The 57,671-nt window shown below is 51.9% G+C and carries 37 protein-coding genes (1 of these 37 running past the window's edge); 24 read left to right on the top strand and 13 right to left on the bottom strand.

Annotation, left to right across the window (positions count from 1 at the left end; all coding sequences use genetic code 11):
- From Q0Y46_RS03790 to Q0Y46_RS03765, 6 genes are all read left to right on the top strand, one after another.
- Positions 1 to 971, top strand: partial view of a DUF748 domain-containing protein gene (locus tag Q0Y46_RS03790; RefSeq protein WP_297945083.1) — the 3' end only. 1,297 nt of this gene lie to the left of the window's left edge; the window shows 971 of its 2,268 coding nt (coding positions 1,298-2,268); the start codon falls outside the window, past its left edge; its stop codon occupies positions 969 to 971.
- 273 nt (positions 972 to 1,244) lie between these two features.
- Positions 1,245 to 2,084 carry a NifU family protein gene (locus tag Q0Y46_RS03785; RefSeq protein ID WP_297945080.1) on the top strand — a complete coding sequence of 280 codons (840 nt, stop codon included), beginning with the start codon at positions 1,245 to 1,247 and terminating at the stop codon, positions 2,082 to 2,084.
- Positions 2,085 to 2,243: 159 nt separating this feature from the next.
- Positions 2,244 to 3,296 (top strand): IMP cyclohydrolase, encoded by a 1,053-nt coding sequence (locus Q0Y46_RS03780; RefSeq protein WP_295684220.1) that lies wholly within the window; start codon positions 2,244 to 2,246, stop codon positions 3,294 to 3,296.
- Positions 3,297 to 3,311: 15 nt separating this feature from the next.
- Positions 3,312 to 3,767, top strand: coding sequence for a hypothetical protein (locus Q0Y46_RS03775; protein WP_297945077.1), 456 nt, complete (start codon positions 3,312 to 3,314; stop codon positions 3,765 to 3,767).
- Positions 3,768 to 3,778: 11 nt separating this feature from the next.
- Entirely contained in the window at positions 3,779 to 5,155 is a 1,377-nt protein-coding gene (gene trmFO / locus Q0Y46_RS03770) for a methylenetetrahydrofolate--tRNA-(uracil(54)-C(5))-methyltransferase (FADH(2)-oxidizing) TrmFO (protein ID WP_297945074.1), read from the top strand.
- A gap of 110 nt (positions 5,156 to 5,265) precedes the next feature.
- The gene (locus Q0Y46_RS03765; protein WP_295684213.1) at positions 5,266 to 6,630 is read left to right on the top strand and encodes a hypothetical protein; all 1,365 of its coding nucleotides are present in this window, start codon (positions 5,266 to 5,268) and stop codon (positions 6,628 to 6,630) included.
- A 78-nt stretch (positions 6,631 to 6,708) separates the two neighbouring features.
- Here Q0Y46_RS03765 and Q0Y46_RS03760 read toward each other — a convergent pair whose 3' ends face one another.
- Together Q0Y46_RS03760 and Q0Y46_RS03755 are read right to left on the bottom strand one after the other, a co-directional pair.
- Complete coding sequence (locus tag Q0Y46_RS03760) at positions 6,709 to 7,116, bottom strand: type I restriction enzyme HsdR N-terminal domain-containing protein (RefSeq protein WP_295684211.1); 408 nt, start codon at positions 7,114 to 7,116, stop codon at positions 6,709 to 6,711.
- Positions 7,117 to 7,181: 65 nt separating this feature from the next.
- The gene (locus tag Q0Y46_RS03755; RefSeq protein ID WP_297945070.1) at positions 7,182 to 13,307 is read right to left on the bottom strand and encodes an InlB B-repeat-containing protein; all 6,126 of its coding nucleotides are present in this window, start codon (positions 13,305 to 13,307) and stop codon (positions 7,182 to 7,184) included.
- Positions 13,308 to 13,729: 422 nt separating this feature from the next.
- On the opposite strand from Q0Y46_RS03755, the gene Q0Y46_RS03750 reads away from it, so the two are divergent.
- From Q0Y46_RS03750 to ruvB, 9 genes are all read left to right on the top strand, one after another.
- A complete protein-coding gene (locus tag Q0Y46_RS03750) occupies positions 13,730 to 15,031 on the top strand; it encodes a pyridoxal phosphate-dependent aminotransferase (protein ID WP_297945067.1) in 1,302 nt (433 codons plus the stop codon).
- 182 nt (positions 15,032 to 15,213) lie between these two features.
- Positions 15,214 to 16,782, top strand: coding sequence for a DUF3943 domain-containing protein (locus Q0Y46_RS03745; protein ID WP_297945064.1), 1,569 nt, complete (start codon positions 15,214 to 15,216; stop codon positions 16,780 to 16,782).
- A 213-nt stretch (positions 16,783 to 16,995) separates the two neighbouring features.
- The gene (locus Q0Y46_RS03740) at positions 16,996 to 18,318 is read left to right on the top strand and encodes a polysaccharide deacetylase family protein (RefSeq protein WP_297945061.1); all 1,323 of its coding nucleotides are present in this window, start codon (positions 16,996 to 16,998) and stop codon (positions 18,316 to 18,318) included.
- 166 nt (positions 18,319 to 18,484) lie between these two features.
- Positions 18,485 to 20,008 carry a hypothetical protein gene (locus Q0Y46_RS03735; protein WP_297945058.1) on the top strand — a complete coding sequence of 508 codons (1,524 nt, stop codon included), beginning with the start codon at positions 18,485 to 18,487 and terminating at the stop codon, positions 20,006 to 20,008.
- A 32-nt stretch (positions 20,009 to 20,040) separates the two neighbouring features.
- A complete protein-coding gene (locus Q0Y46_RS03730) occupies positions 20,041 to 21,129 on the top strand; it encodes a hypothetical protein (RefSeq protein WP_297945055.1) in 1,089 nt (362 codons plus the stop codon).
- 139 nt (positions 21,130 to 21,268) lie between these two features.
- Positions 21,269 to 21,463 (top strand): hypothetical protein, encoded by a 195-nt coding sequence (locus Q0Y46_RS03725; RefSeq protein WP_290927298.1) that lies wholly within the window; start codon positions 21,269 to 21,271, stop codon positions 21,461 to 21,463.
- Positions 21,438 to 22,037 carry an N-acetyltransferase gene (locus Q0Y46_RS03720; protein ID WP_290927296.1) on the top strand — a complete coding sequence of 200 codons (600 nt, stop codon included), beginning with the start codon at positions 21,438 to 21,440 and terminating at the stop codon, positions 22,035 to 22,037. The genes Q0Y46_RS03725 and Q0Y46_RS03720 overlap by 26 nt, the downstream gene beginning before the upstream one ends.
- Positions 22,038 to 22,218: 181 nt before the next feature.
- Positions 22,219 to 22,827 carry a Holliday junction branch migration protein RuvA gene (ruvA, locus tag Q0Y46_RS03715; RefSeq protein WP_297945051.1) on the top strand — a complete coding sequence of 203 codons (609 nt, stop codon included), beginning with the start codon at positions 22,219 to 22,221 and terminating at the stop codon, positions 22,825 to 22,827.
- A gap of 12 nt (positions 22,828 to 22,839) precedes the next feature.
- Complete coding sequence (gene ruvB, locus Q0Y46_RS03710; RefSeq protein WP_297945049.1) at positions 22,840 to 23,889, top strand: Holliday junction branch migration DNA helicase RuvB; 1,050 nt, start codon at positions 22,840 to 22,842, stop codon at positions 23,887 to 23,889.
- Positions 23,890 to 23,978: 89 nt separating this feature from the next.
- Here the strand turns inward: ruvB and Q0Y46_RS03705 are convergent, their stop codons facing one another.
- The 5 genes from Q0Y46_RS03705 to Q0Y46_RS03685 form a co-directional block, all read right to left on the bottom strand.
- Positions 23,979 to 24,995 carry an ABC transporter permease subunit gene (locus Q0Y46_RS03705; protein ID WP_295859418.1) on the bottom strand — a complete coding sequence of 339 codons (1,017 nt, stop codon included), beginning with the start codon at positions 24,993 to 24,995 and terminating at the stop codon, positions 23,979 to 23,981.
- Between the two features lie 87 nt (positions 24,996 to 25,082).
- Entirely contained in the window at positions 25,083 to 25,913 is an 831-nt protein-coding gene (gene dapB / locus Q0Y46_RS03700; RefSeq protein WP_297945045.1) for a dihydrodipicolinate reductase, read from the bottom strand.
- Between the two features lie 248 nt (positions 25,914 to 26,161).
- Complete coding sequence (locus tag Q0Y46_RS03695) at positions 26,162 to 28,183, bottom strand: transglutaminase-like domain-containing protein (protein ID WP_297945042.1); 2,022 nt, start codon at positions 28,181 to 28,183, stop codon at positions 26,162 to 26,164.
- Positions 28,180 to 29,385 (bottom strand): DUF58 domain-containing protein, encoded by a 1,206-nt coding sequence (locus Q0Y46_RS03690; RefSeq protein WP_297945039.1) that lies wholly within the window; start codon positions 29,383 to 29,385, stop codon positions 28,180 to 28,182. Before Q0Y46_RS03690 ends, Q0Y46_RS03695 begins: the two co-directional genes overlap by 4 nt.
- 256 nt (positions 29,386 to 29,641) lie before the next feature.
- Positions 29,642 to 30,553, bottom strand: coding sequence for a MoxR family ATPase (locus Q0Y46_RS03685; RefSeq protein WP_297945036.1), 912 nt, complete (start codon positions 30,551 to 30,553; stop codon positions 29,642 to 29,644).
- A gap of 191 nt (positions 30,554 to 30,744) precedes the next feature.
- On the opposite strand from Q0Y46_RS03685, the gene Q0Y46_RS03680 reads away from it, so the two are divergent.
- Positions 30,745 to 32,091: an AAA family ATPase gene (locus Q0Y46_RS03680; protein ID WP_297945033.1), complete on the top strand. Its 1,347-nt coding sequence runs from the start codon at positions 30,745 to 30,747 to the stop codon at positions 32,089 to 32,091.
- On the opposite strand, the gene ruvX is transcribed toward Q0Y46_RS03680, so the two are convergent.
- From ruvX to Q0Y46_RS03660, 4 genes are all read right to left on the bottom strand, one after another.
- A complete protein-coding gene (ruvX, locus tag Q0Y46_RS03675) occupies positions 32,088 to 32,498 on the bottom strand; it encodes a Holliday junction resolvase RuvX (RefSeq protein ID WP_297945030.1) in 411 nt (136 codons plus the stop codon). The two genes, Q0Y46_RS03680 and ruvX, sit on opposite strands and share 4 nt — an antisense overlap.
- A gap of 258 nt (positions 32,499 to 32,756) precedes the next feature.
- Positions 32,757 to 34,295 (bottom strand): fibrobacter succinogenes major paralogous domain-containing protein, encoded by a 1,539-nt coding sequence (locus Q0Y46_RS03670; RefSeq protein WP_297945026.1) that lies wholly within the window; start codon positions 34,293 to 34,295, stop codon positions 32,757 to 32,759.
- Between the two features lie 55 nt (positions 34,296 to 34,350).
- Positions 34,351 to 35,889 (bottom strand): fibrobacter succinogenes major paralogous domain-containing protein, encoded by a 1,539-nt coding sequence (locus Q0Y46_RS03665; protein WP_297945020.1) that lies wholly within the window; start codon positions 35,887 to 35,889, stop codon positions 34,351 to 34,353.
- 27 nt (positions 35,890 to 35,916) lie between these two features.
- Entirely contained in the window at positions 35,917 to 36,078 is a 162-nt protein-coding gene (locus Q0Y46_RS03660) for a hypothetical protein (protein WP_297945017.1), read from the bottom strand.
- Between the two features lie 297 nt (positions 36,079 to 36,375).
- Here Q0Y46_RS03660 and Q0Y46_RS03655 point away from each other — a divergent pair, with 297 nt between their 5' ends.
- The 4 genes from Q0Y46_RS03655 (at position 36,376) to Q0Y46_RS03640 (ending at position 44,880) form a co-directional block, all read left to right on the top strand.
- Positions 36,376 to 37,230: a mechanosensitive ion channel family protein gene (locus Q0Y46_RS03655; RefSeq protein WP_297945015.1), complete on the top strand. Its 855-nt coding sequence runs from the start codon at positions 36,376 to 36,378 to the stop codon at positions 37,228 to 37,230.
- 433 nt (positions 37,231 to 37,663) lie between these two features.
- A complete protein-coding gene (locus Q0Y46_RS03650) occupies positions 37,664 to 38,599 on the top strand; it encodes an FISUMP domain-containing protein (RefSeq protein ID WP_297945012.1) in 936 nt (311 codons plus the stop codon).
- A gap of 123 nt (positions 38,600 to 38,722) precedes the next feature.
- Positions 38,723 to 43,159, top strand: coding sequence for an acyl-CoA dehydratase activase (locus tag Q0Y46_RS03645; RefSeq protein WP_297945009.1), 4,437 nt, complete (start codon positions 38,723 to 38,725; stop codon positions 43,157 to 43,159).
- Positions 43,160 to 43,287: 128 nt separating this feature from the next.
- The gene (locus Q0Y46_RS03640) at positions 43,288 to 44,880 is read left to right on the top strand and encodes an ATP-binding cassette domain-containing protein (RefSeq protein WP_297945006.1); all 1,593 of its coding nucleotides are present in this window, start codon (positions 43,288 to 43,290) and stop codon (positions 44,878 to 44,880) included.
- A gap of 147 nt (positions 44,881 to 45,027) precedes the next feature.
- Here Q0Y46_RS03640 and Q0Y46_RS03635 read toward each other — a convergent pair whose 3' ends face one another.
- Positions 45,028 to 52,368, bottom strand: a complete 7,341-nt coding sequence (locus Q0Y46_RS03635; protein ID WP_297945003.1) for a tandem-95 repeat protein — start codon at positions 52,366 to 52,368, stop codon at positions 45,028 to 45,030.
- 465 nt (positions 52,369 to 52,833) lie between these two features.
- On the opposite strand from Q0Y46_RS03635, the gene Q0Y46_RS03630 reads away from it, so the two are divergent.
- The 3 genes from Q0Y46_RS03630 (at position 52,834) to Q0Y46_RS03620 (ending at position 55,407) form a co-directional block, all read left to right on the top strand.
- Complete coding sequence (locus Q0Y46_RS03630) at positions 52,834 to 53,244, top strand: hypothetical protein (protein WP_290927265.1); 411 nt, start codon at positions 52,834 to 52,836, stop codon at positions 53,242 to 53,244.
- A 3-nt stretch (positions 53,245 to 53,247) separates the two neighbouring features.
- Positions 53,248 to 54,765: a M23 family metallopeptidase gene (locus Q0Y46_RS03625; RefSeq protein ID WP_297945000.1), complete on the top strand. Its 1,518-nt coding sequence runs from the start codon at positions 53,248 to 53,250 to the stop codon at positions 54,763 to 54,765.
- A gap of 192 nt (positions 54,766 to 54,957) precedes the next feature.
- On the top strand, positions 54,958 to 55,407 hold the full coding sequence (locus Q0Y46_RS03620; protein ID WP_295860129.1) for a hypothetical protein: 450 nt from the start codon (positions 54,958 to 54,960) through the stop codon (positions 55,405 to 55,407).
- A 77-nt stretch (positions 55,408 to 55,484) separates the two neighbouring features.
- Here the strand turns inward: Q0Y46_RS03620 and Q0Y46_RS03615 are convergent, their stop codons facing one another.
- Complete coding sequence (locus tag Q0Y46_RS03615; protein ID WP_297944997.1) at positions 55,485 to 57,164, bottom strand: FISUMP domain-containing protein; 1,680 nt, start codon at positions 57,162 to 57,164, stop codon at positions 55,485 to 55,487.
- A gap of 260 nt (positions 57,165 to 57,424) precedes the next feature.
- On the opposite strand from Q0Y46_RS03615, the gene Q0Y46_RS03610 reads away from it, so the two are divergent.
- Positions 57,425 to 57,671, top strand: a 247-nt coding sequence (locus Q0Y46_RS03610; protein WP_297944994.1) for an aconitase family protein, incomplete at its 3' end; no start/stop codon positions are given.

Genomic DNA, 57,671 nt, shown 5'->3' with positions numbered 1-57,671 from the left:
CCGAAGGTGGCAGCGTCTCGGTCAAGTACAAAGGTGCTTTGAGCGACATCGGCACAATGGACGCCTACATCAGCGTGAAGAACCTCGCCCTGAAGCACTTCAGCAACTACAGCCTCCACTACACTGGCTACCCCATCAGCGCTGGCACGATGGCCTTCGCGAGCGAGAACAAGATTCAGGACTTCAACCTGGAAAGCAAGAACACCATCGACATCTACAATATTGACGTCGGTGACAAAGACAATTCTGTCAATCCGGAATTCACAGTCCCGATGAAGGTCGGCCTTTACATCCTTAAAGACAAGAACGACAAGATCCAGTTCGATATCCCGGTCAAGGGCAACATGAAGGACCCGGAGTTCTCTGTGCTGAAGATTATCTGGAAGACCGTGATGAACCTGATTATCAAGGTCGCGGTATCCCCGCTGAAGGTTGTGGGCAATGTCGCCACGACAGGTGCCGGCATGGTCGGTCTTGACCTCGGCAATAACGACGAAATTCTCATCGATGTCAAGAGTGCGACCTTCACGAGCGAGCAATACGCCAAGGCTTCCAAGATGACCGAGGTCCTGGCCAACGACCCGAAGCTCAAGCTCATCTTTACGCAGTACTACAACCCGAACAGGGCTGCAAAGAGGAACAAGCAGCACATGCTCAAGACAGAGTTCTACAAGCAGTCGCAGGGCAAGCAGACGCTGAACGAACTTGACGAACGTGCTATCCTCGAAATCAAGGACAGCGACGAAGCCTTCAAGGCCTACGCCAATGAACATGCCGCAGATATTGATGAGAAAAAACTGAAAACCGAACTGGCCACACTCGCAAGCAAGCGCGACGAAGACTTGCTCAAAGTGCTGATGCAGCAAAACGGCGTCACCAAGAAGAACATCAAGGTCCTTACCGCTCCGGCAGGCGAACTCTCCGGGTATAAAGGCAAGGCGATGTATAAGGTGACCGTGGATGTGCAGTAGGTAGACTGTAGGAAGTAGACAGTAGACAGTAGGAAGTAGGACAAATGCGTAAGGCGAGCGCCGCGGTCAAGCTTGCTTGAACATGGCCGAGCCGAGCATTTGGTACTTGAGCGTAGCGAGAGTACTAGTAGACAGTAGGAAGTGATGAATTCTGGATTTATCCTTTAACTGCTTACTAATCATCAAAAAACTCACTGCTCATGGCTCACCGCTCTCTTCCCGAGCCTCGTGCCTCGCGCCTCGCGCCTAAAAAATTCTACATTTGGCCGCATCATGAGCGAAGAATTGTGTGCAAACCTCTCCCAGAAGGTGCAGGAGACCGCCAAGGCCCCCAAGTACCGTGGAGCCATTTTCCAAATTGAAGCTGACGAAAAGGGTCTCGCCCTCGTCGATGTGAAAGAATCAAGCCTCAAGGTCTACTTGATGATAGACCCGGACTGCGACAAGATTCTCGAGACGCGGTTCTTCACCTATGGTGGCCCGATATTCACCGCCCTCGCCGACTCGTTCTGCAAGAAGATCCAGATGGTGACGGTGGACGAGGCTTGCGCTATTACGGCCGAGAGCCTGGAACTTGAACTCCGCGATACTCCGGACGTGCGCGCCATCCCCGAAAACGCTCCCGAAATCAAGCAGATGAATACGCTCATCAAGCGCATCCTCGAGACTTACCCCGAAAAGAAGGGCACGGCCATCCTCGTGCGCGAAAAGATGGAACGCATCAAGTACCGCACGCAGACCGCAGAAGGTCGTGCCGAGGCGGACGCCGAGTGGAACGCCCTTGCGAAACACGAAAAAATCGAGAAAATTGAGGCCTGGCTGCACCAGTCCGTCCGTGGAATGCTTCAGGGCGACGGCGGCGATGTGGAAATCCTCGACCTTACGGAAGACAACCGGCTCAAGATCCGTTACCAGGGCGCATGTGCCGGTTGCGGTTCTGCCATGGGCGGCACGCTCTTCTACATCGAGGACGAACTCAAGAACAACGTGTACTACAACCTGATTGTGGAACCCGAAGACCCGCTCGACAACCTCCCGCCGAACCAAATGTCCGATGCCGACCGCAATCTGGCCGGGCTAGACGACAACAATCCGCCACCAAGTTTGTTCTAGGATCTAGAGGCTAGGATCTAGAGGCTAGAGAGAAATATCACGGCTTCGCCGTCTGTTATTAACGCACGAAGTGCGTGATTCTTATTCACTAGTCTCTAAGTCTCTATTCTCTAGCCTCTATTTTCTATATTGCATCCTGTAATTATCAAAGGAAACTTTATGTCCGAAGAACTCGTTTTGAAATTTGTCGATCCCGTGCCGATGCGCTACGGTGAAAACTCCCACCAGTCCGCTGTGTTCTACCGCGACCCGACCTGCACCGAAGCAAGCCTCGCCACCGCAAAGCAGCTCTGGGGCAAGGAACTTTCCTACAACAACATCGTCGACGCTGACGCTGCCCTCGAAATGGCCCGCGAATTCAGCGACGGCAACGCAGTCGTCATCGTGAAGCACATGAACCCCTGCGGACTCGCCACCGGCGAAACGCTCCGCGAAGCCATGGAAGCCGCCTGGGCAGGTGACCCGGTGTCGGCGTTCGGTTCCGTGATTGCCGTGACCCGCAAGGTCGACCTCCAGACGGCCGAGTTCCTCAAGGGCAAGTTCGTGGAAATTCTCCTCGCTCCGGCATTCGACGACGACGCTCTCGAATTCCTCAAGAACAAGTCCAAGGATATCCGCCTCCTCGAAGTCGGCGAAATCAAGAAGGCAACCCACTGCAAGGTGTACAAGCACGTCATCGGCGGCATGCTGGTGCAGGACCGCGACGTGGACACCTACGAAAAGTTTGAATGCGTAACGAAGGCCCAGTTCCCGAAGAACAAGGAAGACCTCGCCCGCTTTACTTGGCTCGTGACTAAGCACACCAAGTCTAACGCTATCGTGATGGGCTACGAATACAAGCCCGGTTACTTCCAGGTGATGGGCCTCGGCCCCGGCCAGCCCAACCGCATCGACTCGAACCTCCGCCTTTGCCAGCCGCGTGTCCGCGACAACGTCGCCCGTTTGGAAGAAGCCAAGCCGTTCTTCGACGAATCTGGCAAGCTCATTGACGAGGCCGGACTCAAGGCGCTGGAACGCAAGGTTTTCGGCGAAGTCGTGATGGGTTCCGACGCCTTCTTCCCGTTCCCGGACAACGTAGAAGCCGCCCACGACGCCGGTGTGCGCTACATTGTGCAGCCGGGTGGTTCCAAGAAGGACGACCTCTCTATCGAGAAGTGCGACGAATTCGGCATCGCGATGGTGTTCACCGGAATGAGGCACTTTAGGCACTAAGCGTTTTAGGTTGTCATGACTCAGGCATCAACAAAAGAAACTGTCCAAAAAGAAAAGAACTTGTACTACACCGTTCTTTCCTTTTTGAAGGGTGTCCGGAAAAAAGGACGTACAACGCAGAAGGAATGGGGCGATTATCGCGCTCTCCTGAAAAAGTTGTCGCTTTCTCCGGAAATGTACAAGGCTGCGGACATGTGGGCCATGGACAACCTGGACCAGTTCCATCCCGAAACGGCGCAGTTGCCCCCACTGAACGACATGGAAGCCATCGCCAAAGTTTCGAAGGAATTTCTTTCGCAACTGATGGAAGCCCTGTACTACGGCATGCTCAACCAGACTCAGGCCAACCTGATTTCCGACGAGATCCAAGATGCCGACCCCGAATGTGTCAGTACTGCCTCGCTTGAGGATTTGCTTGTCAAACTCTGGATAGGCAACGCCAAAAGCTATCGCAAGATGGTGACAAACTAGGTGTGAGGTAAATGAGCGACCTCATTACTCAAAGGGGCGAAGCCCTGACCTCAAAGCCACAACGTGTTCGTGTTATCGGTGGTGGTCTTGCTGGCTGCGAAGCAGCGCTGCAGTTGGCAAGCCGTGGTTTCAAGGTCGACCTGTACGAGATGCGCCCGGTCAAGCAGACTCCTGCCCACCGGGACGGCCATCTGGCCCAGCTCGTCTGTTCCAACAGTTTCAAGGCTTTGGGAATCACAAGTGCGCATGGGCTCCTGAAACAGGAACTCACGATGCTCGGCAGTTTCCTGCTGGATTCCGCACGCGAAGCGGCGGTACCCGCAGGCGATTCGCTCACAGTCAACCGCGATATCTTCAGCGAATCGGTCGAAAAGAAGATCGCGGAATGCCCCAACATCACCCTCCGCCGCGAAGAAGTCACAAGCCTCGAAGGCGACTGCCCTACCCTCGTGGCCGCAGGCCCTTTGGCCAGCGACGCCCTCGCCGACGACATCTTTAAACGCCTTGGCGGGAACCGCCTGCACTTTTTCGACGCCATCGCACCCGTTGTCGAAGCCGACAGCATCGACTTTGACCATGCGTTCTACATGAACCGCTGGGAGAAGGGCGAAACGGCCGACTTTATCAACTGCCCGCTTGACAAGGAAACCTACACGGAATTCGTCCGCAAACTCTGCGAAGCCGAAGCCGTGGAACCACGCCCCTTCGAAAAGAACGAACTGTTCGAAGGTTGCCTCCCTGTCGAGGAAATGGCACGCCGCGGTTACGAGACGCTCCGTCACGGCCCCATGCGCCCCATCGGACTCGGTTTAGGCAACAACGGGCACCTGTGGTATGCCGTCATCCAGCTCCGTGCCGAGAACAAGCAAAAGACCCTTTTCAACATGGTCGGTTTCCAGACGCGCCTGAAATGGGGCACGCAGAAAGAAATTTTCACGATGGTACCGGCCTTGCGCAATGCGAAATTCGCACGCCTCGGCTGCATGCACCGCAATACTTTCATCGAGTCGCCCAAGTTCCTGGACGCAACACTTCGCCTGCGCCCAGACCTCCCCTGTTCCCAAGGAATTCCCCCGACCTGGTTCGCTGGTCAGATTACCGGTTCCGAAGGTTATACCGAGGCCGTGGCGACCGGATGGTATGCCGCCTGGAACATGGCCCAGACGTTGCGTCACGGGGTGGCCGACCCGCTCCCCGAAGAAAGCTGCATCGCCTCTTTGATGAACCGTCTTGTCGAAGAAAACGAGAATTTCCAGCCAATGAACTTCAATTTCGGGCTTCTTCCCCATAAAATTGAGATGAAAAAGAAAAACAAGAAGGAAATCCTTGCAGAAGAGGCAAAAAAGGCCGTTTTGGCCTGGATTGACAAGCGAAAAAGTCAGTTTTAACAATAATCCATATAATTTAGGGGTAAAAAAGAGTCTTTTTTTACCTTTTTTTGTTATTTAACTTTTTTTTAACTATCTTCTTTTTAGTTTAATCAACAAAGGAGATTTAGATGAATCTTAAACTCTTGACTCTTGGAACCGCTGTTGCCATCTCTGCAGCAATGGCTCAGAATGCAACACCGGCTACTGCCCCCGCAGCACAGCCCGCCGAACAGCCTGTTGCAGAACAGGCTGCTCCGGTTGAACAAACCGCTCCGGCAGAACAATACGCCGAACAGCCGGCCGAACAACCAGCCGAAGAAACTGTCGTTGCCGAACCGGCCCCGGCACCCGCTCCGGCCCCGGCACCTGCTCCGGCTCCAGAACCTGTTGCTGAACCGGCTCCGGAAGCTACAGCAGAAGCAGCCCCCGCAGACCGTTTCAATGTTCTCCATGGCAATTCCTACAACGCCGTCGGCAACGAAGCTGCCGCCGCTACCGTTGGTGGCAACATGGGCATTCCGGTAGACATGTTCGGCTCCAAGCTGTTCTATGTTGAACCGACTCTCCAGACCGGCGTTGTCGCCTTCGGCGAATCTACGACCTATTTCCTCGGCTTCGACAACTCTAACGAACTCGGTCTCCTTACTGCCGGTCTTGCAACGCAGTCCTTCGGCATTAGCGTTAACGCATCGCTCGGCAATACGTTACAAACCATCAAAGAAGACAATGAAACCGATTCCCTCAAGACCGAACCCGGTGACGATATCGGCGTCAAGGCCGGTTTCATCCTGGGCGGCTACAAGCTGGGTGCCAGCGTCGATTGGATTACCACTCGAGAAGAAAACGATTACGAGGTAAAAAATCTCGGCGAATATGACGAAGACTTCTTCGACATCAAGGCCAACGTGAGCTTCTCCAATGCCCCGTCCGGAAAGGACGTGTTCTGGACTGTAGGCTTGGAATTCGTCCGTCATAACCTCACGACGACCACGAAGCCTGATATTGGCAAGGAAGTCACGGAAACGGACCCGGAATCTCATCTGAAGTTCAACCCGTATTTCAATATCGGTGGAACAGTCCTCAGTGCTGAAAACGCCCGAATCCTCATTGGCTTGAACACGGAAGTCCCCGTCTTCATCTATGACGATATCGAGAACGAACGTGAAAGCGCTATGGAATTCGGCATCAACACGACTCCGAACATCCTCGGCGAACTCGCTCTCACCAAATGCTGGATCATCCATGCTGGCGTAGCCCACACTTGGACTCCGATCAACTACGCATCGACAACTGCTATCGAAGGCAAGAACAAGACGGATTACTCCAAGATCACGTTCCACACCGACAGAACGACGGTTGACACGGGAGTCCGCTTCCAGTACAACAACTACGCCCTCGAAGCGAACGTCGCCAAGAACTTCTACAACGATCCTCTTGGCGGATTCAACGGCGATCCTATGATTGCCTCGCTGGGCGGCTTCATCTTCTTCTAATCGAAGTCAAGCATGAATCTTGTGAATCCCGCAGTCTTGCGGGATTCTTTTTTTTATGAAAAAATATCCGATGATGCCCTAATATAATGGAAGGGCTTCTATTTTGGAAAACTTTTTGCCGTCAAGTTTGAAATAGCGGACGGTATCCCCCAGCGCGAGCATCACATACTTGGGCGTAAGAATCCTCAGGTACTTGTTGAGCTGGACTTGTAGGGCTTCCCATGTGTATTCGCCGGGAGCCTTGCATTCCACCAGCAGCCACGGCTTGTCGAGCGGGGCCCCCTCGCGGAAGTTGTGGACCATTATATCCACGCGGTCGTCCGTCTTGGGCTCTATTGTCGAAAGCGCAAACTCCACCGCAATCAAGTGCGCAGGTACCTTGACCTCGTTCAGCAAGAACTGGATAGTCGCCTGGCGCACTTGTTCTTCGGGTGTGGCGGGTACATCCTTCTTGCGGATGGGGTCGAATAAGGTTTCGTGGGGCATGGCCTGAATATAGAAAATCCCGCTCCAGACGGAACGGGATTTTGAGCTAACCTTTGCGAGTGCAATTACCGCACTACAATACGTACCGACTTATGCACGGACCTGCTAGACACCCGCACGACGTAATTCCCTTGCGTCAACCTTCCAAAGTCAAATACGTGAGAACCCGAGACATACTCGTCCATTTTCTCAATGAGCTGGCCGGTCATATCGAATACCTGGACCCTGACCATCGAGGGGCTCGCCAGCGCAACGGTCAGAACATTGTCCGTGAATCCGATTCTGAGACTGCTAGGCACGCCAGACACAGCGATTATAGCATTCTTTCCGCTAGACGAAGTCTTCGGAGAAGACGAACTCGAGCGAGACTTCGCAGAGCTGCTGCTTGCTTTCACGCTGGAACTCGAGCGAGACTTCGTAGAACTGCTGCTCGGTTTCACGCTGGAACTCGAGCGAGACTTCGCAGAGCTGCTGCTCGGTTTCACGCTGGAACTCGAGCGAGACTTCGTAGAACTGCTGCTCGGCTTCACGCTGGAACTCGAGCTGGGCTTCACAGAACTGCTGCTCGGGACTACGCTGGAGCTGGATGGCGGCACAACGGAACTGCTGCTCGGGACTACGCTGGAACTGGACGGCGGCACCACGGAACTGCTGCTCACGACTACGCTGGAACTGCTTTCCGGTTCGCCGCATTGCAACTCGTAGACTGTTCTATATTCAACATTCTTTTTCACTTCGGAGAGTTCCGGCTCCCAGCCTACGAAATGATGGTTACATCCATCCACTTCCATGTCGGCAATACCAGGAACCTGTATATCGTCCACCGGCGTACCATAATCGTAATAAGCGAAACCAAGCCACCTGTCCCTGAGCGAATCATAGAATTCCACTTCATACTTACGAACGTTGCATTCAGAAGAATAAACGGCCGTGAATTCCATATCGCCTTTAACGATATTTGCCGGAGTAGATTCTGTTTCCCAATGGTCAAATCCATAGATACAGCCGTCCGTATACTTGTCGGGGCCGTAAGACACGTCTAGTTCGGAATCATAGAAGGCATCCCATTCTTGCCAGACACGTCCATTCCCTTCCTTGAACGTTATTGTATAAGTGCGTCTCTTATTAGCAAACAACGCCCTATAAGTCGCATCACCTGTAACATTCGTAATCGACGGCGTCCACCCGACAAACGTATAGAGATAGAATTCGGTAGACGCTTTTTCAGGAGCATCCGGAACTACGATACTGGCAGCAGGAGTACCATACACGTAATCCTGCTGATCAAGCACATTTCCATTACCATCCACGAACGTGACGAGATAATGACGCGTCTGTTCTGTGTATGTCGCTGTAAACTCAACATCCGCAGGGAAATCGACTACACTGGACGTCCAGCCGTTGAACACATACTCAATTTCTGCCGTGGGAGCCTTGGAGGGGGTTCCATCCGGATATTCGGGCGGCACATTTCCCGTATAAACCTGCTGGTCAAGCAATGTACCATCATCATCACGCCACGTCACCACGAACTCGTTCGCATTGACATACCTCGCACGATAAGCCGCATCACCCGTAACATTCGAGATTTCAGGCTCCCAGCCCACGAAGCGGAAACCGTTCTTTTCGGGTGTCGGGACTTCAATAGCCGAAGCGGGCGTCCCGTAAACATAGTCTCTAGATTGAATTATCGTAAATCCATCTTGATCTACAAACGATACCGTATAGGGCCTGGGTGAAGACGTATACGTGGCAACATATACCGTATCGCCCGTTACATCCGCCAAATTCCAACCATTGAACGAGTAAACCTGTGTAACGGTCGGATTTTTCATCGGATATGTTTCAGGAGTTTCAATGGCCGACGCCTCGGTACCATAGTCATAAGCAACAGCCGCCTTGAGAACAATACCATTCTCATCGACAAACGAGACATTGTACTTGCGCAGTGTCACGTCGAATACAGGTCTGTAATCGACAGGCCCCGTAACATAACTATCGAAAGACGGGCTCCATTCACCATTCCATGTGAATATGTTCGCAACGGTCATCTCCTTGACTGGCGTATAACAATCATAATAATGATCATCACAATAGGCAACCGTTTCGCCATAACGATACCAATCGTCATCATAAGGATTCACATCAATCAAATTATCATCGGCATCATAGAATCTAACCTTGTACTCCATATCTGCATAACATTCCATATCTTCAGATACAAAATCAAGATTACATTCATCCCACCACACATTGCGCCATCCGTTAAATCGATATTCTCCCGTCCTTCCACCAAGAATTTGAGCTTCTGTCGGGACGTCGGTCACTGCAGATCCATAATCGTAGAATTTACGTAACAGTTCCGTGCCATCGTCACCCACAAAGACGACTTCATACTTTGCGAGCGTCGGCGTAAACTTTGCAGTATAAATAACAGGGCCATTTACAGCGACAAGAGGTTTATCCCATCCGTCATTACGATTCCAGGTGTAATTGTACTGATCATCACTGTCCTTGAACGGTTCAATCCACCCTGTATATTCCGGGACCACGCCTTCGGCGACTTCCTTCTGTTCGAGAATTTCCGAACCATTCTTGAAGACAACCATGTGCGTCCTCAAACTAGACGTGTACGTCGCCACGAATGTCATCGGCTCCGTCAGTGTTGCACTGGAATCCAATGCCGGTAGCCATCCGACAAACGTATATTCATATTCTGTTCCGAGACTGTCATACCCCGGTGAACGAATCCAATTTTTCATATTTGGAGTTGCAATTTCGCTTAAGGGAGTCCCTTCCGGGTAAAGGATTTCCTGGTACATATCATTTACATAAAAGCCGCTCCCATCGTAATCTACAAAACGCACCGCAAAACGCTTGCTGTACTGCGCTGTAAATGTCACAGGGCCTGTTACACTGTTCCCCGAGCTATTCGAATCAGGCAACCAGCCAGTAAACGTGTATTCTACACCCACACTATACATTGAAGGATCCCAGATTTGATCAAAAATATCCGCGTACAATGTTCCATAAGGATAGTCGCGTTGATCAAGAATTTCTCCGTCCGGATTCACGAATTTGACGGTATAATCCCGAACGGAACAATCAAATTCTGCGACATACGTCGCATTTCCAATTACATGATATTCCAAATACGAATCCCACCCTTCAAATCTGCATTCGTATTCCGCCGTTGATTCTTTTATGGGGTCATCAACGACTTCGAGTTCATCCCAATACTGGTATTCCTTCGACGAAATGACATTGCCTTCGTCGTCCTTGAACGTTACCGTGTACACTACGGGATCTTCACAGGTAAACAAGGGATAGTACGTCACGCTCTTCGTTACAGGCTGCAAACCATAAACCGATTCTTCATCGGGATCCAGAGTCCACTTGTCAAAAACGTAACCATTACAAGTGTAATCGGATTCTCTCGTCGGTTCGGGGCCGTCATAAACAGGAGTTGAGCCGTACGGAACATCCTGATAATGCATGGACCAATAATCCCACGACTGCCAGTACGAATCTTCTTGGTGCGTATAGAAAGAAATAGTGTAAGTTTTCAAGGATGTATCGAATACCGCATGGTAATTCGTCTCGGCCATGATAGGCGCATATTCCAAATCCCAACCTACAAAATTGTATACGTACTGATTATTGGACATATCCCTTGCCAGTTCATACAAATCGACATCGCCGCGATACCACGTTTCGTCACCCTCGACAACAGTCTCGCTATAGAGCAGTTCTTCACCGTTATAGAATTTTACGGCATAGGTCGGCAAGTTCAGGCACCTGATATTGTCCACTTCCAGAGAATCTTCGTCATCATAATCGAAATCATCCCATATAAACTGTGTGGCACGAGTAATCGAGAGCGATGGTTCAACCGACCCTCCGTAGAAACCTTTGATATAATGCGTAGCAGTAGTCCATTCCCTCGAGGTTCTAGCATAGGATTTGATTCGATAATCGTAATCTTCATCGAACGCACTTCCGATTTCAAATGTATGATGTCCACCCTTGTAATCGTACCGGATGGCATTGCACTGCGACAAGTCAACCGGATGTCCATCGGCAGATAAATCGATACCCAATCCGGCCCACCGGTCAACGGTGTACTTGACTTTCATCGCATTGCCATCATCCTTGGCAACAATCTCCTTCGATATTTCAGACAATCCATAAGCATCTTTATCATCGAAAACGAACCAGCCCGTCCCTAGTTTCGAGGTTTCGTTTCCATCGTCAAAGTCATCGACAAGCCAGGATTCCCCTGACGCAATCTCGATCGAGGCAGCCGGCGGTACAGGCGTCGCTATAAACAGGGCCGTATAGGTCGTCGGCCCAGTCACTGCCGTAAATTCCTTATCCCACCCAGCAAATTCATATGTGAACTCCGCTGTAGACGATTTTTGTGGTGTGCAATATGAATCGGGAATTTCGCCGGCAGCATAATAATTCGCCCAGCAGACTTCGTTTCCCTCGTCGTCGACATAGCGAACACGGTAATTGTAGACAACCTGATATTCGGCATCTCCTGTAACTCGCTCAAATTCGGGTTCCCACCTTGCGACCTGATAATCATCCGATGTATCCGCCTTTGTCGTAACCTCATCGGTAGAGACATTCTGACTATAATAATGGTCCACGGTAGCCATCACCGAACCATCATCGTCGTGGAAAACGATATTATAGTGTCTCACATATTCATAGAAATCCGCCATATAAACCGTATTTTCATAAATTTCGTCAATACCATAACCATTCTGGTCTCGCCAATCGTTGAATGTCCATATGTTGGTAACAGTCGGTTCCCTGGCGGGTGTTTCTCCCGTATATACAGGCGTTTCGCCAGCATCGACTTCAATTATCTGCAGGACTTCGGAACCGTCCAGGAATGTGACAGTGTATTTGTCATTCCCTTCGGACGAATAAGAAGCAACATACGCGGTATTTCCTGTAACCCAGGATATTTCGGGAATCCAGCCTTCAAATGTATGCCCAGACCATTCAGGATTTGCCGGCAGGACAATGTCTTCGGCCTCCGTTCCGTAGTAGTATTTCTGGGAACTTATCGTACGGCCATCGTGGTCCACGAACTTGACCGTATATTCAATGCGAGCAGAATCAAAGACCGGATAATAATAGACATCGCTTGTTACAGGAGGCAAGGTCGGCAAATATTCAATCGTGCATTTTTTTCCACATATCTCTACGCCCCATCCCTTGAACGTGTACGTGTATTCTTCTGATGGAAACTTGAAGGGCTCCAAACCCATATATTGCGGTGTCGCACCATACGGCAAAGTTGTACTGTAGAGACGATTGTCATATTCGTCGTTGAACGAAACCTCAAAATGGCGGACAGAGCTGTCTGCCACGGCTACGTAAGAAGCATTCGCCGAGACGGGCACAATATTGGGCTTCCATCCTTCAATATAAAGCTCATACCCTTCCGTCTGGATCCAAGTGTCTCCATCATAAAACGGCATTTCACCCTCAACGAAATCCTTAGTCTGGAGCAGGCTATCTTCGAGGTAGAAGCTCACCTCGTATGTCGGCTTATGGGCGCAACGAATGTTGGTGATTTCAAGTGTCCCTACAGTCCCGTCACTTTCCTCGACCTGCCATGAAAAGGCAAGAAGCGTCAGCTTCACATCACTGATACTAGCCTTCAATCCCCAATAATCAATTTCATACTGGATTAAATCATCCCAATGAACGTGGGCCGTCACCCATTTTCCGCTCGACGGGAATTTTTTTCGATGATAATTGTTTTGAACGTCGATGCTGCTCATTACCTTGAAAAAGTGGTCCTCGGTTCCACGATACTCATAGGTAATTTCGTTGCAGCTGGACATGTCCATGGATTCTTCCCTGTCGACCATATAGACCTTTGCTTCGACGAAGGGGTCATATCCCAAGATACTGTAACCATCCAGGGAGAAGTCCATCTTGAAGGCTTTCGATGTTCCGTTCACACCGGCGTTCGACGAAAAAGTCTGGTTCAATGTCGTCAAGCCACCGGCATCCGCATATGATTCCCATGGTCCAAGTGCCGAATTCAGGTCCTCATCCGCGAAATTGTCGATGAGCAGCGATTCGTTGAGCGGAAGGTTCAACGGAGCTGCGGCCCAGGCAGTCAAGCCAAGAGCCAAGATGGAACCAACTATCTTGGAATTCATAAAAGCCTCCGGGGGATTTTATTTAAATCTAACCTATTTTGTAATATTTCTGAAACATTATTGCAAGCTTCTTTTATTCCAACATGGAATAGTGCTCCCCTAACCACTTGAAAACCTTATTGTCTCAAACTATATTTGGGCTCATGAATAAAATCTTTGGACAAACTCTCGCAGCGAAAGCAATCGCAGCAAGCCCGGCAGCAGCCCGAGCTATTGTGGGGCTGTCCAAAGAAACAGGCGTCTGGAACGCATAAAGCGAAAAGCCAGAACAAAAGTTTCAAGGGCAGCCCCGCAAACGGCTGCCCTAATTATTTACCCAAAACTTAACCTAAAACCACAAATCGAACGGAAATTCACAAAATTATTATTCTATAATTACACGGTAAAAAAGTGAATTTTCGATACCTATACAGGAGCATAAAATGCGCAGAAGACTATTGAGCGAAGGTGCCAAGGAACTCTCTTACGAAATCCGCGAGATCGTGAAGAAGGCAAACCAGCTCAAGGCACTCGGCCTCCCCATCCACTGGGAAAACATCGGCGACCCGATCGAAAAGAAGTGCCAGATTCCCGACTGGATCAAGGATATCGTCGTGGACCTCGCCAAGACGAACCGCAGCTACGGTTACTGCCCCTCCAAGGGCATGCTCGAGACCCGCGAATTTCTGGTGAAAGAGAACAACAAGCTCGGCGGCGCCCAGATTAACGTCGACGACATCCTGTTCTTCAACGGCCTCGGTGACGCCATCGCCACCATCTACGGCCTCTTGTCGATGAACACCCGCATTATCGGACCGGCCCCGGCCTACTCCACCCACAGCTCCGCCGAAGCGGCCCACGCCCACACGGCCCCCATCACCTACCGCTTGCAGCCGGAAAACCACTGGTACCCGGACCTCGAAGAACTCGAGAACAAGGTGAAGTACAACCCGAGCATCGCCGGTATCCTCGTCTTGAACCCGGACAACCCGACCGGCATGGTCTACCCGCTCGACATCCTCAAGAAGATTGTGGACATCGCCAAGCGCTACAACCTGTTCATCATCTGCGACGAAATCTACAACAAGATTACTTACAATGGCGCCCACGCCTACGCCCTCGCCGAATATATCGGTGACGTCCCGGGCATCGCGCTCAAGGGCATTTCCAAGGAATACCCGTGGCCGGGTGCTCGCTGCGGCTGGGCCGAATACTACAACCGCGACAAGGACGAACAGTTCGACGCCTTCTGCCGCGCTCTCGACAACGCGAAGATGGTGGAAGTCTGCTCGACCACGCTCCCGCAGATGACGATTCCGCGCGTGCTGGGCGACAAGCGCTTTGCCGAGCACCGCACCGCGCTGAACGAGAAGATTGGCCGCCGTAGCGCCATCATCAACGAAATCCTTTCCGACATTCCGGAACTGTACTTCAACCCGACCTATGGTGCGTTCTACAACACCATCATCTTCCGCGAAGGCACGCTCAACAACCACCAGAGCTTAAAGATTGACAACCCGATCATCAAGAAGAAGGTCGAGGAATGGTGCAGCAAGACGACGAACCTCGACTACCGCTTCGTGTACTACCTGCTGGGCGCGAAGGGCATCTGCGTAGTTCCGAGTACCAGCTTCTGCACGGACTTGAAGGGCTTCCGCGTGACGCTTTTGGAAGAAGACGAAGATGAACTGCGCAGCGTGTTCACCACGATCCACGATGCGATTGTGGAATACCTGCACAGCTAGTCATTCTAGTTAACGTAAAATCCGGTTAAGTTATTAAAAACGGGACAATTCACCCCGACAGGGTGTAATTTCCCGTTTTCTTATATAGGCGATTCTTGCATTTAAAAATGAGAAAAATGCACTTTGTCAGAAATTTGCCATTTTTTGCTTGAAAAAGCCCCCATCTTTATTAAATATTGGCAATGTTCTTTAGAAAAATCGTCGCGATTACGGGGATATTTTTGTGCTTATGCGCTTTTTCGCACGCACAACAAATAGATTCAAACGTAATTGCCTCGATTCCGGACTCCATTCGCCAGAAGTTACAGGACGAACATGCGGTTCTGAGTATTGAAGAAGCCCAGTTGTTGCGAGCTGCCCTGCGGGGCGACTCTACAATACTGGATTCTCCCGATACCCTTATCATGCCCAAAGACAGTCTCTATGACACCCATGTGAACCCGCTGATTGTGTCGACAGAGGTCCTCGGGCTCAATGGAATTGTGTGGGCGTGGGATTACTACGTACTTGACAAGGATTATGCCCATACGGGGCCCAGCTATTGGAAAAGGAACTTTCGCGAAGGCTGGGAATGGGACCACAACCACTGGGCCATCAACTTTTACGGCCACCCCTATCAAGGTTCCATGTACTACGCCACGGCACGCGGTGGCGGCTACGGATTCTATACTAGCATGCTCTATGCTGCGCTCGGCAGTTCCACTTGGGAAATGTTCTGCGAGTCGGAATACCCTGCCCCGAACGATTTAATTTCGACGACTATCGCCGGCTCTGTGTTCGGCGAAGTCCTCTATAGACTTTCGCGGGCTGCATACAATAAGCCAGGAGCGCCTTGGTACAGGCAACTGACTGCATTTGCTCTTGAACCTGCCGGTTATTTGCAACGCAAAGCATTTGGAAACAGGGATTTTTACACGGGTTGGGTCCCCATTGAACTTGCCGTGGCCGCTGGTCTGGGTTCAAGATTCGGTTCTGATTACCGATTTGGCGGCAAAAGCGCCGACGAACTGGATGACGAATGGAACGATCATCATGGAATTATTGCCCTATCACTAGAATACGGGAGGCCCTACGACAAGGTGAAAAGGCCTTTTGACTACTTCCAGGTGGAATTCATGAGCGAAGAAGGCCTCGAAGGGGCCGTGCTGCAGTTGGATGTCATGGGCAAACTCCTGAACAGGGGCATACATGGACGCGGGCACTGGCTTGATTTTTCCATTGATTTGGATTACGACACGTTTTACGGGGACCTTGCCACGGTCAGCACGCTTTCGCTGGGCGGAGCCGTGGATTTGGCTCTCTGGCTGACGTCTAATTTGCGTTTCAGGGTGATGAATCAGCTTTACTGGATAATGCTCGGTTCTGCGGATATGGGTTACGATGACATCATTCAGGAATTCCACCCCGAATACCACCCGGACAAGGACAGTTACCAGTACAATTCCGGCGTAAAATACAGTTTGCTGCTCGAAATTCTCTACAAAAAACGCTGGCGCTTTTTCAGCAAGACCATCCTAGACGCCATGAAGACGATTGAAGGCACCATTCCGGATTACGGCGTGACTGGCTGGGATTTCCTGTTACTCAACAAGACGGCGCTGGAATATAGGCTGCTGCGCTGGATGGATGTCGGATATCGGCTTGATTCCTATATAAAAATGGCGGCCTATTCATCTGAAATTGCCGAACCCATGTCCCGGCGCATCCATACATATACGTTATACTTGAATTTCCATTTGTTGGGTGAATAAAGTTTTTTTACTAACCCTTCAAAAATTGACATGTACCGGAATCAAAATCAACAAAAGAGAAAAGCTCACCTACTTCGGCGACGCCAAACTTTCCATTTTTTAGCCAAATTCGCCACATTTGTTGTCATTTGCTACAACAGAAAAGGCATTGGGCTCAGAAGGGAAAATATGCTTTGAATTTAAATTATGGTTGATTCGATTTTGGAGGGTAAAATGAAAATCGGTTTAAAATCTGTAGGAGTTATGTCTTTGATGGGAGTGGCGGCCTATGCCGGTCCCATCACCACGGTTCCTTGGGACGGCCATCCCGGTGCAGTATCCTTCACCTTTGATGACTGCGAAATTTCTCAGCTGAACAATCTCGGGGAATATTTCGACAAAAACGACGATATCAAGGTGACGTTCTTCTTGACAGGCGGCATGAATGCCGGAAACCAGCCGAAGTACTTCCCGATGGTCGCAAAGGGCCACGAAATTGGCAACCATTCCAAGACGCACAGCGACTTGACCGCCGCCGGAGCCAACCTCAAGAGCGAAATTACCGATTATAAGCATACCCTGGAAGCCAATGGCGACTTTGACGTCGTCGCGTTCGCGACGCCTTATTGCTATTACAACGACGCCGTGGAAGCCGAAATCGCGAAAGAACACATCGTCAACCGCAATTGCCAGGGCGCTACCAAGTACAAGTGGGACGAAGAACCCATTTGGGAACGCATCAGTTCGGACTGCTATCAGGGCAATACCCAGCAATCCAAGGGCAACATGAGCGAAGCCAAACAGAAGAACGCCTGGACGGTGCAGCTGAACCACGGCGTGGATGGTGCCGGCTTTGGCTATGGCATTCAACCCTCGGACATGATTTCTATTATGGACGAAGCCAAGGCGCAGGGTCTGTGGCGCGCCCCGATGGGCCGCGTGGCTGCCTACTACCGCGCACACTTCGTGATTGACAAGGCGACTTCGACAGAAATTGATGGCGGTTTCAAGGTCACTTGGACCTCCCCCCACCCCGCCATGCCCAGGAGCGTGCCTCTCCGCGTGAAGATCGAAGGTGCCGAAGGCAAGACCGTGAAGCAGAAGGGCAAAGAAGTCAAGGCTGAATCCGATGGTTCTTTTGTCATCGAATTCATGGATTTGGAATTGGAAGTTGTAGGTGCCGCAGCCGCCCCGGAATCCAGCAGTGCCGATGCTCCGGCCTCCAGCAGCGATACCCCAACGTCTAGCAGCGCAGTGGCATCCAGTGACGGCAAGGCTCCGGCATCCAGCTCCGAAAAAGCCCCAACATCTAGTGCCGAAGTCACATCTAGCGCAGACGCCCCGGCAAGTTCTGCCGATGCCATTGCCCAGAATATCCATTGGGCAAGCCAGACGCCGACAACCTTTACCGTGTTCTCTGCTACGGGCGTGTTGGTGAAGACTTTCGTGGCCATCCCGCAGTCTGCCGAAGATTCCTTCAAGGCCCTGCAAATCCCGCATGGAACTTACTACATCAAGGACCTGAAGTCCAACTACATCAAGAAAGTAGTGAAGTAAATTTAATCGACTCAATAAACTAATCTTGTAACACAAAGTCGTCCACTGAGTGGGCGGCTTTTGTGCATAAAAGGGTTGACAAAGTAATCAAATACCTGGCATCCCTTGACTCGCTCCCCCTGTTAAATTAATTTTATGAGGAACTGTTTTCTAGGATGGTAGCAACATGAAAAAAATTGCTCTTTTGGCTGGGGCTTGCACCCTGTTCTATCTCGTTGCCTGCGGCGACGATTCCTCCACAAGCGCGGCGAAAAACGACTCGTCCAACACCGCCGAAGTTACCCCCCAAGAACAAAAAGACCAAAGCGATTCTGGTTGTACCGTAAAAGAATCCACAGAAGGCTTCGACATTATTTGCAACGGGGATTCCGTTGACACCATCCACGACGAGGAGACCGAGCAGGGAACCTGCCACGTGAAAGATACGGTCAACACCTCTGGGAACGCCGGAGTGAGAATCACTTGCGGAGATTCCACCCGAGTTGTATGGACTGCGACGAACGACAATGACAAACAAGCCTCTAGCGGCAAAGAAAAAAGCTCCTCGTCCAAGAAAAAGGAATCCACAGAAAAAAGTTCTTCTTCCGTAAAATCGGAGAAATCCTCTTCTTCTGTTAAATCAGAAAATTCTTCATCTTCTTCGGCAAAAACAACGAGTTCCTCCTCCGTAAAATCGAATAGTTCCTCTTCTTCTGTAAAGACAGCAAGTTCTTCCTCCGAAAAGTCAAATGAAACGAATTCTTCCGATAAGGCAGAAGATTCGTCATCTTCATCTAGTTCCGAAGGAAAGCCCGTGCCCCCGGTACAGAAGGCTCCTGTCATAAACTGCAATTCCCAAAAAATCGCCACCGACACAGCCTTCTGCTTCAGAAGCCGATTGACCGGAGACTACGCCATCTACAAACTCTGTGGCGAATCCAAATACGACCCCGAAGTCGCGACCTGTGACGGAGGCGCAATCAAGGTGGAATGCGGCGGGACCGCCTACGACACCCTACAAAAAGTTTGCCTGAACAATGCCCTCTACCCACTGACCGCCACCGAAAAAGGAATCGAGGGTGTCTATGTTGGGGCGAACGATACCACCTATGACAGCGATAGGAACATAATCAGTGTAAAACCAATCTACTTTGCCAAGGCCAACCTGCTTTTGGTCAAGAAGGGCGAAGGCAACTACGAGGGCATAATCCCTGAGTCCCCCGGAATCATTTCGAAGGGAGCACGCGTCAAGTACCACAACGAGCTGTACTATGATATTGAAGCCGACACTTTGGACCTGTTCGTCTATGGGGACACGAGCGGCTACTTCTACTTGATGGAGATAATCGGTAGCAGTGATATAGCTGGCAACGATGCCTACGACATTGCCCGGGCCAAGCTAGGCGGGAAATGGAGACTGCCGAGATATAGCGAAATCTGGCGCTTATACCTCTACCGATACTATGGAGGAGCCATTACGGAAACTATTATCGATCACCACACCGTTTGCTACAACCAAATCGATCCTATCCACAAGACCGAAGTCGCTTTCCCTAAAGCAGGCTTCTATAACGAAACGAGCTTTGTCAACAATTCTAATCCCTATAGGCTCGATAGAGCCGGTTATAGTTTTTTAGCATTAGACTTTGATATAGATGGCGCGGCGATTAGATACGGTCTTCCTGTCCGCCCGGTATTTACCGGCGATTAGTCTGACGAATGGTAAATCTCCGCCATAGTTTTATGAAAAGATTTTGGCCTGTTCTAATTGTCTTTTTCCTTGTTGCTTGCGGAGATGATTCTGTATCAACTATTGCCGATAATTATTCCTCGGCAGAAACAAGTTCGGATTCCATTACTTTGAGCTCGTCGAGTAAGCATAGCTCTAGTTCTGCAAAAACGAGTTCCAGTTCCGTGAAGGCAAGTTCTTCAAGTAAGAAAAGCTCTAGCTCTGCGACAGCAAGTTCTTCTAGTGAAATTAGCTCTAGTTCTGTTGCCGTGAGTTCTTCAAGCAAGCCTGTTTCTAGTTCTGTAGAATCCAGTTCTTCGGTATCAAGTTCTTCGAGTGAGATTCTTTCGTCAAGCGAAACATCCTCCAGTTCAGAAAGTTCAAGTTCCGCCGCTGTATCGTCGAGTAGCTATTACTTTACTATTCCCGAAGGTCCTGCTAAAAACGTCTTTACGATAAGCCTGGACGAAATCAAGCAAAATGTTGACAAGGCTATGTCGAACGACTTATTTGCGACAGACACTTTTGAAATCAGTTACTCCGTGAAAGGCGTAGCGGCTGGCATGCGTTATTCCGCAACATACTACTTTGTATCGAAGGGCAAAGATCGATGCTATTACGAACAGTCTATGGATCCGGATTACTTGAAAAAGACACGTACTGTTATCAATGGCGACCGCCGGAAGGTAATCTTTTTTGACGGAACGGCAGCAAGGATTCTGGATACAGAACAATCCTATACCGACTCTATAAGGAACACCCTAGGAAAACAATTTAAGAACCCATTTGATTCCATGGAATGGGAAGAGCCAGTCCAAGTAGACGACAGTATTTTCCGTGTCGTTCGACATGATGGCGCAGAACTCTATTACAATACCAATAAGAAAAGTTGGGAGCTTTTTAAGGAACAAACCACAACTGAAGATGGCGATATTATTGATGCGGAATACCGCCCGGAATATGAAAACGGTCTTGTAAACAAGCAGTACTATGTCGCCATTATTCATTCGCAAGAGCTTGGTAGAGATGTCACAAGCACAATTACATTAACAGCATCCTACCGGAGCGCAGATAAATTTCCGGATAAATTGTTTGAATTTTAGAAAAGCATCGAAATAAGACCTATAAATCCGTCCGCAAACCGATTTTTGTGTACGATTTGACTTGACTAAAGCCCGTAGCCTTCAAAGAAATCGTCAGAAGTTGACTAGAAAGGCAAAAAAAACTAGATTGGGGGAAATTATGGCTCTTGAAATAAGAAACATCCCGGTTCTTACTGGCTCTACGGCAGAGTCGTTTATTCGTGCTGCCGAAGAACGCGAAAAGAATCCACGCCATCTCTCTCTCAAGGTTTCCTTTGCCCAGATTGACGAAATGGCCGCCCGCGCGCGTTCTTATAAAGAGGCCCATAATGGAAAGAATCCGTTTAGCATCTGATTGCACAATCTACCCCATCGACAAAAACACCGACATGTCTTCGTTTTGTTGCGGAGACGATGATCTGGACGATTTTTTCAGGAACGATGCGTACCTATATTCCGCGCAACTCTTGGGAAAAAGTTACATCGCCGTGACAAACTCGGAATCGCCACAAATTGCGTGTGCGTTCACGCTTGCCAACGACAGCATCAAATCCACGATGATTCCAAAGTCCTCAAGAAATCGCCTAGAACGAAAAGTTCCCAACGCAAAGCATACACGCACGTATCCTGCACTGCTGATAGGGCGTTTAGGTGTCAACGGACAATTCCAGCGAAGTGGATTGCATCTAGGGAGCCAGGTTATAGACTACCTAATTTCTTGGTTTATCCATCCTGACAACAAGACCGGCTGCCGTTTTATGGTTGTCGACGCATACAATAGGCCCGAGACCACAGAATTTTACCAAAAGAACGGTTTCCGGTTTCTGTATTCGGACGAAAAATTCGAAAAAGAGGCTTTTCACATTAATGTCAATCAAACACTAAATACGCGGATGATGTATCTAGATTTGATTGATTTTGTTTCGTAGAAAGAACCGCCGAAATAGCCTAAATTCTGCAATTTTGTAGTGAATAAACAGCTTCGGAGTAGCTTACGAAACCGATTTTTTTTGCTATGACGACGGAACCGTATAAAATGTCTTGACAGAGCCTTCAAATTAGTATATATTTGTGCAGTAAACATTCGTACACATCGTTTAGAGGCTCTGGATGATTGAACGTATTCGCGGAATTCTTGTCGAAAAGTCGCCCACTTTCGTGGTGGTGGACGTGAACGGCGTCGGCTATGGCGTGAATATTTCCGCCTATACGGCGGGCAAGCTGCCCGAGGTCGATAGCGAGATACTGCTGTACACGAACCTCGTTGTCCGCGAAGATTCCATGACATTGTTCGGGTTCGCTGACAAGACGGAAAAGGACATTTTCCTGATGCTGTTGGACGTGAACGGTGTGGGGCCCAAGATGGCGCAGCGCATCCTGAGCGGAGTCTCCCCCGCCGACCTGCTGAACATGATTGCAAGCGACAACAAGAGCGCCCTCGGCAAGATCAAGGGGCTCGGCAAAAAGACGTGCGAACAGATGGTGCTTGCGCTCAAGGACAAAGCCGGCACGATGCTCCAGGCCCTCGGCAATGTCGAAGGTTCCTGCGTCACAAGCATGGGTGCACTCACCGGCGCGAAGATGGAGGCCGTACTCGCCCTGCACACGCTCGGCGTCAAGGATCCCGCAGCCGAGAAGGCTGTCGTCAAGGCGGCAGAAATCCTCGGGGACACGGCAGACGCGGCAACGCTTATCCCGGAAGCCCTCAAATACCTTTAGACGGAGATTCAAATGGAAGACAACCGCATCATTTCTCCGCAAAAAATCGCCTTTGACGAAAACGATACCGACAGGAACTTGCGCCCGCCCAGCCTGAACGACTTTACCGGCCAGGACGATATCAAGGAAAGCCTTTCGATTGCCATCGAGGCGGCCCGCCACCGCGGGGATGCGCTGGACCACTGCCTTTTTGCGGGCCCTCCCGGCCTCGGCAAGACGACACTCGCCGGGATTATCGCCAAGGAAATGGGCGTGAACATCCATGTGACTAGCGGCCCGGTGCTCGAGAAGGCGAGCGGTTTGGCTGGTTTGCTTACCAGCTTGCAAGAAAACGACGTGCTGTTCATCGACGAAATTCACCGGCTGAGCCGCGTTGTCGAGGAATACCTCTACCCCGCCATGGAAGATTTTCGGCTCGACATCATGCTCGATTCCGGCCCTGCGGCCCGCAGCGTGAACCTGCCGCTCAAGCATTTTACACTCGTAGGCGCGACAACCCGCAGTGGTTTGCTGACCAGCCCGCTGCGTGACCGTTTTGGCCTGCAATACAGGCTGGAGCTATACAGCGACAAGGATATTGCGAAGATTCTCGTGCGCAGTGCGGGAATTTTGGGGGTTGAACTCGCCGAGGACGCCGCCGAACTTCTCGGCGCTCGCTGCCGCGGGACGCCCCGTGTCGCAAACCGCGTGCTCAGGCGTTGCCGCGATGTGGCCCAAGTCCGTGGAACGGGCGTTATCGACGTGCAATCCGCCACGAAGACGCTCGACATGCTGGGCATCGACAGCGAGGGCCTCGACCCGATGGACCGCAAAATCCTTTCGACCATGATTGACAAGTTCGACGGCGGGCCTGTCGGCCTCGGCACCATCGGTGCCGCCCTCGGCGAAGAAACGGACACGCTGGAAGAAGTCTACGAGCCCTACCTGATTCGCAAGGGCCTGCTCAGTCGTACGCCCAGAGGCCGCGTCGCGACCACCAACGCCTACAAGCTGCTGCACAGGAGCATCCCGTCCAGGAAGCTCGACGACGCGCAAGAAAACCTTTTCACGCAAATCGATTAAGCTTTTTACTTGGCATTCTCTAATTGAATCATCTAAAAACGCGAGGCAGCAACTGTCTCGCGTCGTTTTAAAATACCATATACACAGGATTACGAGAACTTGATTCTCGGGTCTACGAGCGTGTAGAGGATGTCGCTGAAGAGGCGGCCCACCATCGCCATGAGGCTGCTCAAGAAGATGATGCCCATGACCACGTTGTAGTCGCGGTTGACCATGGAGTTGTAGTACAAAAGGCCCATGCCGTCGATATCGAAGACTTTCTCGATAAGGAGCGCGCCCGCGAACATGAGCGTGCAGATTTCGGAGAGGCGGGTGGCAATCGGGATGAGCGCGTTACGAAGCGCGTGGCGAACGAGCGCCTGGTTGAAACTCATGCCTTTCGCAAGAGCCGTTCGCATGTAGTCCTTCCCCAGTTCCTCGAGCGCGGAGTTCTTCATGAGGAAGGTCAGGAAAGCGAACTCGCTGATCATGTAGCAGAAAATCGGGAGAATCAGGTGATGCCCGAGGTCCACGATTTTTCCGAAGAACGAGAAATCTTCGAAGTCATCGCTCGTGAGGCCGCCCAGCGGGAAGATGTCGAGGTACGAACCGCCCGCAAGGAAGATGATGAGCAAGATGCCGAGTGCATAACCGGGCATCACGTAGCCCGAGAAAATCACACCCGAGCTGAGCGAATCGAGCTTGCTCCCGTGATGCACGGCCTTCCACAGACCGAGCGGGATGCAAATCAGATAACTCAGGAAGAACGAGGTGATACCGAAGAACAGCGAAATCGGGAAGCGGCTCACGATGACATCCCAGACCGGGAGACCGTAGGTGTAGCTTGAACCGAGGTCGAGGTGCAGCACGTTCCAGAGCCAGGTCAGGTAGCGCTTCCAGGCGGGCTGGTCAAAGCCGAAGTACGCCTGGATTTGGGCTATCTGGTCGGGCGTGAGCGCCTTGGAAGCATCTACCCCGCCCTTCATGGCCGCGGCCTGCTGCGCACGCGAAATCATTTCCTCCACGGGACCGCCCGGCAAAAGCTGGATGAGTATAAAACACACCAGCGAAATCCCGATGAGGGTCGGGATCATCAAAAGCAAGCGGCGGAGGATATAGGAACGCATAGTAGTGGTTGGTGGTTAGTGGTTGGTGGTTAGGATTTATAATCGCGGCGAAGCCGCCCTGTTTACTAACCACTAATCACTGTTTACTTATCTCATCTTTCCGGAGCGCAGGACGTCCATCATGTTGAAGGGTTTGGCGGTACCGGCGGCAATCTGCTCGGCGAGGAAGTTCACGGCGTCCACGGTGCCTTCGGCGTAAATCTTGCGACCGCACACGTTATGCTGGAACTCGAAATGGACGGTTCCGTCGGCGCTGTCGAGGCTGTAGGTGTGGAATGCGTGACCGCCGAGGTATTCCTCGGGCACGTGCATGCGTTCCATCTGTTCCTTTTCGTCGCGGACCTTCTCGATATCGTCCGGCGTGTAGGCGAAGCCCATCTTCTGGAAGGTGCCCACGACCGCGCGGGCCGTACCGCTCGTGTCGGCCTTGGTCTTCTGGTGACTCTCGACCACAGAGAGTTTGTAGCCGTCGAATGCAGACGGGAACTCGTTTGCAAGAAACTCGATCATGCTCTGGAAGGCGACAATCTGCTTCGCCATGTTCGGGGCAATGACGCTCGGGTGGTTCGCTTCGGCCACAAGGCGGGCAAGCGCTTCACGGTCGCCGCCGGTGGTGCCCATCACGAAGGGAATCTTGTGCTTCACGTAGAAGGCTGCGTTGTCGTTCACGGCCGTCGGGTGCGTGTAGTCAATGCAAATGACGTTTGGGTACTTCGCGAGCACTTCGCCGATGCGTTCTTCACGGTTGCTCGGCTTCAAAAGCTGGATTGTTCTGCCGGCCACTTCGGCTTCGTTTTCGACGATAATCTCGCCCGTCAGAGAATACGGGACCAGTTCCAAGCCGCGGGCGACGCAGGTTTCGGCCACAATGCGGCCCATGTTGCCCGGAATACCATTAACCATCACTTGTACAGACATAAGTGCTCCTAAGTTTTTAGGTAAAAGATAGAATTTTAGGGATTAGGATCTAGAGAGGCTAGGATCTAGGAAGTATAATTTAGGGGTTAGAGGCTAGGATCTAGAGACTAGGCTTGTCATTCGCCTTGGTTGTCATTGCGAAGGGCGAAGCCCTGAAGCAATCTCCAGGATAAGGACCTATGGGCATTGAGGTGTGAGGTCGCGACCTTCGGTCGCTTTGAGGTTTCTCACGGCTCATTGCTCATCGCTCACTGCTCGAGCCAGCGATTTAATTCGTAATCATTGAGAATGGCAAGAGCGTCTTTTGACTTTTGCATTTTTTTCGGAGGAATTGCTTTTGCGGGCACTTGCGACAAAACGATTTCAACTCGCCTCGCGAATGCGCCCACCGTTTCGCCGGGTTCACGGCGGTAACCGAACCGGGCAAGCGCACGTTCAGCGGCATTCAGCTTTTTTGCCCATTCAAGCGCCTTGGCCGAAACTGTCGCCCTTTTTTTCAGCCGAATCCTGTAGGCGATGCGTATTTTACGGCCGACAAAACTCACTACAAGAATGACAAGCACGGTATACAGAATCGGACTTTCCAGGAGAGCAGTCGACTGATTCTGCCAATGGTCAACGACGCGACGCCACTCGCCCTCCTTGAGCGCATGCATCACACGGGCGAACCGCCCGCGAACGCCCTCCCATTTGACGCTCCACCAGCTTGGAGCCACCGCGAACTGCGGCAAAATGGGAGGCGTCGGGTCGAAGATAACCCAGCGGTTGTCTACAAACGCTTCGACCCATGCATGCGAATGTTTGCGCCGGAAAATGCTATACGGCAAGCCCTCGACGACTTCGGGATTCGCAAAGCCCGTCACGTACCGCGCAGGAATCCCTAGGCGGCGCAGCACCAATGCCGAAAGCGTCGCATAGTATTCGCAAAAGCCCTGCTTCGCGCTCCAAAAAACGGCAAGAGGGTCATTTTTCGTTCTCCCCCAGCGCGAAATTCCCGGCACCGTAAGCGAATAAGTAAAGTTCGAGAGGTAATAATCAAGCATCTTCTGCAAAACAAGAGAGTCTGGCATCGGCTTCAGAGATGTCGCTGAATCCGCAGCAGAATCCACAACGTCGCGCAAGCCCATCGCAGCAATCACGGTATCGAGCAGCGGACGGTTCCGCTCCACCACAAGCAAGTCGCCCTCGCTCGGCGCAAGTAATGAATCGGGCAACTTGCATCCGGAACACTTAAAATAATACCAGTCGGAGCGTTTCCCGTTGCCGTTCAGGCCTTGCACCATGCCGCCCGCATAATAGTTCAACGAATCCACGTCTTTCGCTGCAAAACCTACGGCTCCGTAAGGAGCAAAGACAAATCCAAAATTGTTCAGTGTCGACTGCACCCAGACTTGTTCCACCTCGCGAGTCTCGCTCGCCAAAGTCAGCGAATCCGCCGCCTCGAACACCGCATAGTCCACCTGGTAGTAGGCAGGATCAAGATGTTTCTTGTAAGAAGTGGGCAATTTCCAGATTCCGCCCACATATTTTTCGTAGCTCACGGCCTTCAAGTACCTCGAAGGGCGCTTGTCCCACACGCGCAATACCACCTGGTCGTTGTAGCGGGAATTGTAATTGCTCCCGAAACTCCCGAGAGATGTCGCCGGGTCGAAACCCATAATGCGCTCGCGCATATAATAGCTCTCGGCCATTTCCGCACCGTACTGGTAACGCTGCGTTTTCCAGTATCGCCAGCCACCGTAAGAAATCCCCCCAAGCGCCGCTAACACGAGTATAAAAATCAAGTACTTGTACGGCGAAGTCCCGCGACGGCTATAAGCGCAGAGCGCAAGCACAAAACCCACCAGCCCAACCGGAGCCCAGCCATGTGGAACCAGGTACATCCCGAGCAAAAGGGCGGCCACGCCATCGAACGCGACAAAAACTTCAAAGCCGCCGTTCCCGCGACTCCGTTCCTGCAAAGCCGCCAAATAGAGCAGATAAATCCCCGGCAAGAAAATCAGGTAAGGCGATACGCCGTTTTCGACCGTCGGAGTCATCACCCAAAAGAGCGCAAGTGGCACAATCGCGCCATACGCGAAAATCTTGTTATAGCGCGGGCGCTTCGCAAATTCGCGGCGAGAAGTCGCATTCAAGATGCCGATTACCACGAAGTAAAGCGCGAACAACAACCCGAGCCAAAGGAAATCGAAGGTATTCCCGAGCATCACCGAGGCAATGCAGAGGAACTGCACCTTGAAAACGTAACGGATGTCTACTTTTTCTATCATAGCACAACCGTCCCGCGTTCAAGGCCTTCGCAATCTTCCGGCATGACCACCAGCAGCTTATCTTCTGTCGAGGCAGGAAGCGTTCCCACCACGATATGCTTGTTCACAAGAGGCTCTTCGCTTGCGTAAAGCCCAATGCGGAGCACCGGATCCATTGGGCGTGCCGCCGGGGCCCAAGGGGCGGCTTGCCGGGCATGCGCAAGCGACGCTGGCGGAATACGAGCCAAGGCATCGAGCAAGTTCTTTCGGCTTTCGGAACCGCCATCCAGCGCAATCTCTTCGCTGTCAATAAAGAATCGCCCGAGGATTTCGCGGTCCAGGAGCCACTCGCCCACCGCCGCCGTCAAGCGAATCGCATGTTCAAGGTACTGCCGCGACTTGAAATTCGGAGTCGCCGTATCTAGAAGCAGAATCACGCCCGCACCGCGTTCCACCTCGAATTCCTTGGTAAACGGCTTGCCGTAACGGGCAAAAGCCTTGTGGTGCAAGTCGCGCAGGGAATCGCCTTCGCGGTAAGGCCGCACGCCTATAAAATTCATTCCGCGCGTAAGACTCGGCATCAGGAACGGCGCAAACGCCATGCCCGATGGCCCCTGCGTGAGGAACGGGAAATCCTGCACCTTGAGCGCACGCGGGTAAACAAGTAATTCCACGGAACCGTTGTAACCGTAAGGCCAGCGCAAAAGGCCCATAATCTCGGGTACGTTGGCCGAGACCTTGCCCAGCATGAATGAGCCGCGCCGCGTCGTTTTCACGAGACATTCCAGCTTGCGCGGAGGCTCACCCACCTTGATTTTCACGTTATCGGACTCAATGCCCGTCAAGGAAGGCGGCAAGCGGTTTGCACCCAGGTTCACGCAGTCAATTGTCGAGCGCACCGTCAAATAGGCCGTCACCGTCGCCGTCTCGCCCTCGCGCACGTGGTTCACCGAAACACTTTCGACTTCAATTTTGCTCCGCTTCGCCGTCACGAACAGGCTGAACACGAGCCCCAAGAAAAGCAAAAAGTCGAGCCCGCCGAAAATCCACGCCGCCCAAAAGCCGGGAACGGCTCCCGCGAACATCGCCAGCAGAAAGAGCGAAGCAAACGCCCGCCCCGCCGGAGTAAAGTAGTCCAGCCACCAGAAGTATATCGCCATCAGGAGTCCCGTTTTTTTCGGGGCTTGCGGAATCGAGCGAATGAACCAGTGGAAGAGGGGCATGGTTAGACGAGAGACGAAAGACGAGAGAAAAAGTGGTTAGTGGTTAGTGGTTGGTGGTTAGGGGCTATGAGTTATGAGTTGTCAGTTATGAGTTGTCAGTTATGAGTTTTGAGTTGTCAGTTATGAGTGATGAGTTATGAGTGATGAGTTGTGAGTTGTGGGTGATGAGTTATGAGGTGTGAGGTGTTCTTCATTACACATTTCACACTGCACACTTCTTCTCAAGCCTCGTACCTCGTGCCTGGAACCTCGAATCTCATTTCGGTACCGCTACCTGCTTCAGGATTCCCTGCAATATCTTCTTGCTGGCTTCGGGGTTGCCGGTGTCCTTGGCGAACACGCGGTGTTCCATCACCGGGAAGAATACATGCTGAATGTCATCGGGGTTCACGAAGTCACGGCCATCCACGAACGCACACGCCTGCGCCATGCGCACCAGGTTCATCCCGGCACGCGGGCTTGCCGCCAGGCGCACGCCGCCATCGTTACGCGTCGCCTGCACCAGCGAAATCACGTAGCGTTCCAGCGCCTCGTCAATGTGAATCTTCTGCACTTCGCTACGGGCCTTTAAAATCGCCTCGGGAGTCGTCACCGCCGTCAGCGAGTCAATCGGTCGGCCGCTACGATGCGCCCGCAAGATTTCCAGTTCGGTCTCCGCCGTCGGGTAACCCACCGAGATACGCACCAGGAATCGGTCCATCTGCGCTTCGGGCAGCGGGAACACGCCGTGGAATTCCACCGGATTTTCGGTTGCCAACACCATGAAAAGTTCGGGCAGTTTGTAACGCTGCCCCTCGAGCGAAACCTGTCGCTCTTCCATCGCCTCCAAGAGCGCGCTCTGCGTGCGCGGCGAGGCACGGTTGATTTCGTCGGCCAGCAACACCTGCGTAAAGACAGGCCCCTTGCGGATTTCAAACTCGCCCGTATTCGCCTTGAACACGGCACCGCCCGTCACGTCGGCCGGCAGCAAATCCGGCGTAAACTGGATTCGCGCAAAATCTGCACCGATGGCGGCGGCAAGCGCCTTCGCGAGCGTCGTCTTGCCCGTGCCGGGAACATCTTCTACCAGCACGTGACCGTCCGCCAACAGCGCCATTACCAATAGCTCTACCGTCTCGGGCTTCCCGAGCAGTATCCCCTCTAAAGCATGAATTAAGTTTTTAATCATGCTTTAAATATATATTAAAAGTGATTGACGGTTGGAGCCTCAAATATCGCATTTTTGACAAATTGTAGCCAAAAACATTTGTATTTTTGACAATTTTTACTAAAAAGCATTTGTATTTTTGACAAAAAATTGTATATTTTAATTACACTTTTGACAAAAAGCTAAAAATTCGCAAAAAACGAGGTTTTTTAATGGAATTGAAGCGCAAAAGCGAAAATACCATTCGTGAATGGTTCAAAAACGGCCAAAAAAAAGCCTTGCTTGTAAAAGGGGCTCGCCAGGTGGGGAAAACACACGCTATCAGGCGCGTGCTAACTGCTGAGCGTGCGAATTTTTTCGAGATAAACCTCATAGAAACCCCCGCTGCAGTAGATGTACTTGCTGCCGCACAAACTGTCGATGATCTTGTCCTGGGCTTTTCGGCCCTGAGCACGCAGAAACTGGAAAAGGGCAAGACAATCATCTTCATTGACGAAGTCCAAAAATACAAGGAGATGATTACCAAAATCAAGTTCTTTGTAGAAGAAGGGAGTTTCCGATATGTTTTGAGCGGATCACTTCTTGGAGTGGAACTGACAAATCTCGACTCCGCACCAGTGGGCTACATGACCACGCTAGAAATGTTTCCGCTGGATTTCGAAGAATTTCTGCAAATCACAAACATCGATGAAAAAATCATTTCTAGCTTGCGTTCTTCCTTCGAAAATCGGACGCCTGTCATGGATGCGGTTAACCAAAAGATGCTGGACATGTTCACCCGCTACCTTATTGTAGGCGGCATGCCGGAGGCTGTAAGCAATTTTGCGGACAACAGCAACTTGAACGATGTCATGCGGATTCATCGAGACATTATGAGCCAGTACAAACTCGACTTTACGCAATATGAAACAGAGGATAAGCGCCTGTTGTTGACGAACGCGTATGAACTGATTCCCGCAGAGCTTTTAAAACAAAATCGACGCTACATTGTTACAGACTTGAAAAAAGGCCTTCATTTTGATCGTGTGCAAAGTACGTTTCTTTGGTTAAAAAATGCAGGTGTTGCACTTTCTGTTTTTAATAGCACCGAGCCAAGGATTCCACTCAAACTGAACGAAAAAAGCAGTTTGTTCAAACTTTATCTTGCTGATGTCGGCATGCTGACTTCGGAATACGGAATGAACACGAAGTCCATGCTGCTGACAAAAAATCAAAACCTGAATGCTGGTGGAATCTACGAAGACGCTATAGCGCAGGAGCTTTATTCAAAGGGGTTCCAGCTTTATTACTACAATTCAAAACGCTTGGGTGAGTTAGATTTTGTAATCGAATACAACAATCACGTTATGCCCATTGAAGTGAAAAGTGGCAAGGATTACACCATTCATTCCGCCATGAACAACTGTCTTGCGAATTCCGAATACCAAATGCAGGAGGGCTTCGTCTTTGCTAACTGCAATGTTTCCCAAAAAGGGAAAGTGACGTACCTCCCCATTTATATGGTTATGTTCTTGCAGAAAGATTCTGAACAAATCGTACTAGACAAGATTGAATTCTAAGATTGATCCAGCCACCTCTGCAATATTATTGCGGCGGCAAGCTGGTCAATGACGGCCTTGTTCTTCTGCTTTTTCTTCTTGCTGAAATACGACGTCTTTTCCTGCGCCTGTACGCTCGAATACGATTCGTCCTGCGTGTACACCGGAATGTTCGGGAAGCGCAGTTTCAAGTCCTCGACAAACTTCTCCACCACCACGTTCTTGCCGTCGGTGCGTCCGTCCGGATGGTAGGGCATCCCCACCACGAAAGCGTCAATCTTGTTGATTTTCACCAGTTCGTCAAGGCGTACGAACAAATTAGTCGTCTTCTGGTCTATCGTTTCACGGGAAAAAGCCATACGCAACTCGGAATCGGCAAATGCGACCCCAACGCGGTGCTCACCATAATCAAGTCCGAGATAGTTCATAGAATGCAATATAGAATAACTTTTGCCCCAAAATCCGCCAGAAAGTACTCAAAATAGAGTTTCGGCGTTTTTGTTTTTTAGCCCAAAATCTGTACAATTTAGGCCCAAATCATAACATTTAGAGAATTATAGCCATATTTTTATTGGTGTGATTGACTTTTGAACGCAATACAAAGATGCGCAAAGCGGTCCACGCCCCCTGCCCCGCTTTGGGCGGGGCTGGGGTCTGCTAGGGTTTTCTAGTGGCGCTACGCGCCCCTAGTTGGAGTTCTCGAGGCAACGAACCGAGTAGGCGAAGTACTTGTAGAAGTATTGCAAGACCGCGTTGTCGGCGTTGTAGTACATGATCATGAAGTAGGCGCCGTCCTCACCGTACTGCGTGGCACTCCAGAAGTTGGCGATGTCGCCAGCATCGCTGAAGTCGCCATAGTAGTACTTTTCGCCAGCAGGGAGCGCAGAGAAGCCGTAGGCGTCCTCGTTGGTGACGCCGTCTTCCGCTTTCCAGAGTGTTGTACCCTTGAGTTTCTTGCCTGCTGTGTCCTGATCGCCCACTGCGGTGAACAGGGATTCCCATTCCGCCTTGCTCGGCAAATGCCAGCCGTCGGGACATACGCCCTGCACATCGCCCGTGTCAAGGTCGCATTCGTAGCCTATGCCGCACGTGGACTCGTCCATGCCCATAGCCGTGGCCCATGTGTAAAGGCGACCGTAGGTTTCGCAGTTGCCTTCCGTAGTTCCGCTTCCGCCACCGCACCAACTGTTTTCGGTCTGGTAGTTCAAATTTTCCGCCATCCAAGTCTGCGTGCCGATGGTCACCTTCTTGTAGACACGTTCAACATCATCGCCACGCATTGCGCAGAATTGATTTTCCGGGTCGTAAACCTTGCCATCGCAAAGGTCGTACGGTTTCAATCCATAGCAGAATTGATTTTCCGGGTCGTAAACCTTGCCATCGCAAAAGTCGTACAGTTTCAATCCATAGCAGAACTTTTCCGACGGGTCAAACGGCTGATTTCCGCACACTGCCTTGTACAGCGTCACGGCGTCTTCATCGCCGCATTTCAGCGTAACGACACCATTCTCCTTCTCTTCGGACGTGCAGTTTTCACCATTTGCACCATCCTTACCCTTCAGCGTTTCAAGCCATTCCTCTTCGGTACCTTCGAATCCTGACAGCTCGTAGGCCGACTTGCCGTCGTCGCCGCTCTTGATAGTAGCGACCTCTTTACCTCCGCACGAAATCGTCACGGAGCCGTCCTTGTTCTTCTTGCCCTTGCAAGAGGTTCCGTTCTCGCCATTCAAACCGTTGGTGCCGTCCGTACCGTTCGTAATCGTTCCGACAACCTTGCCACCGCAAGTCAGCTCGAACCCCGACTTGTCCTTCAACGCAGTCGCCGTGCACGACGTTCCGTTTTCGCCGTCCGTACCGTTCGTAATCGTTCCGACAACCTTGCCACCGCAAGTCAGCTCGAACCCCGACTTGTCCTTCAACGCAGTCGCCGTGCACGACGTTCCGTTTTCGCCGTTCTTACCGTCAGAACCGTCGGAACTATCCTTTCCGTCGGAGCCATCCGCGGCGGAGGCGCTCAATACGTTCCATACGCTGTCGGCGCACAGGTACGCCGCCGCAGAATCCTTCACGTACACGAGGTCGCCCTCGTTTTCATCGGTACATTCGGCAAGGTCCTTGAACTTCGCGACCGATGTCGGGCCAGTCGTCTCGGTGACGTTGGTCGTCTCGTCGCAACCGAAGAGAAGGAATGAGGATAGAGGTATGAGGAGTGAGAGTTTTTTCATGAATTTCCCCTTTTAGGAATTATCTGCTAGGGTTTTCTAGTGGCGCTATGCGCCCCTAGTTGGAGTTCTCGAGGCAACGAACCGAGTAGGCGATGTACTTGTAGAAGTCTAGGAAGTACGCGTTGTCGGCGTCGTAGTGCATGGTCATGTAGTAGGCGTCGTCCTCATCGTACTGCGTGGCACTCCAGAAGTAGGCGATGTCGCCAGCATCGCTGAAGTCGCCATAGTAGTACTTTTTGCCAGCAGGGAGCGCAGAGAAGCCGTAGGCGTCCTCGTTGGTGACGTAGTCATCCGCTTTCCAGAGTGTTGTACCCCTGAGTTTCCGGCCTGCTGTGTACTCACCGCCCACTGCGGTGAACAAAGCCTCCCATTCCGCCTTGCTCGGCAAATGCCAGCCGTCGGGACATACGCCCTGCACATCGCCCGTGTCAAGGTCGCATTCGTAGCCTATGCCGCACGTGGACTCGTCCATGCCCATAGCCGTGGCCCATGTGTAAAGGCGACCGTAGGTTTCGCAGTTGCCTTCCGTAGTTCCGCTTCCGCCACCGCACCAACTGTTTTCGGTCTGGTAGTTCAAATTTTCCGCCATCCAAGTCTGCGTGCCGATGGTCACCTTCTTGTAGACACGTTCAACATCATCGCCACGCATTGCGCAGAATTGATTTTCCGGGTCGTAAACCTTGCCATCGCAAAGGTCGTACGGTTTCAATCCATAGCAGAATTGATTTTCCGGGTCGTAAACCTTGCCATCGCAAAAGTCGTACAGTTTCAATCCATAGCAGAACTTTTCCGACGGGTCAAACGGCTGATTTCCGCACACTGCCTTGTACAGCGTCACGGCGTCTTCATCGCCGCATTTCAGCGTAACGACACCATTCTCCTTCTCTTCGGACGTGCAGTTTTCACCATTTGCACCATCCTTACCCTTCAGCGTTTCAAGCCATTCCTCTTCGGTACCTTCGAATCCTGACAGCTCGTAGGCCGACTTGCCGTCGTCGCCGCTCTTGATAGTAGCGACCTCTTTACCTCCGCACGAAATCGTCACGGAGCCGTCCTTGTTCTTCTTGCCCTTGCAAGAGGTTCCGTTCTCGCCATTCAAACCGTTGGTGCCGTCCGTACCGTTCGTAATCGTTCCGACAACCTTGCCACCGCAAGTCAGCTCGAACCCCGACTTGTCCTTCAACGCAGTCGCCGTGCACGACGTTCCGTTTTCGCCGTCCGTACCGTTCGTAATCGTTCCGACAACCTTGCCACCGCAAGTCAGCTCGAACCCCGACTTGTCCTTCAACGCAGTCGCCGTGCACGACGTTCCGTTTTCGCCGTTCTTACCGTCAGAACCGTCGGAACTATCCTTTCCGTCGGAGCCATCCGCGGCGGAGGCGCTCAATACGTTCCATACGCTGTCGGCGCACAGGTACGCCGCCGCAGAATCCTTCACGTACACGAGGTCGCCCTCGTTTTCATCGGTACATTCGGCAAGGTCCTTGAACTTCGCGACCGATGTCGGGCCAGTCGTCTCGGTGACGTTGGTCGTCTCGTCGCAACCGAAGAGAAGGAATGAGGATAGAGGTATGAGGAGTGAGAGTTTTTTCATGAATTTTTCCTTTTAGGAATTATGTTGTTAAAAAAATGTGGGATGCGAGATGGATTGCCACGGCCTTTGGGTAAGAATCCAGGAATCTACCGCAGCAGACCATTCGTAATGGCGTCCATATCGTTCGCAATCGTTCGCAAAGAAACAATAACTCAATTCATCGCCATAATCAAGTCCGAGATAGTTCATGTTGGAGTGGTTAGTGATTAGTGGTTAGTGATTAGTGGTTGGTGGTTAGGGATAAAGAGTAGGAAGTAGACAGTAGGAAGTGGTTAGGGGTTAGGGGTTAGAATCTAGGATCTAGGGGCTAGAGAGAAATATCACGGCTTCGCCGTCTTTTATTGACGCACGAAGTGCGTGATTCTTTTTCACTAGCCTCCAGTCTCTAGTATCTAGCCTCTCACCTCATACCTCATCGCTCATTGCTCACAGCTACAATATAAAAATTGTCTGCGGAATGGCTCGCCTTTTCCTATATTTCTTTTCATGGAAAACAATAAAGATATCGTAAAAGACTGGATTATCACTCCACTGCAACAAGCTTTAGAGCCGCAATCCTTGCTACAGCGCCTTCTGCTTGTTCTCCTGGTATTGGTTTTGGCCAAAGTATCGCTGAAACTGTTGAAGATTTTCATTGCACGCGCCGAAAAGCACCGGTTGGATCCGGCGGCGAGCCCTTTGGTGTATTCTCTTTTCGCCTACACTATTTATGTCATCACGCTTTTGCTGGTGCTCCACATTATTGGGGTGAACACGGCGGGGCTTGTGGCTATGGTGGGTGCGGCGAGCCTTGCTGTGGGCCTTGCACTTAAAGATACGCTTTCCAATATCGCATCCGGCTTGCTGCTCATGTTCCTCAGGCCGTTCAAGTCGGGCGATTATATCGAATGTGGTTCCATCAAGGGCAAAATCAAGGGAATCGGGCTGTTCAGCACGACGCTTGTTTCGCTGGATGGTCTTTACGTCTCGGCTCCGAACAGTTCCCTGTGGGGTAGCCCCATCGTGAACTTCAGCCGCAACGCGACACGGCGAATCGAAATTACAGTAGGCATCGATTACGGAGATTCTACGGACAAGGCGCTGGCCATCATGCGGGACCTAGTAGAAAACGAACCGCTGTTCCTGAAAACCCCTTGCCCTCAATATTTTGTTTCGGCGCTGGCAGACAGTTCCGTGAACGTGACCTTCAGGGCATGGGTGCGCAACTCCGATTATTTCGACCTCACGTGGAAATACACGGACGAGGTAAAACAGCGTTTCGACGCTGCTGGCATCACAATCCCCTTCCCGCAACGGACGGTGCATTTGGAGGAAAGGAGCGGCGAGGGCGCTGCGCTTTGAGCTTTGAGAAAGTAGGAAGTAGACAGTAGGAAGTAGGAAGTGGATTTGTCATTGCGAGGGGGGAAAGCCCCGAAGCAATCTCCATCAGAGAATCTAGGGGCTAGGATCTAGGGGCTAGAGAGAAATATCACGGCTTCGCCGTCTTTTATTGACGCACGAAGTGCGTGATTCTTTTCACTAGCCTCTAAGCTCTATTCTCGCGCCTCGTGCCTGGAGCCTCGTGCCTATAAAAAATTGTCATTGCGAGGGGTGAAAGCCCTGAAGCAATCTCCATCAGAGAATCTAGGGGCTAGGATCTAGGGGCTAGAGAGAAATATCACGGCTTCGCCGTCTTTTATTGACGCACGAAGTGCGTGATTCTTTTCACTAGCCTCAAATCTCTAGTCTCTATTCTCGTGCCTGGAGCCTCGTGCCTTTTATCTATATTTACCACATGCGTTCCCTTATCTTCCTGATTCTATTGTCTTTTGCCTTCTCCGCCTGCAGCGATGATAGCGGCACTTCTCCGAACAAGGAATCTAATACGAGCGAAGAAACCAGTAGCGATAATGCAGCTTCGTCATCAAGCGACAAATCTTCATCTAGTAGCAAAAAAGATTCATCCGTTTCATCTTCCAGTGCTAACGAGTCGTCATCGAGTAGAAAGACTGTATCAAGCAGTTCGGCTATAATGTCGAGCAGTAGTAGATTATGGCAGCCATTTAATTTGGCTGATTATGCAGATCAATATCAGGAATTTACAGATTCTCGTAATAATCGCACTTACAAGTATCTAAAGTTTGAAGGTGTTGATACCCTTGGAAAAAGCTCTACAATTTATGCGATGGCTGAAAATTTAAATATCGGCGAAATGATTTGGGGTGTAATGGACCAAACAGATGATTTTAAAATTGAACGCTATTGCTATGATGATGACACCTTAAATTGCCATTATTATGGTGGACTTTATCAGTGGGCAGAGATGATGCAACTGCCGAGTGAATGTAACACTAAAAATTGCGCTGACTTGATACAACCGAATCACCAAGGAATTTGCCCCGATGGATGGCGCCTGTTGACTTATAACGATTTTTATATCGTTATCCATAGCAATGGAAATACGCATGGTGTTGAAGGCGCTCGTTCTACATTTGGCTTTGGTGGATATAATACTACGGGTTTCAGCCTTGTTGGCGCTGGCGAAAACTGGGATTATCAATTTACAAATTTGAATGAAAGTACATTTTGGTTTTATCCTGAGGAAAGTGGTCAAAATTCTTATAAGAACACTTATGCATCATCTCAAAGCCGACCATCTGTTTCGAATCCAAAATGGGATTATATGGCAAAAACTAATGGCTTTTCCGTCCGCTGCGTAATGGATTATTAACCCTTTACCCTTTCCCAATAGTTCCAGGCAAAAAACGCTTATCCCCGTTTTCGCCCTTCTTATCGGTTTTCCTTTCTTATAATATTCTGTTAACTGCCTATTTTTTCTATCTTTACGCCCACTATGAGCATTTCTAAGAATGATTTATGGGTCGGCGTGGACGTTGGGTCCACCACCGTGAAGATTGCGGTCGTCGATCCCGAGACATCCAAGCTTTTACACTATACTTACCAGCGTCACAATGCCATGCAGGCCCAGAAGGTTCACGAGGTGCTTCGTGAAGCCCACGGCCTTTTCCCAGGCAAGAATTTCAGGGTAGCCTTCTGCGGTAGCGGCGGCCAGCCCTTTGCCGAAGCCACGCGTGCATTCTTTGTGCAAGAGGTCGTCGCGAACGCTCTTGCTGTCCGTGCCACATTCCCCGATACCCGTGTCGCTATCGAACTGGGCGGCCAGGACGCCAAGGTGGTCTTCTTCGAGAAGGACCGTACCACGGGCAAGCTCATTGCCTCTGACATGCGCATGAACGGCGTGTGTGCAGGCGGTACCGGCGCATTTATCGACCAGGTGGCCGAACTCCTGCGCATCAAGACCGAAGCCTTCGAGGGCTTTGCCAAGCGTGGCCAGAAGGTCTACGAGATTTCGGGCCGTTGCGGCGTGTTCGCCAAAACCGACATCCAGCCAATGCTCAACAACGGTGTCGCCAAGGAAGACATCGCCCTTTCGAGCTTCCACGCCATCGCCAAGCAGACCATCGGCGGTCTCGCCCAGGGCATGGAAATCAAGCCGCCCGTGATTTTCGAGGGTGGCCCCCTTACGTTTAACCCGACCCTCGTGCGTGCGTTCAAGGAACGCCTGGGTATCTCCGACGAGCAGGCCATCGTGCCGGAACACTCCGAAGTGCTCGTGGCCATGGGTGCAGCCCTTTCGCTGGGCTCCATGTTCGCCGATCAGGAATGCCAGTACCGCATGGAAGGCTCCCTCGACGCCCTCGTGCATTTTAACGAAACCCGCCAGGCCGAAAACAAGGCAAAGGCGGCCGCCGACCTCTTCTTCAAGAACGACACCGAATACAAGATGTTCCTCGAAGAACACAAGATGGCCGACAACCACTACCCGCAGCCTGCCTCCGGTACCACGCTCAACGTGTACCTGGGCATCGACGCTGGTTCCACCACGACGAAGTTCGTGCTCCTCGACGAGCAGGACAACGTGGTCGACGGGTTCTACGCGAGCAACGACGGTGAACCGCTCGCCGTCTTGAAGCGCGCCATGAACGAACTTGCCGACCGCTACGAGGAATACGGCTGCAAGCTCAATATTTTGGGTGTGGGCACCACCGGTTACGGCGAACAGCTCTTTGCCAAAGCCGTACATGCCGACTACCATACCGTGGAAACGGTCGCACACGCGAACGCCGCCCAGCGCCTCTGCCCCGACGTGAGCTTCATCCTTGATATCGGCGGCCAAGACATGAAGGCCATTTCCGTGCAAGACGGCGTGGTCACCGGCATCATCCTGAACGAAGCCTGCTCCTCGGGTTGTGGTTCGTTCATCGAAACGTATGCCCGCAGCCTCGGCATCCCGATGGAAAAGATTGCCGAACTCGCATTCAATGCCAAGAGCCCCTCGCAGCTCGGCAGCCGCTGCACCGTGTTCATGAACAGTTCCATCATCACGGAACAGCGCGACGGCAAGCAGCCCGAAGACATCATCGCGGGTATCTGCCGCTCCATTATCAACAACGTCTTTACGAAGGTTATCCGTATCCGTAACCTGAACACCCTCGGCAAGAAGGTCGTGGTGCAGGGCGGTACGTTCAAGAACAACGCCGTTCTCCGCGCCTTCGAACAGTACACGGGTCTCAAGGCCATCCGTCCGGAACGCCCGGGCGAAATGGGCGCTATCGGTATCGCACTCCTCACGAAGAAATTCATGGAAGAAAAGCGTGCCGCCGATCCGAACGTCCAGAGCAAGTTCATCGGCCTCGAAGCCATGAAGACCTTCAGCTGGCACAACCAGCCGGGCCAGCTCTGCCAGTACTGCACCAACCATTGCTCCCGCACCATCGTCACGTTCAGCGACGGCCAGAGCTTTGTCACGGGCAACCGTTGCGAACGCGGCGAAGTCACCGCCGACCCGAACGACCCGAAAACGAAGGCGCTCATCGCCGAAATCAACAAGAAGATGCTCTCCGTGCCCGACATGATCAAGCGCACGAACCAGCTCTTGGTGAAGGACTACGCACCGGCCAAGCTTGTCGAAAACACGGGCAAGACTATCGGTATCCCGCGTGTGCTGGAATTCTGGGCAAGCCTCCCCTTCTGGAAAGCTTTCTTCACGAGCCTCGGCTACACCGTCGTCGTGAGCCGCCAGAGCGACTATAAGATGTTCGAAGAAGGCCTCCACAGCGTGCCTTCCGACACCGTCTGCTTCCCGGCCAAGCTCGTGCACGGCCACGTACTCAGCCTTATCGAGAAGAAGGTCGACCGCATATTCTTCCCGATGATGGTCGCAGTCCCGAGTGACCACACCAAGTTTACCGCCACTTCCGTGTGCCCCGTGGTGCAGGCCTACCCCAACGTCTGCAAGAACACCGACGAGCCCGAGAAGAACTACGGCGTGCCGATGGACCAGCCGATTTTCCACTGGTTCAACGCCAAACTTCGCCGTAGCCAGACCATCGAATGGTTCCACGAAAACTGGAAGCTTGACAAGAAACTTTTGAACAAAGCCATAGACGAAGGCGAGAAGGCGCTCAACTGCTACAAGACGACGCTCCTGGAAGAAGGCCAGAAAGTCTTGGACGATGTGCGCGCAAAGAACAGTTTTGCCGTGGTGATTGCTGGCCGTCCGTACCATGCGGACATGCTCATCAACCACAACATCGCAAGCCACTTCACCGCGATGGGCATCCCCGTGCTCACCACGGAATCGCTCCCCGGCGTATACGACCAGGATGTCCCGAACCACACCCGTATCGAGATCAAGAACACCTTCCACTTGCGCATGATCGGCGCAACGATGATCGCCTCCAAGGACCCGAACATCGAACTTGCCCAGATTGTGAGCTTCGGCTGCGGCCACGACTCTATCTTGACCGACGAAATGATGCGCATGATGCACCGCGATTCCAACAAGGAAATGCTCATGCTCAAGCTCGACGAAGGCGACGCCCGCGGCCCCGTAGGCATCCGCATCAAGAGCTTCATCGAGACCGTGAAGGCCCGCCGCGCAGCCAACCTGCCCGACAAGCCCGAAAGCCACGAACCGCTTTACCACACGCCGTTCGTCGAAGAAGACAAGAAGCGCCGCCGCATCTTGACGCCGAACCTTTCTCCGGCATTCTCCGTCCTTGCTGGCGAATACGTCAAGGCGAAGGGATTCATGGCCGAGAACCTGCCCGTGGCCGACAAGGAAGCCATCGAGCTCGGCAAGAAGTTCGTCCACAACGATATCTGCTTCCCCTGCCAGGTGAACATCGGCGAATGCCTCAAGTGGCTCGTGAACCACCCCGAAGTCAAGCAGACCGAAGTCTCCATGTGCCTTGCCAAGAACTGCGAAAACTGCCGTGCAGTGCAGTACCCGGTGCTCGCCCGCAAGGCCCTCGACGAAGCAGGCTTCAAGGACGTCACTATTATCACGACGGGTACCGACTACAAGGGAATGCACCCAGGCTTTACCGTGGGTCTCGACTTCCGCCTGCACATGCTGTGGGGCATCGTCCTCATGGACGCCATCGAGACGATGTACCGTGCAGTCTTGCCCTACGAAGTGAACAAGGGCGATACGCAGAAGGTCTATGACCACTGGATGCCGCTCATCATGAGCATGGCTGGCCAGCTCAAGAAGAGCGAACTCCGCCTGCCCAAGAAGGTCCTCGACATGTTTGCCGCTGCTGTGCAAGCCTTCAACGCGATCGAAATTACTGAAGACCGCAAGAAGGGCATCCGCAAGCCGCGCGTGGCTGTGCTCGGCGAAATCCTCATGAACTACCACCCGAGCGCCAACGGCTTCGTGGAAAAATACCTGATGGACAACGGCATGGAAGTCTACCTGCCGGGAATGCTCGACTTCTTCCGCGTCGACGAAGTGGTGCGCGCCGAAAAGGTGACCCGCGGGTTCTCCGCGAACCCCATCATGGACCGCCTCGAAGGAGGCATCACAGCGAAGGTTTACACTTACGCATACAACTGCGTGCAGGAACTGATGAAAGCGTTCAAGCTCTACGAACACCATGCCGACTGCTACGAGCTGAGGAACTACGTCAGGGACATCATCGACCCGACCTACAACACGGGCGAAGGCTGGCTCATCCCAGGCGAAATTCTCTACAATTCGAAGCACGGCGTGAACAGCTACGTCATCTTGCAGCCGTTCGCATGCCTCGCGAACCATATCAGTGGCCGTGGCCTAACCAAGGCCGTGAAGGAACGTTGCCCGCACGTGCAGATTCTTTCGCTTGACTACGACCCCGATACGAGTTTCGCAAACATCGAGAACCGCCTGCAGATGCTCATCATCAACGCCCGCGAACTGGAAAAAGCGAACGCCGAAGCATAGCTTCGGCGGAGAGTAGACAGTAGGAAGTAGACAGTAGACAGTAACTTCTAACTTCCTACTACCTACTTCCAACAAACCTGTCTACTTTCTACTTCTAACTTCCTACTTCCAACTTCCTACTAAACAACATGCTCAACGTCTCTAATGTCAGTCTTCAATACGGTAGCCGCGTCCTCTTCAAGGAAGTGAACCTTTCCTTCAAGCGCGGCAACTGCTACGGAGTCATCGGCGCGAACGGCGCCGGCAAGTCAACCTTCCTCAAGATCCTTTCGGGCGAACTCGAGCCCAACACCGGCGAGGTCACCAAGGATCCGGGCGAACGCATCGCCGTCCTCAAGCAGGACCACTTCGCCTACGAACAGAACACCGTTCTCGAAACCGTCATGATGGGTTTCCCCGAGCTCTACGAACTCGGCAAGAAGCGCGACGAACTCTACGCGCTGCCCGAAATGACTGAAGAACAGGGCATGCAGGCGATGGAAATCGAGACACGCTTTGGCGAAATCGGCGGCTACGAAGCCGACTCCAACGCTGCGGTGCTCCTCAAGGGCCTCGGCATCCCCGAAGAATTCCACTACAGCCTCATGGCAGACCTTGACGGCGGCCAGAAAATCCGCGTCCTCCTCGCCCAGGCATTGTTCGGCAACCCGGACATCCTGCTGCTCGACGAACCGACGAACCACTTGGATCTGGAAACCGTCGGCTGGCTCGAAGACTACCTCGAACGCTTCGAGAACATCGTCATCGTGGTGAGCCACGACCGTCACTTCCTCAACGCGGTCTGCACGCACACCTGCGATATCGACTACGGCAAAATCAACATCTACGGCGGTAACTACGAATTCTGGTACGCAGCCAGCCAGCTCGCCCAGAAACAGCGCAAGGACCAGAACCGCCGCGCCGAAGAAAAAATTGAAGAATTGAAGGCGTTCATCCGCCGCTTTGCTTCGAATGCTGCCAAGGCCAAGCAGGCCACCAGCCGCAAGAAGCTTCTCGACAAGATGACCGTCGAGGAAATGCCGGCCTCCAGCCGCAAGTTCCCGTGGGTCAACTTCAAGATGGACCGCGAACCGGGCAAAATTGTGCTCGAAGTCAAAAACGCCGACATCGACGGCGGCGACGGAATCGTCTGCAAAGGGCTAAACTTCAGCCTGAACAGTGGCGACAAGGTTGCGCTCGTCGGCGAATACGACACGCTCAAGACGGCATTCTTCCAGCTCATTGCCGAAGAGACCAAGTGCCCGGAAGGTGTGCTCAAGTGGGGCAACACCATCAGCTACAGCTACTTCCCCAAGAACAACGACGCCTACTTCGGAACGGACCTCTCCCTCGTGGATTGGCTGCGCCAGTACAGCAAGGAACAGGACGAAACATTCATCCGCGGGTTCCTCGGCCGTATGCTCTTCACCGGCGAAGAAGCCCTGAAATCGGCAAACGTCCTTTCCGGTGGCGAGAAGGTGCGCTGCATGCTCAGCCGCATGATGCTCAGCAACGCGAACTGCCTCTTGCTCGACGAACCGACCGCCCACCTCGACTTGGAAGCAATTACCGCCCTCAACAACGGCCTCACCGCCTTCCAGGGCCCGATTATCTTCTGCTCGCAGGACCACGAATTCGTGCAGACCGTCGCGAACCGCGTCCTGGAACTCACGCCGAACGGAGTGCTCGACAGGAGCATCACCTTCGACGAATGGCTCGAGACAAAGAAGAAAAAGAAGTAAGCTTCTAAAAATTGAATGCACGAAGCCCGGCCATTGCGCCGGGCTTTTTTTTTATACGCGACACACGGGGGCGCGCTACAAGTGTCTTATAAAAAAAGCCTCACAGACTTTTAGTCTGCAAGGCTTTTTCGATAGCTTTATCGAAGATTAGGATTTTTTCTTTCTCTTTTTCTTCTTGGGCTGGTCGGCGTTATCGTCGTCCTTGTCCTTGGCCGGTTCTTCAGCCTTCGGAGCTTCCTTCTTCTTGTCGCCGCCACGGAGGTCCTTCATCTTGAAGCTGACGTTGATTTCGGCAGTTTCAATCTTGGAGAACATTCCACCCGGGTCACGGACCTTGAACGTGAATTCGTCGAGGCCGCTGAATCCCTTGTTCGGCATGTAGGTGAAGGAACCGTCACGTTCGTTCAGCGTAATCTTGCCGTTGCGCGGCTTCTGGACGAGAGCGACAGCGACCGGCTTTTCGCCATCCGGATCGTTGACACCGGACATCAGGCCTTCGGATGCGGGAACGGTCAGTTCATCGCCTTCCTGGGTCATGTAGGTGTGCGGGACAGCAACCGGCGGGTCATTCACGGCAATCACCGTGAAGAGAGCAGCTCTGCTAGCCTTGGCACCTTCCGGGTCGGTCACCGTGAACGTGATGCGTTCCGGCTTGCCGTTCCAGTTTTCGTGCGGCTGAGAAATAGTCACAGTCTTCTTGAACTTTTCGTAGTTCACCTGCAGGTACTTGTTGCCAGTGAAGGACCACTTGAGTTCTTCGAAGCGGTTGTCCTTGTCGCGGGCATACTGGTCGAGCTTGATGACTGCGATAACGCCCTGACGGTCGTCTTCCTTGATGGTGAAGTCCGGAATATCGCGCATAACCGGTGCGGAGTTCACGTGCTTGACGACGAACTTGGCAACAGTCTTGTCGGAACCACCAGCCGGGTCGGTAGCGGTGAACACGAGCGTTTCTTCGCCGAACCAATCCTGCTTCTTGGGCCTAATCACGGCTTCGCGGCCGCCAGAAATCATCACGTCGAGGTTCTTTGCACCAGTGACCTTCCAACGGATTTCGTGGACCTTGTTATCCGGGTCGGTCACGAATTCGTCGAGCTTGATCGGCTTGAAGCCCTTGCCTTCGAGAGTTTCCTGGCCCGGGATTTCCTTCACGGTCGGAGGATCGTTCACGGGCTTCACAACGAACTTGACATCGATGGAGGCTTTTGCGCCAGCCGGGTCGAATACGTTGACGGTGACAATTTCGGTACCGTTCCAGTACTTGTTCGGGATTTCGGCGGTGAGGACACCCTTTTCGTCGATGTTGAAGTTGATTTCATGCTTGACGCTGGGCCTGCCCATCTTCATCACGATGCCCTTCTTGGTCTTGATCGGCATCGGCCTTGCATCGTCGAGAGACCAGGTCAGCTCTTCAGGAGCGTTATCCGGATCCTTGACCATCTTGGAGAAGTCCACAGGAGCGAACGTCTTCTTTTCTTCGATCATGAACGGCTGGATGGGCTTGAGAATCGGAGGATCGTTCACGGCGACCACTTCAAACGTGGCGTTGGTCGATGCGCTGGCACCAGACGGATCCTTCACCGTGAAGGTCAGGGTTTCCTTGCCATACCAGTTCGGAGTCGGAGTGAGCACCATGGCGCGAGTACCCCTGATATCCACCTTGAGGTCCTTGTTGCCCGTAACGCTCCACTTGAGTTCGTTCGGCTTGTTATCCGGGTCGACAGCGGCCTTGGAGAGGTCGATCGGCTCGAACTTTTCCTTTTCCTTGACTCTCTGGCCAGCGATAGACTTCACGACCGGCGGGTCGTTGACCGGCAGGACTTCGAAGAGAATCTGCTGGGTAGCCTTGGCACCTTCCGGGTCACGGACGGTGAGAGTAATCTTTTCGGAACCGCTCCAGAACTTGTCCGGAGTAGAGACCCACAACTGGTTCAGCTTGTCGATAGAAGCCTTGAGCTGGCGAGTCGCATTGACTTCGAACTTGAGGCTCTTGACCGGGTGATCCGGGTCGCTAGCAATGCCGTTCAGGTCGATCGGCTTGAACTTTTCCTTCTCGTTGATGGTCTGCGTCTTGATGACCTTCATTTCCGGAGCATCGTTCACAGATTCCACGAGGAAGTTCACAGTCTTGCTTGCCTTGGCACCTTCCGGGTCTTCGACGGTGAAGATAACGTTGCGTTCGCCGTTCCAGAACTTGGACGGGAGCTTCACATGAGCAATGTTCCTGCTGTCGATTTCGACTTCGAGATCGTCGTGCTTCGGTTCCGGAGCAGCTTCCTTCTCTTCGGCCTTTTCGTCAGCCTTGGCACCCTTCTTGGCGGCCTTCTTCGGAGCAGGCTTCTTGGGCGGAGCCGGCTTCTTTTCAGGAGCGCCGACCTTGGTCACCTTCACGCTCCACTTGAGTTCGTGGTTCTGGTGATCCGGGTCATGCACAAACTTGTTCAGGTCGATATCCTTGAATTCGCCCTTTTCGCGAATCTTCTGGTTCGGGATGTCCTTGAGCACCGGAGCGTCGTTCACGGAGGTGATTTCGAAGGTAATCGTCGCGGAGGTGGAAGCACCTTCCGGGTCGGTGGCTTCGATCACGACCATTTCAGGAGCGCACCAGAAGTGCGGATCCGGAGCAGAAACCGTGAGCACGCGGCTGGCAGAAATTTCAGCCTTGAGCTTCTGGTTGCCAGAAACCTTCCACTTGAGTTCGTTCGGCTTGTTATCCGGGTCCTTCACGAAATCGTCGAGCTGGATCGGCTTGAACTTGTCGCCTTCCTTGATCTTCTGGTCAGGAATTCTCTTGACGAAGCTCGGGGCATCGTTCACGCGAGTGACTTCGAAGGTCATCTTGTGGTTAGCAGAAGCGCCTTCCGGGTCGGTCACGGTGAAGGTAATCATTTCCTTGCCGTTCCACTGCGGGTTGGGCAGAGCGACTTCGACCGTGTTGTCCTTACGGTGGTTGATCTTCAAGAACTTGTTGCCGGTAAACGTCCACTTGAGGCTAGCAGCCGGGTGATCCGGGTCAGTAGCGAGGTTGGAGAGGTCGATAGTCGTGAAGCGGCCGTTTTCACGGATAGTTTCACCCTTCGGAGCCTTCTCGGAAATCTTCGGAGGATCGTTGATAGAGCGGACTTCGAAGCGAGCCGTCTTGGAAACAGCGGCACCTTCCGGGTCCTTGGCAGTAAACGTAATGTCGGCAGCGCCATTCCAGAACTTGTTCGGGATGACGATGGTGGCAACATGCTGGGCATCGACCTTGACGGAGAGCGTGTTGTTCGCAGCCGGAGCAGGTGCAGCTTCTTCCTTATTCTTCTTGCCCTTCTTGGCCGGAGCAGCGGCCGGAACAGCCCTGACCGGCTTCACGTCGAAGTACCACTTAAGTTCGTTCTTGGCGTGGTCCGGGTCGTTGATGAGGTCGTCCAGCTTGATTGTCATGAACTGCTTCTTTTCGTCGATAGACTGGCCCTTGAGTTCGCGGACGAACACCGGAGCGTCGTTGACGGATTCCACAGTGAAGGCAACTGTCTTGCTGTCAGAAGCGCCTTCCGGGTCAGTCACGGTGAACTTGATCTTTTCGGAGCCGTGCCAGTTCTGGTTCGGCTGCGTCACAGTCACCTTGTGGCTTGCGTCCATAGAAACCTTGAGTTCCTTGGCACCTTCAATCTTCCACTTGAGCTTGTTCTTCGGGTGGTCGAGGTCGTCGACAAAGTTGTCGAGTTCGATCGGCTTGAACTGACCCTTTTCCTTGATAGTCTGGTTCGCGATTTCCTTCATGATCGGAGGATCGTTGATGGACTTCACGGAGAAGGTTGCAAATGCAGAAGCCTTGGCACCTTCCGGGTCAGTCACGGTGAACGTGAGCTTTTCAGAACCGTTCCACATCTTGCTCGGGGTCTTGATGGTGACTTCGCCTTCCTTGGCGATATTCACCTTGAGGTCCTTGTTGCCAGTCACTTCGATCTTCAACTGGCCGAAGCTGTGGTCCGGATCCTTGATGATGTTGGCGAGGTTGAAGGAAGCAAATTCCTGTTTTTCTTCAACAGCCTGGTCGTTAATCTTGCCGATGGTCGGAGCATCGTTCACGGAGGTCACGGTAAAGACTGCAACGCAGCTGGCCTTGCCGCCATCCGGGTCAACGACGGTGAACGTAATCTGTTCAGAACCATTCCAGTACTTGTCCGGGATAACAATGCGAGCCATGCGCTTGTCGTCCACCTTGACGGAGAGCTTCGGAGTGTAACCCTTCGGGGCACCCTTGGCACCGTCAACATTGAAGGTCCAGGAGAGCTGTTCCGGCTTGTGGTCCGGGTCAGTCACGATGTCGCCCAGGTTGATGATAGCGAATTCACGCTTTTCCTGGATGGTCTGGTCCTTGATGGGCTTGGTGAAGACCGGGAGGTCGTTCACGGATTCAGCAGTGAAGGTGACAGAGCGGCTGTCGGTAGCGCCTTCCGGGTCGGTCACGGTGAACTTCACCGTTTCGGTACCGTGCCAGAACTTGTTCGGAGTTGCAATCGTCACGACATGCTTGGCGTCCATAGAAATCTTCAGATCCTTCTGGCCGCTGAAGGTCCACTTGAGCTGAGACTTGTCGTGGTCGAGGTCGCTAACGAAGTTATCCAATTCGATAGTCTTGAACTGTTCCTTTTCCTTGATCTTCTGGCTCGGGATGTCCTTCATGACCGGCGGGTCGTTGATGGACTTCACGGTGAACACAGCGTCAGACTTGGCAGAAGCGCCTTCCGGGTCGGTCACGACGAAGGAAATCTTTTCGGAACCGTTCCACATGGTGCTCGGAGCCTTGACGGTTGCAACGCCGTCCTTGTTGATTTCGACCTTCAAATCCTTGTTGCCGGAAATGGTCCACTTCAACTGGGCAAAGCTGTGGTCCGGGTCAGAGGCGAGTTCGGCGAGCTTGATGTCGCTGAACTGCATCTTTTCACTAATCATCTGGTCCGGAATCTTCTTGAGAACCGGCACATCGTTCACGGAGGTCACGGTGAACACGGCCTTGGACGTGGTCTTAGCACCTTCCGGGTCAGTCACGGTGAACGAAATTTCGTTGGCGCCATTCCACATCTTGTTCGGGATCTGGATCTTGGCGACATGGTTAGCATCAATTTCAACAGTGAGGTCGCCACCCTTGTTCTTCACGCCAGGAGCCGGGCTCACGGTGACAGCGAAGTTGAGGTCGCTCAGCTTGTTATCGGCGTCCTTAACCATTTCGCCGAGCTTGATGACCTGGAACTGTTCCTTTTCCTTGATGGTCTGCGGAGCAATCTGCTTCACGAATTCAGGAACGTCGTTGACGGATTCAACCGTGTAGGCAACAGAGCGTTCGTCGGTAGCGCCATCCGGGTCGGTGACCTTGATGACGAGCGTTTCGGAACCGTTCCACTGCGGGCTCGGCGGAGTCACCTTGAGCACGCGGTTCGCATCGATAGAAACCTTGAGTTCGCGCTGGCCGGTGATGGTCCACTTGAGTTTGTCCTTACCGTGGTCGAGGTCTTCGACATGCTTGTCGAGTTCAACCGGCTTGAACTGGCCCTTTTCCTTGATAGACTGTTCGGCGATGTCCTTCATGACCGGCGGGTCATTGATGGATTTCACGGAGAGCTTGAATGCAGAGGAGGCCTTGCCGCCTTCCGGGTCGGTAGCGGTGATGGTCACCGTTTCGGAACCGTTCCAGAGTTCGCTCGGAGTCTTGAAGGAGACTTCGCGGGTCTTCTGGTTCACATTGACCTTGATATCCTTGTTGCCAGTCACTTCGAACTTCAGCTTGGAGAGGTCGTGGTCGGCATCGTTCACGTATTCGTCAAGAATAATAGAAGAGAATTCGCTCTTTTCTTCGATGGCCTGGTCCGGAATCTTCTTGAAGACCGGGATATCGTTGATGGACTTCACCGTGAAGGTGACATCCTGCTTGACAGCAGCACCATCCGGGTCGGTGCAGGTGAAGGTCACCACGGCAGCACCATTCCAGTAGGTGTCAGGAATTTCAATAGAAGCAACGCGGTTTTCGTCGATGTTCACGTTGAGCGTGCCGGATTCCGGCATCTTGCCCTGGTGCTTCACGTCGGCATCCCAGGAGAGTTCGGAATGCTTGTGGTCGGCGTCCTTCACGTATTCGTCGAGCTTGATTTTTGCAAACTGCTTCTTTTCGTCGATGTTCTGGTTCGGGATAGCCTTCACGAATTCCGGCTTGTCGTTCACGGAGTTCACAGTGAACGGAGTTTCAGATTCGGCGCAGGCACCGGCCGGGTCGCAAACCTTGAACTTGAGCGTCTCGGAACCGTTCCAGAGCTTGCTCGGAACACCGATGGTGGCAGTCTTTCCGTTCAGGGCAACCTTGAGATCTTTATTGCCAGAAACTGTCCATTTAAGTTGTTCGAAAGTGTGGTCGGGATCTTTGACCAGCTGGTCCAGTTGGACCGGTTTGAAGTCTTGCTTTTCGTCAATCGTCTGGTCGGGAACGTCCTTGATGAACTCCGGCGGGTCGTTCACGGACTTGACCGTGAAGTTTGCCGTCGTCTTGGCGGATGCACCGGCCGGGTCGGTCACGGTGAAGGTCACCGCTTCGGAACCGTTCCAGAATTCATTGGGAATCCTGATGTTTGCGGTACCGTACTTGTCGATATCGAACTTGAGGTCCTTGTTGCCGCTGATAGACCATTTGAGCTTGGAGACGTCGTCATCAACATCGCTAACGAAATCGGACAGGGAGATAGATTCGAATTCGTTTTTCTCTTCGATCGTCTGGCTCGGAATCTTCTGCAATACGGGCGGGTCGTTAATCGGCTTGACCGTGAAGGTCGCCGTCTTGGAATCGCTTGCGTATTCGCCATCGGTCGCGGTAAACTTGATTTTTGCCGTACCATACCAGTGCGGGTCGGGAATCACAATCGTCGCAACGCGCTTCGGGTCGATTTCAACATTGAGGTCGCCGTCGGCTTGATCCTTGCCCACCGGTTGGATGTCGAATTCCCACAAGATTTGGTCCTTCGGGTGGTCGGGGTCTGTGACAAAGTTGTCGAGATTGATCTTGCTGAACTGCTTGCCTTCGTCGATAGTTTGGTCGGCAATCGCAGAGACTACCGGAGGATTGTTAACGGACTCTACCGTGAAGTTCACCGTTTCGGAACCCACCGCACCTTTGGTGTCGGTCGCCGCAAAAGTGATATCTTCGGAGCCGTTCCAATATTTATCCGGCGTTTCAATCGTCACTACGCGGTCTTTGATGGAAACTTTGAGTTTCTTGTTTCCGGATACGGACCACTTGATTTGTTCAGGTTTGTCCATATCGTCAGATACATAGCTATCCAACTTGATCGTAGCAAACTTTCCGCCCTCCTGAATGGATTCACCAGGAATGCCGTTCACGGAAGGAGCATTATTTTCAACTGCAGCAGCGCCACCTTTTCCATCTTGAGCGATTACAAAAGATGCCAAGACGCCAGCGGAGGCAAGCAGCGCGGCCATAGACTTCATTCGATTCATTTACGTTCTCCCATTAAAACACATAATTTCAAGCAATCCATCGTTTCACACTATCGACCCGATAGAAAAACTCTAACGAACCGCTTGACCGGTTACGTGATAACAATCACCAAATATAATGTATTTAAAAGTCAAATTGTAAAATATGTTTCGTTTTTAGCAAAAAAAAGACACCTTTTGTAAAAAAATGCAAATTACGATTGTGCGTAACTCATTGATACTCAACGACTTACAGCGAAAATTTTCAGGCAGTTTTTAAAATATTCAAAGCCAAGCCCCGTAAAAAAGAATACTGATAAAGGATTTTTAAGCTGATTACGCCCTAAAAATCGCTGTATATGTAAAATGTTTGTAAAATCAAAATTTTTAGGACGAAAGTAGGGGTTAAAAGCGTCTATATAAGGTGACAAATGCCCTAGAAAGATTTATTTTGCACTCATACATTCAAAAAAACAAGGACACACAATGAAATTCGTATTTCTGTGCGACGCCAACTACCTCAAGGGCGACCTCGTCAACTTCGTAAACAACTTCCCCACCAACCACGAACTGGTCACCATGACCTCCGATGAACTGCTCCAGTCCAGGACAATCTTCGAAGGCACATTCGCCATCCTGGCCGAACGCCAGACTTGGCAGAAGAATTTCAGCCTGTTCCGCTATTTCGGCCTGCTCCCGCTGCTCGAAGTGCTCCCGCTGGGTGTCGTTTCTCGCCCGCGCCGCCAGGAACCGCTCAAGGGCCGCAGCATGAACCGCAACCAGGAAATCTATTTCAACCCGACCGCCTCCCCCGAAGATCTCTACATGCAGGTGGACAACTTCGTGAAGGCTCCCCCTTCTGGCGTGACTTATCCCAAGGGCTCCGCAAAAGCCTAATTTATGCAAAGGAAAGTCCTCGACTACCTGTATAACCAAGGCGGATTGACTCTAGTTGCCTTCCCGAGCGAAACGGAGATTGATTTCGAAGCCTTGCAAAAATTCGCGCTAGCGCTGAACGCTGGCGCGCGTTTTGTTGTTATCGACCTTTCGAGCAGGTATCACGGGACTGCCCCAATCTCGACAGACGACCTTTTCTTGAAGCCACTCGGCGAAAAGCTGATCGATGAATTGACGCAGTTAGACGATGGCTGCGGCTTCATCACGCCCAAGATAGGCCACGTTCCCGAAGACGAGAACTCGTTCAGGAATTTCTTCCACAATATCGAACAAATTAAGAAGAAAATTCCGCACGTCATTGCCGTCCTCCCCACAGACGAAATCAACGGCGGATGCGACAGAATACTTTCTATTTGCAGGCTCCTTATTTTGTCTGCAAATTCTGCGGCAACAGCATCGAATTACCTTGCCGATGCAAAGAACATCGGGAAATGCGCCATTCTCTGGGACGTGCCCGAAAAGCCGGACAAGAAAAAGTACCCGACGATTGCGAAAGCAGTAAAGAGAAGCCCCTTCAAGTTGAAAAAACTCAAGGGATGCCGTTTCGCAAACGAACCGGAAAAGTTTGTCCATACTGTAAGCAACTTGCACAAGATAAGCATTCTCAAGAAGAACCCGATCGACGGGATTCCAAAGATTTTCCTTGTGCTGTTCCCACTGTTTTTGCTCATTGCGTTCATGCTTCCGTTCGCAAAAATTACCAAGGTCACGGCAACCATTTCGAACGAGCGCAACAGAATCCAGGAACGCAACAGCCTGACCGTCGCCCCGTCTTTCGAATTTACGTTCGATGGCAAGGAATCGCTGCAACGCATCGCCCGTTACGCCATTGGCCGTTTCAATGCTATCATCACGACCGACAAGATGGTGCAGCAGTACGTGGAAACAACTCTCGAAGAGAACAACTACCCTACCTATTCATGGCGAACCGATAATTTCAATATCCCGCCCGAAGGCACCACCATCAAGTTCTCGAGGCCGGACAACCTTGGCCAAGAAGCCGCCGACTCCATCGGAGCCGCCTGGAAATACTGGACATCGATCGTCACCGACAGCATCGCTTACCTGACTGAATTTTATTACAAAGAAGCCACAGCAAAGCACAGACTTCACCACGGCATCGACCTTGCTAGCAAAAAGGGCGCGCGCATCCTCGCCCCGTTCTCGGCAAAGGCGTGGACCAGTCGCGACAAGAACGGCGGAACGATTATCGGGCTAGTGCGCGAAAAAGATGTCATTCTCTTCATGCATTGTGACCAGCTGCTTTACTTGGACGGGCAAGAAGTCATGCCCGGCGACCCTATCGCGACCATTGGCGTTACGGGACGCACTACAGGGCCTCACGCCCACATCGTTACAGGCCTTATTTCGAAGAACGGAGACAAGACCATCGGCGGAGTTAAGTATAAAGTAATTGACCCCATGAAATGGTTCTACATGTTCAAACCGACCCCTCCGTGATAGCCGTCACGCCCCTTAAAAGACTCACTCCGTGAGCCTAGTCACAGAAACGCCAAATAACAGAAAATAATCACAAATTCGGGCCGTTTATTGCGTTTATTTTACAATTCTACTATCGTTTTTTCCCCGTACTTTAAATAACTTTGAATGTGGGATTGATAGAAAGGTTAAAAAGTCAAAAAGGTATTGAAAATGAAGTTAAGCATCCTGGCAACGCTTGCCATCTCCGCGACAATCCTCATGGGTTGCGCCTCCGTCAAAAAGCCCTCCGTCGAGATCGCCAACCATGACTCCGACCACAACATCCCCGCCATCGATCAGATGATTGTCGAGATGAAGCAGGCTTACATCGAAAAGTGCTACCTGCCGGTCGCTCACCGCAAGCCGCCCGAGAATGCCTGCCAGTCCGAACTCTTCCAGACTCTCGAACGCCGCTACCACCTGGACTTCAACCAGAACCATGTCGCCATGGCGAGCAACGACCTCTTCTTCAAGGATATCGATACCGAACTCCGCAAGATGCTGCGCTCCGACCCCGAAATCCGCCAGGCCGCCCGCAACGGAGGCTTCAAGAATGTCGGCGAAATGCTTGCCTACTACAAAGACAAATACAAGTTCGACACTCAGTTGGAACAGTACTAATAATCAAACGATTTTACGAGAGAGAAAAACCCGCAACCAATCGGCTGCGGGTTATTTCTTTTTATGGAAGAATTAAGCTAATCCTTATCCTTTATACAGCGAACATTAAATCCATGGTCTTTGTACGAGTTGCTTATAATCATGTTGTGTTCGGTCGGCAGAATCACATAGAACGAATGAGACCAGATGACCTCCACCGATGTCCAGAAGTAGGCCCTATCTCCATACCTACCCCATCCACCTTCGATAGACCTATAATCCAAAGGCAGTGCAGAGAATGAATAATCGTCTGTTCCACGACCAGTCCTCCAATCATCGGTATTCGATTTGAGCGGCGTACTTGCGTGGTTGGAATCATTCCATACACCATTTATGCTTGGATCTACGTTAATTGCAAGTGTTTTCCAATCTGTTACGCTCGGAACATGCCAACCAGCGGGACAAATGCCCCGAACGTAGAAATCTTCATCCCGGTAATCATCTTTAAAGCAGTAACCGTTAGCTTCAGCACCACACTCCTCTCTAGTCTTTCCAACCGCTGCAGCCCACGTATAATGGCGACCATATTTGTCGCAATTTTCAGTTTTCTGATCACCATCGGTAGCCTCATAGCACCAACTATTATCTTTAAGGGTCGGGTCTAACGGATCATAGTAGTTCAAATTTTGCGTCATCCATACTTGAGCTTTTTCACCACTGCCGATAGTCACAAATCCATAGACCTTAAGATCGCGTTTATCGCACATCTGGTTTTCCGGATCATACCCAACGTCACCACATCTGTCCATAATTTTGTTGTTTACGCAAATTTTTTCATTGGGATTATATGGCGAAAGCTTATCCCCGCACTTAGGATAGACGCCATTCCCCTGATAGCAGAATTCTAAAGTTGTATATGTTTTTCCGGCACAAAACGGCATTGCCTGACCAACCGCTTCGTCATAGCAGAAATGTGTTTCTGGATTAAATCCTTTTTTATCGTCTTTGCCGCACTTGGTCAGCAATTTTCCCGATTCATCACAAATCTTCACCTCAGGATCGTAAGCGATTGCTCCGCACATCGCTTTGTAGAGTTTGGTCGTCTTGGCATCATCGCCTGTGCCGCACTGCAAAGTAACTACACCATCGTCATCATCAGCTATCGTGCAGCTTGTACCAGGTTCACCCTTTAGCGAAGCAATCCATTCCTCCTCGGTGCCTTCGAAACCGGAAAGTTCAAAAGCGGACTTGCCGTCCACGCCATTCTTGATGGTAGCGACCTCATCGCCTCCGCACGAAATCGTGACGGAACCATCCTCGTTTTCCTTACCCTCGCAAGAAGCCCCGTCTTCACCCTTCAGACCATTCGTTCCGTTTGAAATGGTTCCGACAACCTTGCCTCCGCAGGAGAGTTCAAAACCGGACTTGTCCTTGAGGGCTTTCGCCGTACACGACGTTCCGTTCTCACCATCCTTGCCATCTTTTCCGTTAGCACCATTCTTGCCGTCTTTCCCGTCAGCGCCATCACTGCCGTCGGAATCGTTCGTTGCCAATGGACTCAACACATTCCACACGCTATCTGCACAGAGAAACACCGCTGCGGAATCCTTCACGAACACCAGTTCACCTTCGTTCTTGGCAGAACACTCGCCCAAATCCTTGAACTTGGCAACCGATGCAACGCCCGTGGTCGAGACTTCGGTGACCTCATCGCCGCAAGCGGTCAAACACGCAGCGGTTGCTAATGCAACAGATGAAACCCATAATATTCTATTCATAAGATTATCCTTATAGAGAGGTTTGAGAAAAAACATCCATGCAATTATACATTATAGAAAGAAGAACCGTTCCAGCAACATTTCTGTAAGTTTTTCGTAAGTACAGCCAAAATATAAGAAAATGACACGGACAATCAATGAACAGCCCACAATTCAATGCCCCATAATTCAATTATATCCAGAAACCGCTCTTTAGTTTCCCGTGTAAAATTCTATATTTGTGCCGCAATAAAACGCCAAAAACAAAAAGAGACATAATCATGGGAAAATCACTCTATCAGAAGATTTTTGAAAGCCACACGGTAGCAAAGCTCCCGAGCGGCCAGTGCCAGCTCTTTATCGGGCTCCACCTCTGCCACGAAGTCACGAGCCCGCAGGCTTTTGCGCAGCTCCGCGAAGAAGGCCAGAAGGTTCTGTTCCCGGAACGCACGTTCGCCACGGTGGACCACATCATTCCGACCACCTTCCCGGAACGCAACCGCCCGCTCCAGGACGGCATTTCCGAAG

The sequence above is a fragment of the uncultured Fibrobacter sp. genome, assembly GCF_947305105.1.
Classification (GTDB): domain Bacteria; phylum Fibrobacterota; class Fibrobacteria; order Fibrobacterales; family Fibrobacteraceae; genus Fibrobacter.
This window is presented reverse-complemented; position numbering and strand designations above follow the sequence as displayed.

Bases quoted from the DNA above. Each gene is read 5' to 3' on its own strand.
- Q0Y46_RS03785 (WP_297945080.1), top strand. From the start codon at position 1,245: ATGAGCGAAGAATTGTGTGCAAACCTCTCCCAGAAGGTGCAGGAGACC.
- Q0Y46_RS03780 (WP_295684220.1), top strand. From the start codon at position 2,244: ATGTCCGAAGAACTCGTTTTGAAATTTGTCGATCCCGTGCCGATGCGC.
- Q0Y46_RS03775 (WP_297945077.1), top strand. From the start codon at position 3,312: ATGACTCAGGCATCAACAAAAGAAACTGTCCAAAAAGAAAAGAACTTG.
- trmFO (WP_297945074.1), top strand. From the start codon at position 3,779: ATGAGCGACCTCATTACTCAAAGGGGCGAAGCCCTGACCTCAAAGCCA.
- Q0Y46_RS03765 (WP_295684213.1), top strand. From the start codon at position 5,266: ATGAATCTTAAACTCTTGACTCTTGGAACCGCTGTTGCCATCTCTGCA.
- Q0Y46_RS03760 (WP_295684211.1), bottom strand. From the start codon at position 7,116: ATGCCCCACGAAACCTTATTCGACCCCATCCGCAAGAAGGATGTACCC.
- Q0Y46_RS03755 (WP_297945070.1), bottom strand. From the start codon at position 13,307: ATGAATTCCAAGATAGTTGGTTCCATCTTGGCTCTTGGCTTGACTGCC.
- Q0Y46_RS03750 (WP_297945067.1), top strand. From the start codon at position 13,730: ATGCGCAGAAGACTATTGAGCGAAGGTGCCAAGGAACTCTCTTACGAA.
- Q0Y46_RS03745 (WP_297945064.1), top strand. From the start codon at position 15,214: ATGTTCTTTAGAAAAATCGTCGCGATTACGGGGATATTTTTGTGCTTA.
- Q0Y46_RS03740 (WP_297945061.1), top strand. From the start codon at position 16,996: ATGAAAATCGGTTTAAAATCTGTAGGAGTTATGTCTTTGATGGGAGTG.
- Q0Y46_RS03735 (WP_297945058.1), top strand. From the start codon at position 18,485: ATGAAAAAAATTGCTCTTTTGGCTGGGGCTTGCACCCTGTTCTATCTC.
- Q0Y46_RS03730 (WP_297945055.1), top strand. From the start codon at position 20,041: ATGAAAAGATTTTGGCCTGTTCTAATTGTCTTTTTCCTTGTTGCTTGC.
- Q0Y46_RS03725 (WP_290927298.1), top strand. From the start codon at position 21,269: ATGGCTCTTGAAATAAGAAACATCCCGGTTCTTACTGGCTCTACGGCA.
- Q0Y46_RS03720 (WP_290927296.1), top strand. From the start codon at position 21,438: ATGGAAAGAATCCGTTTAGCATCTGATTGCACAATCTACCCCATCGAC.
- ruvA (WP_297945051.1), top strand. From the start codon at position 22,219: ATGATTGAACGTATTCGCGGAATTCTTGTCGAAAAGTCGCCCACTTTC.
- ruvB (WP_297945049.1), top strand. From the start codon at position 22,840: ATGGAAGACAACCGCATCATTTCTCCGCAAAAAATCGCCTTTGACGAA.
- Q0Y46_RS03705 (WP_295859418.1), bottom strand. From the start codon at position 24,995: ATGCGTTCCTATATCCTCCGCCGCTTGCTTTTGATGATCCCGACCCTC.
- dapB (WP_297945045.1), bottom strand. From the start codon at position 25,913: ATGTCTGTACAAGTGATGGTTAATGGTATTCCGGGCAACATGGGCCGC.
- Q0Y46_RS03695 (WP_297945042.1), bottom strand. From the start codon at position 28,183: ATGATAGAAAAAGTAGACATCCGTTACGTTTTCAAGGTGCAGTTCCTC.
- Q0Y46_RS03690 (WP_297945039.1), bottom strand. From the start codon at position 29,385: ATGCCCCTCTTCCACTGGTTCATTCGCTCGATTCCGCAAGCCCCGAAA.
- Q0Y46_RS03685 (WP_297945036.1), bottom strand. From the start codon at position 30,553: ATGATTAAAAACTTAATTCATGCTTTAGAGGGGATACTGCTCGGGAAG.
- Q0Y46_RS03680 (WP_297945033.1), top strand. From the start codon at position 30,745: ATGGAATTGAAGCGCAAAAGCGAAAATACCATTCGTGAATGGTTCAAA.
- ruvX (WP_297945030.1), bottom strand. From the start codon at position 32,498: ATGAACTATCTCGGACTTGATTATGGTGAGCACCGCGTTGGGGTCGCA.
- Q0Y46_RS03670 (WP_297945026.1), bottom strand. From the start codon at position 34,295: ATGAAAAAACTCTCACTCCTCATACCTCTATCCTCATTCCTTCTCTTC.
- Q0Y46_RS03665 (WP_297945020.1), bottom strand. From the start codon at position 35,889: ATGAAAAAACTCTCACTCCTCATACCTCTATCCTCATTCCTTCTCTTC.
- Q0Y46_RS03660 (WP_297945017.1), bottom strand. From the start codon at position 36,078: ATGAACTATCTCGGACTTGATTATGGCGATGAATTGAGTTATTGTTTC.
- Q0Y46_RS03655 (WP_297945015.1), top strand. From the start codon at position 36,376: ATGGAAAACAATAAAGATATCGTAAAAGACTGGATTATCACTCCACTG.
- Q0Y46_RS03650 (WP_297945012.1), top strand. From the start codon at position 37,664: ATGCGTTCCCTTATCTTCCTGATTCTATTGTCTTTTGCCTTCTCCGCC.
- Q0Y46_RS03645 (WP_297945009.1), top strand. From the start codon at position 38,723: ATGAGCATTTCTAAGAATGATTTATGGGTCGGCGTGGACGTTGGGTCC.
- Q0Y46_RS03640 (WP_297945006.1), top strand. From the start codon at position 43,288: ATGCTCAACGTCTCTAATGTCAGTCTTCAATACGGTAGCCGCGTCCTC.
- Q0Y46_RS03635 (WP_297945003.1), bottom strand. From the start codon at position 52,368: ATGAATCGAATGAAGTCTATGGCCGCGCTGCTTGCCTCCGCTGGCGTC.
- Q0Y46_RS03630 (WP_290927265.1), top strand. From the start codon at position 52,834: ATGAAATTCGTATTTCTGTGCGACGCCAACTACCTCAAGGGCGACCTC.
- Q0Y46_RS03625 (WP_297945000.1), top strand. From the start codon at position 53,248: ATGCAAAGGAAAGTCCTCGACTACCTGTATAACCAAGGCGGATTGACT.
- Q0Y46_RS03620 (WP_295860129.1), top strand. From the start codon at position 54,958: ATGAAGTTAAGCATCCTGGCAACGCTTGCCATCTCCGCGACAATCCTC.
- Q0Y46_RS03615 (WP_297944997.1), bottom strand. From the start codon at position 57,164: ATGAATAGAATATTATGGGTTTCATCTGTTGCATTAGCAACCGCTGCG.